Source organism: Citrobacter sp. wls708 (genome assembly GCF_005281255.1).
GTDB lineage: Bacteria > Pseudomonadota > Gammaproteobacteria > Enterobacterales > Enterobacteriaceae > Citrobacter > Citrobacter werkmanii.
Map to the genome: position 1 here is coordinate 1 of NZ_SZXE01000034.1, position 57,549 is coordinate 57,549.

Sequence of the window (57,549 nt, forward strand, 5' to 3'; positions counted from 1 at the left end):
GCGATAAGAATTGTCGCGCCGGATGAGTAGCCTCCTGCCAGGCCAACTAACAACCTTAATCCGACAAGTTGCCATATATTTGTCACCAGCCCCATAAGCGAAACAGTAACTGCCATGCCAAGGCTGGCTCTCACGAGCATCGACTTGCGTCCATATCTGTCACCGAGTTTTCCCCAGACAGGGGCGATCAACCCGGCAGTGATAAACGTTGCGCTAAATGCTACGCCAGACCATTGAACGACCGCGGCATGCCCGCTAACACCCAGTTCTTCGACATACAAAGGCAGGAACGGCAGCATAAGGGTCATTGCGAAGACGGTTGAGAACGAGCCAATGAAGCAAACGAGCAGGTTTCGTTGCCAGAAGCTGTTATACAATTGGGTCATAGAAATACTCTTTCTTGGTATACCATATTGGTATACCATAAAGATAATGCATTTCACTGTCAATTTTTGGGAGATCATTGCCGTCATGAGCCAGGCATCTGAGGTTGAAAACCAATTAAGAAAACTGATACTCAACATGGAGCTGGGGCCGGGAGAGCGGTTAACGGAGCGCTGGGCTGAAGCGACGTTTAACGCGTCCCGGACACCTGTGCGTGCAGCATTACAAAAGCTGGAGTCTGAAGGGCTGGTATGTCGTGACGGGTTACGCTGGATGGTGGCACCGATTGATGTCGCTGAAGTTGAACAGCTGTGTATTTACCGGGAAGTATTGGAAGTGGCGGCATTAAAACTATCCGCCAGCCAAATGACGGAAGAACAACTCAACGGTCTGGAAAACCTGCTTAAAACGAATACTGCTGATGCGCCAGAAGAGGTGATGGACGATGCCGGGACACGATTCCATCTACAGTTGGCCCGTCTTTGTCAGAATGCGTTTATTTTCGAAGGGGTAAGCGATGCCCTGCGCCGACTTTCACGGGCACGATGGCTCGACAAAGCGCCGTCAAATCCCGCGTGGGATGATCATCGAGAAATAATTGCTGCGCTTCGGTCGCGGGATACTGATAAGGCAGCAGAATTACTCGCCGTTCATCTCTGCGAAAGCCGCCTCCGCCTTCTTGAGGCAATCAATTCAAGCAGGCGTAGCCTAAGGGCGAGAGGTATTGCGATATCCTAATATGGTCTCCAGGTCGTCGGGGTCGCAGACCTGTTAACGGGGTCAGTACGTAAAAATTATTACGTATCGGCGCGGTTTGAGTGGATGACCGGACACCATAAAAACCTCTTAATCCGGCGGTGGTGGCCACCACGGATTACGTAAAATTTCACGTAATCCGGTTTATCGATACGTGAATTTGCCATGCTGCGTGAAACGCGCTAACGCGCTAACGCGCTGTAAGCCGTTCGTTGTGTGATGTGGTTGATTGACCAGGCCGGAACCGTAAAAATGGCTCTCCGTGTCACTGGTGCGCATAATGTATATTATGTTAAATCATGTGATGCGCACAAAGTCATAGAGATTAAGTCCCCATTAATCTTTCGTTTGCTGGCATTTGGACATTGGTTGACACCACTACTAACTCATCGCTTCTGTCTCTACTCTTGGATACGCAATAATTAAATACGTTGTGATTTCTGACTACCCCATCGATGGGAAGAAATAAAAGCCACCTTCTATGTAGGCGGCTTTTAACTTTGTCAGGCGATCAATCAGCTGGCGCTGGTAAACACGCAGCATCACTTCACGAAGGTAAAATCTCGATCGTGGCCGCTCTGGCACGTGTCCCAGTCATTGCGGAAACATAGCTACTGCTGAGGTACTTTTTCTGGTAAGCCTGATCAATTTTACTTTCAAGCTCAGGGTCTGATGGTTTTGCGAACAGCACGACGAACTCCTGTCCGATAGCCAGTATCTTACCTGCCTGCTGAGACAATGCTGCCTGATACCATTTTGAACTGGTACCACTATAGGCTCGGACGAAAAGTCGGTTATCCACCAAGTCGGTTGAAAAATTACTTTGTGAGCTTTCGAACGATATTGCTCAGCGTACACCCGGCACCGGTGATTTTCCTACAGCCGTAGAAGGACTCGAATTGTTCCGCCGAAACGAACCCGCTCCTCCGGTGAGCTGTCTGGTCCCTCCCAGTATCGTTCTGGTGGCCGATGGCGCGAAGATCATGTGGGTTGGTGGTGAACCTTATGAATATAGTGCGGAAAAATTCCTGATCACTTCTCTTGATCTGCCAGCCAGTTCGGAAGTATTACAGGCTTCGACATTCCGGCCCTGCGTCGGCGTAGCCTACATACTTGACCAGCGCGTGCTGATGGAATTAATCGCACAAGGAAGCCTGCCGCCGGTCAAAAAACGAGATGCGGGAACGGGTGTCGGTATAGGAACTATTACTCATGTCTTTCTGCCGTCTGCTTTCTTTGCTTGACGAGCCTGAAGCCATTCCTGTTCTCGGGCCGCTGATTCACAGAGAGATACATTACCGGCTTTTGATGAGCGATCAGTCTGATCATCTCAGACAGATCGCAGCAGTAGACGGCCATGGCTACCGTATCGGTAAAGCTATCGACTGGTTAAAGACGAATATAGCATCACCTTTACGTGTCGAGGAGCTGGCAGCTCGCGTGCAAATGAGCACGCCCTCTTTCCACCAACACTTCAGGCAGCTTGCGGGAATGAGCCCGCTTCGGTATCAGAAATGGCTGCGCCTCAATGAAGCCAGGCGACTGATGCTGAATGAACATTACGATGTTACCACATCAGCCTATGCTGTCGGTTATGAAAGCCTGTCCCATTTCAGCCGGGAATATTCGAGAATGTTCGGGGAGTCACCTAAAAGGGATATAACTGTTCTGAGAAAATCTGTCGGTAAAAATGATATTAAATGAGCTGTGCTTTTTCCCGCACTACCTAAATTTTGTAGAACAACGTATTTGCTGCTATCGGAGACTGAACGAAGCCGAAATACTCATAGAATGCCCGAGCTTTGCCATCAATAGCATGTACCATGATGGCTTTGATGCCCACTTGATCGGCTAAGTTGGAAATTCGCAGTACCGCATCATTAAGTAGCCATTTTCCGAAACTATGCCCCTGAGTACAGACATCAACAGCAAGACGTCCCAGCAGAACGACCGGAACCGGATCGGGCATATTCTGACGTAAACTACGGCCTAAATCAGCATGGCTCACGGACCCGGTTGCAATGGAATAGTAACCCACAACACGCTGAGTAGATTCAAGACAAATGACGAATGTGCGCGATGCGTTGAGGTACTGATTTTTAATCGCCCGTCGACGTAGCCAATCATTTAACACGTCATTACCGCAATCAAATGGCTGGAGATCATGCCCTTCGGTCAGCAACACCGGTGTCGTGACGTTTATTTCCATTCGGGCTTCACATTCATCAGGCGTTGACGCCCTTCAACGTTCTGAACCGGCGCTTCAAGCTGTTCAATGAAAGACTGATAACGGGCATCGTCAAGGACGAATACTCGTTGATCCAAAATGATATTCTGGGCCTCATGCACGGCCTTCTCAATGATGAAGTCAGTACGGTTTTTATTGACCAAACTTGCGGCGTAGTCAATTACCGCACGTTCCTCATCAGTAGCCCGGATATTAATTTGCTTATCACGAGTCGGCTTACGGGCGCTGCTTTGCATGGTTATCTCCTGTTGGTAACAAATTGCTATACACTACTTTAGCTAAATTGGTAACGGATTGCTATACGAGAAAGAGTTCTTCCATCGCGATTAGCCTGAAGTGTCAGGTCTGTCCGCCCTCTTCTTTTTACAGTTTCAGCGAATGTTCCTTGGAAGTTCAGTGTCGATTTGGGCCATTGCTGGTCGTTCCGCTTTCTTGTAATCTGTCTCGTTGCACGACTGACAAAATCTGGAAATACCGAACTGGACTTCATATGAATGCTCATACTTCAAAAGACCCTTTACATGGCGTAACGCTAGAAATGCAGGTCAATGCACTGGTCGATCGTTTTGGTTGGGCCGAGCTTGCTCAACGCATTAACATCAACTGCTTTAAAAATGAACCGAGCGTTAAATCCAGTTTAAAATTTCTGCGCCGTACGCCGTGGGCGCGTGCTGAAGTTGAAGCGCTCTATCTTGATTCGCTGCATGACGTGACCCCGTTCAACAACACTACACCTGCTATTGATCCCTGGGCTAACAGCCGCAACAAGAAAAAATAAGAGCATAGTCTGATGCCAGCATCCGGTTTCTTTTCAGGAAAATATCAGAAAAAACTGGCGAATATCTTCGTCCGTTGCCACGCCAGATTACCGCGAACCAATCTGAAATGGTTCGCGGTACTTGTGGGCAGTATGTTGTTACTTGGCAGTTGCTCTTCACAGCCGCCCGGTCCCAAAGTCGCCCCACTACCTCCGGTGAGTAAACCGCAACAGAATAAGGAGCCGGTGCGCGGAATCTGGCTGGCGACGGTTTCCCGTCTGGACTGGCCGCCGATCTCATCAGTGAATGTCAGTTCCCCTGCCATCCGTATCAGCCTGCAGCAGAAAGCGTTGACGGATAAGCTGGATAACCTGAAACGTCTTGGCATCAACACCGTTTTTTTCCAGGTCAAACCCGATGGCGCCGCATTGTGGCAATCTAAAATCTTGCCGTGGTCAGATACGCTAACCGGCACGATTGGTCAGGATCCGGGTTACGATCCGCTACAGTTTATGCTCGATGAAGCGCATAAACGCGGCATGAAAGTTCATGCCTGGTTTAACCCTTACCGCGTATCCGTTAATCTCAAACCATCAACGATCACCGAATTAAACAGCACGCTGTCGCAGACGCCCTCCAGCGTTTATGTCCTGCACCGGGACTGGATCCGCACCTCGGGCGAGCGTTTTGTGTTAGATCCCGGTATTCCCGAAGTACGCGACTGGATCACCAGCATCGTGGCGGAAGTGGTGGAAAATTATCCGGTCGACGGCGTGCAGTTTGATGACTACTTCTATACCGAGTCTCCCGGTTCAGCGCTTAACGACAGCCAAACCTTCAGAAAATATGGTCAGGGATTTGATTCTAAAGCTGACTGGCGGCGCGATAACACGCAACGATTGATCGCCCAGGTTTCGCGGACCATCAAGAAACTTAAGCCTGAGGTGGAATTTGGCGTCAGCCCCGCCGGTGTATGGCGCAATCGTTCTCACGATCCTGCGGGTTCCGACACCCGTGGCGCAGCAGCGTATGATGAATCTTATGCCGATACTCGTCGCTGGGTACAATTAGGCTTGCTGGACTACATCGCCCCTCAGTTGTACTGGCCTTTTGCCCGTGATGCGGCGCGATACGATGTGCTGGCGAAGTGGTGGGCAGATGTTGTGAAATCAACCAACACCCGCCTTTATATTGGAGTGGCGCTGTATAAAGTCGGCGAACCTTCACGAAAAGAGCCGGACTGGACAGTCAAAGGCGGCGTGCCAGAGTTGAAAAAGCAACTCGATCTGAACGAGTCCGAACCACACATCAACGGCACCATCCTGTTTCGCGAAGATTATCTCAATCAGCCGCAAACGCAGGAGGCCGTAACCTATATTCGCAGCCGTTGGGGGCGTTAATGGTTATTTAGGTCAGTGTAGCGACGGTATCTGTATCACTTGGACAGTAACCGGCGGACATTATCATTAATTTGTTTCTGGATCGTATCCAGCGTGGTTTGCGTTATCTGATCGGGGTATTTGTCACTGGCGATAGCGCTCAGCCCTATCGCAGAGTGGCAGATCTTTTCGATTATGGCGTTCACCTGGTCAGCAGAGAGCTCAGCTTCCTGAACGCCAAGCAACTGAAGGTGCTTTCTTTCGATATCCAGCGCCTCCCCCAGCACGTCCATTTGGTGGTACCCGCCGGGTCCTTCACACCAGGTGACGTCGTAAGCCGGAGCCAGAGTCCAGTTTCCATCGGCTGACATTAAATAAGCAAAGTTCTTCGGATGATCGTCTCGATTGTTGAATGCCACGTTGAAAACCACGCGTTCGAATGCTTTCGCCTTTTCTCTGACATCATTGGTACAGATCTGCGTGGCGCGCAGAAAATCCCGGTAATCTAAAGCGCCGGGTAACTGGTAATTTGCGCCGGTAAGTGCCGCCAGACTCTGCATTGGAATACGTACTGACTGGTCACGGTCGAAACGGCGGGTGGCAAAGGCCGCCTGCCCACCGGGCAGCTCAAAATATGCCGTATCGGGCGTGCTAATCCCACATTGACGCAAGCATTCAGCATAAACCGCTTCGATGGCGCATACTTCAGCATGCTCATGCCTGGCGGGAAATTTAATCAACCAGCTTTCGCTCCCGGGTAGCGGCGCAGTAGTAAATTTTGACGTGACACTGTCACGATAAAGTAGCGCTTTTGGCCTTGCCCCTTGTGGCGAACCGCCCATCTGAAGCAATTTTTGCAAGAATTCCCCGCCGTCTCCACTCAGGACTTCCTGCACTTCAGCGGCCAGTTGTTCGAGAGGCACATCCTCTTTTGAAATCTTCTCGACATCTGACTGAACGGGCTGGAAAGTCATGGCGCCCATCGCGTTGTTGCCGACCCAGGTTAAGCGCTCCAAAGGACCTATGCGCGCTGCGTTTAGTCCGCGGCGTTTAAATAATCGGTCCATCAACAGCATACCCCAGCCATCAGGTAACGAATCATAGACTGGTCCAGGTAATCCCAATTGATGAGCCGGGAAATCCCTGCGTAAACGTGGGCCGTTCAGCGGTAACATCAGCCGGGACAGTTCCAGTCCCTTACGTATGGCGTCTTCACTGTATTCAAAGGCGATCAACGGGCGTCCGGTCAGGGCTGTGGAAGACACCAGTTTTCCCCACAGCCATTTTTCACCCCAGCCTTCATAAAAAACATCAACTTGTTCAGGCATCAGAATTTTTCCTTTTCACTCGCTGGCGTGCCGCGCTCTTCTCGTAACGCAAAATATCATCCAGACTGTCAATCCTGGGTTTGAATAAACCCTCCAGCGCATCGCCATAACCTAACACCATTGCGACTTTGACCAGATTCTCAAATCCTACGTTCTTACCTGTTTCCAGATTCGAAACGGTATTCACACCGACACCTGAACGCGCGGCAACCTCAGCCTGCGTCATTTGCCGCGCGAGTCGTTCTTTACGCAATCTGTCACAGAGTAGTTTGACGATATCAGCAGCCGTATTGAGTGTTAAATCCATAATATTGGCCCTTATTTTGGTAAATGCTAGTTTACACACAATATTATAGAGTTAAAGTGAGGTTGATACAAAGCAGATAACATATGTTTTGATGGATTTAACGTCATAAATCCGTCATAAGACCCATCATACTATATTTAAATCATGGACGGATGCGGTGGTTAATCTGCCGAAATGCAGATTAAATGCCCGCGATGCAACTGGATCGCCCCCTGTCGTTTTAACCTGGCAAGCGTATCCATAATGGTGCTGCGGGAAAGCCCGGTTCGCTCCCTGATATACTGTACCGCCGGGATTCTTTTTCTGACGTCATCCGGCTCTTGCTGTAAAAGTTCAAGATGTCCCCAAACCATATCAGTTGCGGTTCGACTGGTGATCAGGCGATCGCGCTGGCTCATTACCTGAATAATATACGCTTCAACTATTGCCACAGATTCCCAGAGTCGATCGCGATTAACGATAGTCATGAAATCCGTTTTCTTCACTACATGAGTAGTACATGGGCTGACTGCTCCGATATCATAAAAGTTATGCCCAGTGGGAAGAAAGAACTCGGCCATTCCCAGCATCATTGGCGCCTGCTGACTGGCCAGGATGAGCCCATCAGTGCGCCGGCGAATGACTATTCTACCTTCGGTCAACAACCAGATCCCATTCTCACCCTGAGAGTCCATAATAAAAGAACCGCTACGATATAGCGACTGGGCTTCAGAAAGTGGCAGTAATGCGTTGAAAAGTTTGGTTATATTAGTCGCAAGGAGTTCTTCGCTGCTACCGGTTTGTTCAGTATTGCTGGTCATAGAAGGCTCAGTCTAATTCACTAAATAATCTTATTAATGATTATCGGTAATAGAGGAAAAATCAAACCTGAAAAGTCCATTTTTGGATTTGATTATTAACATTAGCCTTACAAGAAAGTCTGATTTTATACTTGCAATACATTAATACTTTTTGTCAAAAAAAACACAGTGATAATATCAATGAACAAAATGGTTCTTGTGGGCTTTTTCAATGTTAATTAAAAATATCTTGTGGTCGCTATTTATTACTGGGTTATGTGTGGGGGGGCATTATATTTTGACGCGATGGGTAACCAGACGCCTGCAATGTGCAACATTGAGAAAGCCGAGAGCAGGATTATTATGCTCTTTATTACTACTTGCTCATTTATTGGAATGTGGCGTTTATGCAACATTTTATTATATTCATCATTGCTTTAGTTCATTTTACGACTCGCTTTATTTTTCAATTACAAGTTTTGCCACCGTCGGTTATGGCGATTTGCTGTTACCACGATTCTGGGAGATCTCCGGTTCACTTGAAGGCATGACAGGCGCACTGCTAACTGGTTGGTCGGTCGCTTTACTGGTAGCAGTAGTGGTGCTCGAATCCGGCGAAAAACAACGTTAGAGATACCCTCTAATTAAGTTATAAATTCTGTTGGAGTTACTATGTTGCTCAATTATTTATCATTAGCAATACTCATCCTGGTGTTCTTAATTATTTTTTATGGCGTATTAATCTTGCACGACATCCCGTACGAGATCGCTAAGAAACGCAACCACCCTCACCTCGATGCCATACATGTCGCGGGTTGGGTCAGTTTATTTACATTACATGCGATTTGGCCATTTCTCTGGATTTGGGCAACATTATACAGTGATAAGCATGGCTGGCATGGCAATACCTCAGGACATAATATCGCTGAGCTAAGCGCGCGGATTGCGATACTGGAAAAAACACATGAACAAACTAATAGCGCATACAGCCCGCAGGATCCAAAGGTAAATTAATCGTGGAAATATTATTAACATTAACCTACGCCGCTATCGTTTACGTCATTTTTAAAGTATTTAAGGTTCCGTTGAATAAGTGGACATTACCCTCAGCGGTATTGGGGGGCGTGGTCATGCTTGGGGCGCTGATCCTTACCATGAATTATAATCATCCCTATACAGAAGATGCACAAAAATTGGTTGTGGGCATTCCCGTTGTTCCGCAAGTTACCGGGGTGGTTTCAGAAGTAACGGATAAAATTAACACACCAATAAAAAAAGGAGATGTCCTGTTTAAAATCGATCCTGCCCGTTATAAAGCTAAACTGGAAAAGCTTGAAGCAGACATTGTTACGGCAAAACATGACGTTCTGGCCCTTGAGGAGAAACGCAATAGCGCGCGACTGCAGCTAGAACAGGCCAGGGCTGAACGTGATAAATATTACAAAAACTATCAGCGCTACCAGAAAGGCAGTCAGGCAAAAGTGAACCCATTTACTGCCAATGATATTGATACAGCGCGCCAGGATTATCTGGCTCAGGACGCGGCGATGAACGCCGCCAATGCTGAACTGAACAGTATTCAGAAAGAACTCGACAGCACCATTCATGGACAAAACTCGCAGATCGCCAGTCTGCAAGCTCAAATTGATGAGGCTCGATTTAATTATGAGCAAACTATTGTTCGCGCCCCCAGCGACGGTTATGTCAGCCAATTACTGGTTCGTCCGGGAACCTATGCGTCGAGACTGCCTTTTAAGCCAGTTATGGTGTTTATTCCTGCGCACAAAAACCAAATTGTTGCGGCGTTTCGTCAAAACTCGATCTTACGTCTCAATGTGGGTGATGAAGCTGAGATTGTCTTCAATGGCTTGCCGGGACAAGTAGTACAGGGAAAAGTCGTCAGTGTTGCCCCCGTGATCCCGACCGGGGCTTATTATGCCCAGGGAACATTGCAATCCTTAAACGTCACACCGGGCAGCAACAAAGTGCTGGTCAGTATCGAAGTTGATAATAATCAGGCTGAACAGCAACTCCCAGACGGTGTTGCCGCTCAGGTTGCCGTCTATTCAGCTCAGCATTTTGAAGCATTATCATTGCTACGGAAAATACTCTTGCGCATGACCAGTTGGATGCACTACCTGTACCTTGATCATTAATCGACTGTCCGGGTGCAATGGTTGCGCCCGGACCTCACTCGACGCTCAGGCGGTAGCAGGTTCTGGTAATCTAAATGAGGAGACCAGCAACGCCAGTTGTTCCGCCTCCTCTTTCAGGGCCTGGGTACGTGCTGCGGCATCATCAATTAACGAGGCATTCTGCTGAACGGTGCTGTCCATTTCGGTAACGGCCAGCGTGACTTCGGAAACGCCTTTACGCTGTTCTTCGCCTGCAACGCGTATTTCCCCCATCAACTGACGCACCTGCCGTACGTTATTGACCAGTTCTCCCAGCCGTTCGCCTGCATTGTGAATTTGCTGACTTCCGCTACCAACATGAGATACGGATTCATCAATTAATGCTTTAATTTCCTGCGCGGCGGTGGCGCTACGCTGGGCCAGCGTACGTACTTCAGAGGCGACAACGGCGAACCCTCTACCCGCATCGCCCGCTCTGGCGGCTTCAACGGCGGCGTTCAGGGCCAGAATATTGGTCTGGAACGCAATGCTGTCAATCACCGCGACAATTTCCACCATTCTGCCGGATGACGCGCTGACGTTATCCATTGTTGAGATCACGCCCTGCATAACATCGCCACAGCGGTTGGCCGTTTGCGCGGTGCTATCGGATAGCTCATCCGCCAGTTGCGTATTACTGGCATTTTGATGAACGGTCGCATTTAACTGTTCCATCGCCGCCGAACTCTCTTCCAGCGCAGCGGCCTGCTGCGTGACGCGAGATGAAAGTTCCATATTGCTGTCTGCCAGGCTGACGGCATTATTCGCCACCACCACGCTACTGCTTCTGACGGTGATCAGAATGGCTGAGATTTTATCGACGAACAGATTAAACGCCTCGGCGATAGCCGAAATCTCATCTTTACCGCGCACATCCAGACGACGGGTAAGATCGCCTTCGCCCTGCGCGATATCATCGAGCGCCTGGCGGGTATCATCGAGACGCGAAATCAGTCGGCGAACCACCAGCCAGGATCCCACCAGCAATAGCGTCATAATTGGGATCAACACTTCCAGCACGTCCTGCATCATCACTTTGGCGAGACCGACGATGCGTGATTCAGGCGTCACCAGCCCCACGACCCAGCCGGTATCCGCCATCGGGAATAGCATTACCCGGGTCGGCGTATTCAACACATTGTCGTTGGCAAGCGTAATCGTCTTCACCCCATCTGCCGGACGTAAAGATTTAAGACCGTTTTCCACCGGGATAAGCCATTGCGCGCTTTGCGCCAGATCGTTAATGGTTTTGTGTTTTGTCAGGTCTGCCTGCGGGAAATAGAGAATTTGTCCCTGTTTATCCACCACGAACGCGTAACCGCCGGTGCTGTTTCCCTGCTGTTGCATAAAGGTGGCAACGTTATCGAGACGAATATCGGTAGTGGCGACGCCGGCAAACTTACCGGCCAGTTGATAAGGAACGCTGCAGGTTACCATGTTGACCCCGGAACTGGCATCCTGGTAAACATCAGACCATAAGCAGCTGTTTTGTGAATGTCCCTTGGCATGCTGATACCAGCTTTCATTGTGGTATCCGCTTGATCCTTCGACGTTATAGTCGTTGGAGTACATCAGCTTTCCTTCAGCGTTACGCGCCCAGAAAAAGCTGCGTTTTTCTACGCCTGCGGTGAAGGCGTCTGGTTCTGGCCAAATGCCGCCGCCGGTAATGATCGACTCTTTATCTTCACCTATCAAATGTGGAACAACGCTTTGATATAGCGATTCATCGTTGGGCAGCACTTCGGCCAGTCGCGACAAACCGACGGTCTCACCTTCAATTCGCGACAACACGGTACTTAACTGGCGGGTTAAACCTTGCCCCGTTTCTTCGATCAGGGCGGTATTGATTTCAACGACGCGCGGCTGCCCTCGCCAGAGCATAATTGCAACAATAACAAGTGTAGTGACTGCAAGCAGCAGAATGCCGCCAATGGTTAAACGCGTTGAAATACGAGTAGGATACCAGGCCATACAAACTCCTTCTGCAAAAGGCTAACTTTTACCCAGTATCGGCACCGGCGTTTTTATCTTTATAAAGTTTCCTTAAGTATTGCAAAATAAATAAGTGACGGCGTCACAAATAGCAAAACCCAGCACTTTGGCCGGGTTTTAATAACGCTTTAATTTTATTTTGATAATTCTTTTTTGATTTCGTCTTTTATTTTACTTAATTCGCTCTGCGGATGTTTTTTACAAAGTTCTACGGTCAGAGGTACTGCGGTCGCGACGGTTTCGTTATAGTCGACGTAATCACCACCTTTGAAATCTTCGTCTTCATTAAGCACCCAGAAAGCCACCGGAGCCATGGTCTGCGGGTTCAGATCAATGAATTCCTGGCAGCTCATGCCTTTCGGCGTCACTTCAGTTTTCGCGCTATCAGTGGCTGCATTGACGCTAACACTGGTTAACAGCGCTGCGACCAGAATACCTGCTGTAGAAAGGGAGAATTTATTCATTGTAGTACTCCATTTATAATATAGATAATATCTACACTCGCGCTTCAAACCGTTAATGTAGTTCGCAAAAAATAATACCCCTACCGTTATAAGAATAAAGGTTGCCATTATTGATTTGGCTGAAATTGATATTTCCCATTACCGATTCTGATGTTTGAGGGGAAATGTTGCCGACAATGTGATCGTTCCGACGAAATCAGCAGATTCATACCCCGCTCTCCTGTCGCTGCACCAAAACTGAACTACGCTGCACAAATGTTGATCATTAGTTAATGAATATGGTTTGTGTTTTAACAAAAACAGCCAGCGTATCGCTGTTAGCGACCTGGCACGCGTCCTGCATTGTTAATTCACTAACAGTGAGCCGTCATCTGACAGACAACTAACAGCGAGAAGGTAATGACAGCGAAACCTGAATTATTTACCCGCATAGAACAGACCTTCAGCCAGCTTACGCCGAGCGAAAAGCGCGTAGCCGGGTGGCTGTTAGCCCACGGTGTACAGATCCCTTTTGAAACCGCGGATGGCATCGCTAAAGCGGCAGGAACCAGCGGCATTACCGTAGGACGCTATCTGCGTAAGCTGGGCTTTCGTAATCTGGAGGATGCAAAAGCCAGCCTGCGTGAGCTGCCGGTTGTCCCCTATCAACCCTGGGGAATGAACGAGCGGCTGGATTCCTGGCACCAGCAGCAAAGTCTGCCGGATCGCGCGCAGCAGTCGCTGTTACTGGAAATCGACGCCATTACCCATGTCTATCAACTCGCGCAAAGCGAAACATTTTTACGCATTGCGCAGCAGCTGGCGCATGCGGAAGCGGTTTACATCCTCGGGATCCAGTCTACACGTGGGATTGCCAACGCCTTTTTTAGTCATCTTGAATACCTGCGGCCTAAAGTCAGCTACTCCGAAGGGCTTTCCGGCAGTTGGGTCGAGTCGCTGAATTCGGGATTTAACCAGCCATACGTGGTGATCACCGACATGCGCGCCTACTCCGCTATCTCCCGACAATATTGCCGTGTCGCGACAGAACGCCATATTCCACTGGCGCTGATCACCGATGTGTGGTGTCCGTGGGCCAGAGATTATGCCCTTGATTTACTCCAGGTAAAAACTGACACCGGACATTTCTGGGATTCTCTGGCTCCCGTGAGCTGTCTGTTCAACTTATTACTCTCTGCGGTGGTGGAGCAACTTGGTGATTCCCTCGCAGGACGCCTGCAGACCAATCGCCAGTTACAACAACAGTTTGGTCAATTCGAACAATAAACAGGAAATGTGCTATGTCAGAAACCCCAGAACTGGTCGATCTGTCGGTGATATTCCCGTCACTGCATATCGATCTCAAATACGCCACGGCCGACAACATTACCGGCGCGCCTATCTACCGGGAAACGCGCTGTCTGTTACACCGCGAGGCGGTAACCGCGCTGGCTAAAAGCATCAGTATCGCGCAACTGGCGGGTCTGAAGCTTGTAATCTATGACGCGTATCGCCCCCAGCAGGCGCAGGCGGTGCTGTGGAATGCGTGCCCGGATCCCCAGTACGTCGTCGATGTGGCGATTGGATCCAATCACAGCCGCGGGACGGCCATCGACGTTACGCTGATGGACGATCGTGGCAATGTTCTTGATATGGGCGCTGATTTTGATGAGATGCACGACCGTTCTCATGCCTGGCACCCTTCTGTTCCACCAGCCGCGCAGCGTAACCGGTTGTTACTCAACGCCATTATGTTCGGTGGCGGTTTTGTCGGCATTAACAGCGAGTGGTGGCATTTTGAATTACCTGATGCCGCGCGTTATCCACTGCTTGACGACCAGATAGCCTGTTTCCCTGTTCCCCCCATAACAACACAACATCCTTTTTAATTCTGGAGCCTGGTTATGAAGACTACACCTGCGTTAAATGCGTTTTTTCGCCCCGCTCTGATCGCCATTGCGCTGGCATTTGCCCTCCCTGCCGCGCAGGCAGCCGTGCCTAAAGATATGTTGGTCATCGGTAAAGCCGCCGACCCGCAGACGCTCGACCCCGCCGTGACCATCGATAACAACGACTGGACGGTCACCTATCCCTCTTATCAGCGTCTGGTTCAGTACAAAACCGAAGGCGGTAAAGGCTCAACGGAAGTTGAAGGTGATTTAGCCAGCGGCTGGAAAGCCTCTGACGATCAGAAAGAGTGGACGTTCACCCTGAAAAACGATGCCAAATTCGCCGACGGGACGCCGGTGACGGCAGATGCAGTAAAACAATCCTTTGAGCGCCTGCTCAAAATTGGCCAGGGACCCGCTGAAGCATTCCCGAAAGATCTGAAGGTTGAGGCCATTGATGACAACACGGTGAAATTTACCCTCAGCCAGCCGTTCGCGCCATTCCTGTATACGCTGGCAAATGACGGGGCCTCAATTATCAACCCAGCAATCTTAAAAGAGCATGCCGCAGACGATGCCCGCGGATTCCTGGCGCAGAACACGGCAGGCTCCGGTCCTTTCATGCTGAAAAGCTGGCAAAAAGGACAACAACTGGTGCTGGTGCCAAACCCGCATTATTCCGGGGCCAAACCAACGTTTAAGCGGGTTTCGGTAAAAATCATTGGTGAAAGCGCCTCCCGTCGCCTGCAGTTGTCGCGTGGCGATATCGACATTGCCGACGCGCTTCCAGTCGACCAGTTGGCCGCTTTAAAACAGGAAGGCAAAGTTAACGTAGTGGATTATCCCTCGCTGCGCGTGACCTATCTGTATCTGAACAACAGTAAAGCGCCGCTCAATCAGGTGGATTTACGCCGCGCCATCTCATGGGCCACTGATTATAAAGGCATGGTGAATGGGATCCTCAGTGGCAATGGTAAACAGATGCGCGGTCCGATCCCTGAAGGTATGTGGGGTTTTGATGACAAGGCTATGCAGTACAGTTTTGATGAAGCCAAAGCGAAAGCCGCATGGGACAAGGTCGCGAACAAACCCGAAAGCCTGAGTTTCTTGTATTCAGATAATGACCCTAACTGGGAGCCGATTGCCCTCTCTACCCAGGCCAGTCTCAACAAACTGGGTATTAAGGTGAAGCTGGAAAAACTGGCGAATGCCACCATGCGTGACCGTGTGGGTAAAGGGGATTACGACATTGCTATCGGCAACTGGAGTCCGGATTTCGCCGACCCGTACATGTTCATGAACTACTGGTTTGAGTCAGATAAAAAAGGTCTGCCGGGTAACCGTTCATTCTATGAAAACAGTGAGGTCGATAAGCTGCTGCGTAGCGCATTAGCCACCACCGATCCGGTCGCCAGAACCAATGATTACCAGCAGGCGCAAACCATCGTGATTGATGAAGCGGCCTACGTCTATTTATTCCAGAAAAACTATCAACTGGCGATGAACAAAGACGTCAAAGGATTTGTATTTAACCCCATGCTGGAACAGGTCTTCAATATCTCCACCATGAGTAAATAAGCCACGTTGATGCGGAGCCACTCAGGCTCCGCAAGGGGAAGCTAATGACGTTCTGGAGCATTTTACGCCAGCGATGCTGGGGACTTATTCTGGTGGTTATCGGTGTTTGCGTGATCACCTTTATTATTTCGCACCTGATCCCAGGCGACCCCGCACGGTTGCTGGCGGGCGATCGCGCCAGCGATGAAATTGTCGAAAATATTCGTCAACAGCTGGGGCTGAACCAGCCGCTGTATGTGCAGTTCTTTCGCTATGTGAGCGATATCTTTAAGGGCGACTTAGGCACCTCTATTCGCACCGGACGCCCGGTACTGGATGAACTGCGTATCTTCTTTCCCGCCACCCTGGAGCTGGCTTTCTGCTCTTTGTTGCTGGCGCTGGTGATCGGTATTCCGTTAGGTATTTTATCTGCAGTCTGGCGCAACCGTTGGCTTGATCACCTCGTTCGCCTGATGGCGATTACCGGCATCTCCACGCCTGCATTCTGGCTGGGGCTGGGGGTTATCGTGCTGTTTTATGGTCATCTGCAAATTTTGCCCGGTGGTGGACGGTTAGACGACTGGCTGGATCCACCGGCTCATGTCACCGGGTTCTACCTGATTGATGCCCTGCTGGAAGGCAATGGCGAAGTCTTTTTCAATGCGCTCCAGCACCTGATCCTGCCGTCACTGACGCTGGCTTTTGTGCACTTAGGGATCGTTGCCCGCCAGATTCGCTCCGCCATGCTGGAGCAACTGAGTGAAGATTACATTCGTACCGCGCGCGCCAGCGGACTGCCGGGCTGGTACATCGTGTTGTGTTACGCGTTGCCGAATGCGCTTATTCCATCAATAACCGTGCTCGGCCTGGCATTGGGCGATCTGCTCTACGGTGCGGTACTGACCGAAACGGTCTTCGCCTGGCCGGGAATGGGCGCCTGGGTGGTAACGTCGATTCAGGCGCTCGACTTCCCGGCGGTGATGGGATTTGCCGTAGTGGTCTCTTTCGCTTATGTGCTGGTCAACCTGGCGGTTGATTTACTCTACCTGTGGATTGACCCACGTATTGGACGCGGAGGTGCTGAATGATGCTCACTCAAGAAACGCCGACCGCCCCACAGACTGCTCGTCGTCGTACGGACTGGGCGAAATTGTTGTGGATGATGAAAAGCAGCCCGCTGACGCTGATAGGCGGGGTCATCATTGTACTGATACTGTTGCTGATGGTGCTGTCACCGTGGATTACGCCATACGATCCTAATGCCATCAATTTAAGTGCGCGCCTGCTGCCACCGTCTGCGTCCCATTGGTTTGGTACCGATGAAGTGGGCCGCGATCTGTTCAGCCGTGTTCTGGTCGGAAGCCAGCAGTCGGTCGTCGCTGGTCTGGTGGTGGTGGGAATTGCCGGCGGATTGGGTTCGCTGCTGGGTTGTCTGTCTGGCGTCATGGGGGGACGCGCCGATGCAATTATCATGCGAATAATGGACATCATGCTGTCCATCCCTTCGCTGGTACTGACAATGGCGCTGGCCGCTGCGCTGGGACCCAGCCTGTTTAACGCCATGCTGGCGATTGCCATCGTACGTATTCCTTTTTATGTGCGCCTCGCCCGCGGCCAAACGTTAGTGGTGCGTCAGTTTACCTATGTCCAGGCTGCGCGGACCTACGGCGCTTCTCGCTGGCACCTGATTAGCTGGCACATTTTACGTAACTCTTTACCGCCGCTGATTGTGCAGGCGTCGCTGGATATCGGCAGCGCGATCCTGATGGCCGCCACGCTCGGGTTTATTGGTCTGGGCGCACAGCAGCCCAGCGCGGAATGGGGAGCGATGGTGGCGATAGGCCGCAACTACGTGCTTGATCAGTGGTGGTATTGCGCTTTTCCCGGCGCCGCAATTCTGATTACCGCCGTGGGCTTTAATCTTTTTGGCGATGGTATTCGCGACCTGCTGGATCCGAAAGCCGGAGGAAAACAGTCATGACACAACCCGTACTGGAAATTGAGGATTTGCATCTGAGTTTCCCCGGCTATAAAGCTGACGTGCATGCGCTGAACCATGTTTCGCTGCATATCAACCGCGGAGAAATTGTCGGCGTGGTCGGTGAATCCGGTTCCGGCAAGTCCGTGACGGCGATGCTTACCATGCGGCTGCTGCCGGAGGGCAGCTATCATATTCACCAGGGACGCGTTTCGCTACTGGGTGAAGATGTGCTCAATGCCAGCGAAAAGCAAATGCGCCAATGGCGCGGCGCACGCGTTGCGATGATCTTTCAGGAGCCCATGACCGCGCTTAATCCCACGCGACGTATCGGCCAGCAGATGGTGGAAGTTATCCGCCATCACCAGGCGCTAAGCCGCACGGATGCTCGCCAGAAAGCCATCGCTTTACTGGAAGAGATGCAAATTCCGGACGCGGCGGAAGTGATGAAACGTTTCCCGTTTGAGCTTTCCGGCGGTATGCGCCAGCGGGTGATGATTGCGCTGGCCTTTTCCTGCGAGCCGGGGCTTATCATTGCCGATGAACCGACCACCGCGCTCGACGTCACGGTACAGCTACAGGTGCTGCGTTTATTGAAGCTAAAAGCGCGCGCCAGCGGGACAGCCGTACTATTTATCAGCCATGATATGGCGGTGGTGTCACAATTGTGCGACCGGTTATACGTCATGTATGCCGGAAGCGTGATTGAGAGCGGCCCAACACAAACCGTTATTCAGCATCCCACGCATCCCTATTCCATCGGCTTGCTGAAATGTGCGCCGGAACACGGCGAACCGCGCACATTGCTGCCTGCCATTCCCGGCACCGTACCGAATTTAACCCGCTTACCGAGCGGATGCGCATTTCGCGAACGCTGTTTTGCCGCCGGTCCTCGCTGTGACGAGACGCCTGCATTAAGCAGTCAGGGAGGCGCGGATCAACAATCGGCCTGCTGGTATCCGCAACTGGAGACAACACATGTCTGAATTTTTACTGGCCCTGCAGGATGTTCATGTCAGCTTTCCCGCGCGTAAAAACTGGCTCGGCAAGGTTACCGAACGGGTGCATGCGCTCAACGGTCTGGATTTACAGATTCGTCAGGGAGAAACGCTGGGGATTGTCGGTGAATCCGGCTGCGGAAAAAGTACGCTGGCGCAACTGCTGATGGGGATGCTGCAACCGAGTCAGGGAAACTACTCTCGCCACAATGACAAGCGGCACAGCGGCATGCAGATGGTCTTTCAGGACCCGCTTTCATCGCTTGATCCGCGCTTACCGGTGTGGCGAATTATCACCGAACCAGTGTGGATCCAGAAGCGAAGCTCCGAGCGTGAACGCCGCATTCTTGCCGAAGATTTGGCGCAACAGGTAGGGATCCGCCCTGAATATCTCGACCGTCTGCCGCATGCGTTCTCCGGCGGGCAGCGTCAGCGTATTGCCATTGCCCGGGCGTTGTCCTCAGAGCCGGACGTGATTGTACTGGATGAACCCACTTCGGCGCTGGATATCTCCGTGCAGGCGCAAATTCTTAACCTGCTGGTGTCATTGCAGGCACGCAGAAATCTGACCTATGTGCTGATATCGCATAATGTGTCGGTAGTTCGCCATATGAGCGATCGCGTGGCGGTGATGTACCTTGGGCAAATTGTTGAACTGGGAGAAACGCAGCAGGTTCTTACTCATCCTGCCCATCCCTACACGCGATTATTACTCGACTCCGTCCCTAAAACGGGAGCACCGCTGGCGGAGGATTTAGTGTTACGGAAAACCGAACTACCGGGGAACCGAACGCTGCCTGAGGGCTGTTTTTTTCGTGACAGATGTCCGTTGGCGCTCCGTGGCTGTGAGAATAAACAGATCTTGCTGTCCAGCGAATCAGGATGTGAGGTTCGCTGCTGGCGGGCGGTTAACGTGAGCTGAACGCGGCGGAAAATCAGGCGCAATACGCCTTTTTCAGGGTATCCACCAGCACTTCTGAGGCGGTAGATAACTTATGATGTGCCGAACGCAGAACGCCGATCCGACGCTGGATCACTGGCGTGTCCAGATCGATACAGGTTGCGCCTAATTCAGTCATTTGCGTACGGCACAGCGCGGGTACCGCGCTGCCGCCCAGGCCCTTAGCCACCAGCCGGCCAATGGTCACCAGTTGATGGCTCTCCAGCGCCACCTCCAGCGAATGCCCGCTTTGCACCAACTGTTCTTCCAGCATCAGACGCACAGCGGAAGGTCGTTGCAGAGTGATGAAATCCAGCGTCAGCAGTTCACGCCACGCAATACGATCCCGCCCTGCCAGTCGGCATGTTGGCGGGACAATCGCGATAAAACGATCCACACCAAGCGGGGTGAAATGCAGATGCCCGGAATAGTCCGGTTCGAAGGCAATGCCCATCTCCACCCGCCCTTCACTCACCATCTCAATGACTTGTTCGTTGATCACATCGTGAACCGTTACGTTGATACCGGAATAGGAATCACGAAACGTCTTCAGTACTGACGGCAGGACGTTAGCAGCAAATGAAGGCATGGCGGCAATAGAGATTTTACCGCGTTGCAGCGTGAATCGCTGGCGCATTGCCTCTTCCGTGTTCTCCCAGTCCGCGAGCAACTGTCGCCCCATGTTCAGCAACGTTTCCCCTTCCTGTGTCAGGGTCACCTTGCGGGTGGTTCTCAACAGTAAAGCCCCACCCAACGAATCCTCCAGTCCTTTAATCGCCAGACTTAATGCGGGTTGCGACATATTCAGTCTTTCACTGGCATGAGCAAAATTCAGAGTGTGAGCTACCGCTAAAAACGCGCGTAACTGTTTGATGCTCATTCCCATTTCGCATTCCTTTAACCTGTTGAATACCTTTAATTAACATTAAATTGATAAAAAAACCCAATGAGTGAGTCACAAATTTAAAATTAACAAATCATTTTTCTCCCCCAATGATGTCGGCAAGGACAACAGGAGGGGCAAGTATATGGCTGGACTGGATAAACGGGTCGCCACGTATCAAGAGGCGCTGGAAGGACTGACCGACAACATGACGCTGCTGGCGGGCGGTTTTGGCTTATGTGGCATCCCTGAAAATCTGATTGCCGAAGTACGTCGTCGGGAGGTTCAGGGACTTACCGTGGTGTCAAACAACTGCGGCGTGGACGGTTTTGGCCTCGGCGTACTGCTGGAAACGCGTCAGGTGCGCAAAGTGGTTGCATCCTATGTGGGTGAAAACGCGCTGTTTGAAAAGCAGGTGCTTAGCGGCGAACTGGAAGCCATCCTGACGCCGCAAGGCACGCTGGCGGAGCAGTTGCGCGCTGGCGGCGCGGGGATCCCCGCTTTCTTCACCGCGACCGGATACGGGACCCCCGTGGCCGAAGGAAAAGAGGTGCGCGAGTTTGCCGGACGTCCGTACATTTTAGAACAGGCCATAACCGGAGACTTTGCGCTGGTCAAAGGCTGGAAAGCCGACTGGTACGGCAATGTTATCTATCGCCATACCGCACAGAATTTTAATCCGCTGATGGCCGCTGCCGGGCGCATTACCGTGGTGGAAGTTGAAGAGATCGTCCCCCCTGGCGAGTTGGATCCCGCTGCGATTCATACTCCCGGAATTTTTGTTAACCGCATTATTCAGGGGCAATTTGAAAAACGTATTGAACAACGCACCCTGCGCCAGAAAGGAGCCTGACCATGTTAACGCGTGAACAAATGGCAATGCGTGTCGCCCGTGAGCTGCGCGACGGTTATTACGTCAATCTTGGGATTGGTATTCCCACTCTGGTAGCGAACTACATCCCCGATGGTATGGACGTGATGCTGCAATCGGAAAACGGTTTGCTGGGTATGGGGCCGTTTCCCACAGAAGACGAAATTGATGCGGACATGATCAACGCCGGAAAACAGACCGTGACGGCGCGCAAAGGCGCAGCGATTTTCGACTCGGCGCAATCCTTCGCGATGATCCGCGGCGGCCACGTTGACCTGACGGTGCTCGGCGCGTTTGAAGTCGATGTAAACGGCAATATCGCCTCGTGGATGATCCCCGGAAAAATGGTGAAAGGCATGGGCGGCGCAATGGACCTGGTGGCCGGAGCTGACAACATCATCGTGGTGATGACCCATGCTTCCAAAAACGGTGAGTCAAAATTGCTTCCCGCCTGCACCCTGCCGCTGACCGGCGTGGCCTGCATCAAACGCGTACTTACCGATCTGGCGCTGCTGGAGATTGCCGACGGGGCGTTCATTCTGCGCGAACGCGCCCCGGGTATCAGCGTGGATGACATCGTCGCCAGAACCGCCGGCAAGCTGATCGTTCCTGAAAATGTCCCCGAGATGCAATTTAACTGAGGAGCTGACCATGCAGGATGTTGTTATTGTCGCGGCAACGCGCACCCCGATTGGCAGTTTTCATGGCGCGCTGGCGCCGCTTTCGGCGGTTGAACTCGGTTCGGTGGTCATCCGTTCCCTGCTGGAAAAAACGGCCGTGGCGCCTGAGCAAATTGATGAAGTGATTTTGGGTCAGGTGCTCACGACGGGCAGTGGTCAAAATCCGGCCAGACAGACGGCGTTACGCGCGGGCTTACCGGTCACTACGCCAGCGCTAACCATTAATCTGGTGTGCGGCTCGGGCCTGAAGGCGGTGCATCAGGCGGTACAGGCGATTCGCTGCGGTGATGCGCAAATTGTGATTGCCGGTGGGCAGGAGAGCATGAGCAATGCGCCCTATTTCCTCGACGGCGCGCGGGCCGGTCTGCGCCTGGGTCATGCCAGCCTGAAAGACAGCGTAGTGCATGACGGTTTATGGGACGCCTTCAACGACTATCACATGGGCATTACCGCGGAGAATCTGGCGGATAAGTTCGCTATCAGTCGTGAGCAACAGGATGCATTTGCTCTGCACTCCCAGCAAAAAGCAGCTGCCGCGATTGAAGCCGGTCGTTTTAGTGCGGAGATTACCCCGGTCAGCGTTCCGCAGGGGAAAAAACCGCCGCGTGTTGTGGACCGCGACGAACAGCCGCGCCCGGATACTCAGGCTGATAAGCTGGCGCAGCTCAAGCCAGCGTTTCGGCCAGGAAACGGCACGGTGACCGCCGGGAATGCTTCTTCAATCAATGATGGCGCCGCGGCGGTGATGCTAATGAGCGCCGCCAAAGCCGCAGAACTCAATTTGCCGGTTCTGGGACGGGTTGCGGGCTACGCGGTCTCCGGCGTCGATCCGGCCATTATGGGTATTGGGCCAGTAGATGCGTCACTTCAGTGTCTACAACGGGCAGGCTGGGCGCTGAACGATGTTGATCTCATTGAAGCCAACGAAGCGTTTGCCGCACAAGCGCTGGCGGTTGGCGAATCACTGAACTGGGACAGCAGCAAAGTTAACGTCAATGGCGGCGCGATCGCGCTGGGTCATCCGATTGGTGCCTCCGGGTGCCGGATTCTGGTGACCCTGCTGCATGAAATGGCCCGCAGCAACGCCGCCAAAGGGTTGGCCACGCTGTGCGTAGGCGGCGGTCAGGGTGTCGCGCTGGCAGTAGAGCGTCCGGGGGGATCTCATGAAAAATAAGCAAATTTGCGTACTGGGCGCGGGTTTAATGGGCGTCGGCATTGCCACCCACTTTGCCCGCTTTGGTCACGATATCTGGTTGTACGACACCGATAGCAGCCGAATTGCGGAAATTAGCCATATTGCCAGCGGTATTGTGGATGAGCTTATTGCTACTGAACAATTTGCTCTAAGCGAAAAAGCATCGGTTATGAACCGTCTACACGGTACGACGTCGCTACAGGATATTGCCGCGTGCGGATTGCTGATTGAAGCCATCCCGGAACGCCTCGAACTTAAACATGCGCTGTATGCGCAACTGGAAGAGCTGATCGCACCGGAGGCGGTGATCGCCAGTAATACCAGCGGACTGCCACCCGATGCCCTGGCAGAAAAGCTTGCCCATCCTGAGCGGTTGCTGATTGCCCATTTCTGGAACCCGCCACACTTTATTCCGCTGGTTGAAATTGTGCCGGGGACGGCAACGAAGGCGGAATATCTCCATGAATTACAACAACTACTGCTGTCGATGCAGCTGGAAGCGGTCGTACTCGATCGCGCCGCGCCAGGGTTTGTCGGCAACCGTCTGCAATTCGCCCTGCTGCGTGAAGCGTTGCATATCGTTAAAAGCGGTATCGCCAGCGCGGAGGTAGTGGATCAGGTAATGCGTGCCTCGCTCGGACGACGCTATGCCATGGTTGGCCCGCTGGAGGCGGCTGATATGACGGGTCTTTCTACGGTACAGGACATTTGTCAGCATCTGTTACCCACGCTCGCCACCGGTAGCGACATGATGTCGCTGGTCGCTGACAAGGTTGCCAACGGTGATACTGGTTTGCGCAGCGGCCAGGGATTTTATCGCTGGGATGATTCGCGCAAGGAGTACATCCAGCAACGCAGAGAGCACCAGCTGCGCTTTGCCCTGAAACCGTAACTTCTCTTTCTGTACCCCACTATAACAATGATATTGAGGAGTCATGATGAGTGTATTAATCGCCCTGGCAGCGCTGGGCCTGCTGATGCTTGCAGCCTATCGCGGATACAGCGTCATCCTGTTTGCCCCCATCGCGGCATTAGGTGCTGTATTGCTTACCGAACCCAGCGCCGTCGGCCCTGCCTTCACCGGCCTGTTTATGGAAAAAATGGTCGGTTTTGTGAAGCTTTACTTCCCGGTATTTTTGCTGGGTGCGGTGTTTGGCAAGTTAATCGAGTTGTCTGGTTTTTCCCGCTCTATTGTTGCCGCCGCCATCAATATTCTCGGGCGGCGTCACGCCATCCCGGTGATCGTACTGGTGTGCGCGCTGTTAACCTACGGCGGGGTATCGCTGTTCGTCGTGGCGTTTGCGGTGTATCCCTTTGCGGCGGAGCTGTTCCGCCAGAGTAATATTCCTAAGCGCCTGATCCCGGCCACCGTTGCGCTGGGCGCGTTTTCCTTCACGATGGACGCCTTGCCGGGCACGCCGCAGATCCAGAATATTATTCCGACCAGCTTCTTTGGGACTAACGCCTGGGCCGCGCCGTGGCTGGGGCTGATAGGCTCGCTGTTTATTATTTTCGTCGGTCTGGTTTATCTCGAACGTCAGCGTCGTAAAGCGCAGGCAAAGAATGAAGGCTATGGCACTGAACTGTTAAACGAGCCGGAAACGCCGGATAACATTAACCTGCCGAACCCGATAATCGCTATCTCTCCGCTGATTCTGGTTGGGGTATTTAACCTGCTGTTTACCCGCTGGATTCCACAGTGGTATGGCGCAACACATCAACTGGAACTGCCAGGCCTTGCCAAACCGATTACCACCGAAGTCGGTAAAATTACCGCTATCTGGGCGGTGGAAGCGGCGCTGATTTCAGGGATCCTGCTGGTGGTGCTGTTCGGCTATCGCAACATTAAAGGTCGCCTGGCGGAAGGCAGCAGAACGGCGGTTGGCGGCGCGATCCTCGCGGCCATGAACACCGCGTCGGAGTATGGTTTTGGTGCGGTGATCGCTGCCCTGCCGGGTTTCCTTGTGTTGTCAAAAGCGCTGGCGGCGATCCCCGACCCGCTTCTTAACGAAGCCATCAGCATCACCACGCTGGCCGGGATCACCGGCTCGGCGTCTGGCGGAATGAGTATTGCCCTCGCCGCCATGTCTGACACTTTTATTGCCGCTGCCCATGCCGCCAATATTCCACTCGAAGTCTTCCACCGCGTGGCGTCAATGGCCAGTGGCGGCATGGATACCCTGCCGCACAACGGCGCGGTCATTACCCTGCTGGCTATTACCGGCCTCAGCCATCGTCAGGCGTACGGCGGGATTTTCGCCATCACCGTGATCAAAAGCCTGGCCGTGCTGTTTGTTATCGGCGTCTTCTACACCACCGGAATTGTTTAAGGAGAATCATCATGAACTTAACGGGAAAAACCGCCCTGGTTACCGGCTCGACCAGCGGTATTGGATTAGGCATCGCTCAGGTGCTGGCACAAGCGGGCGCTTCGTTGATCCTCAACGGGTTTGGTGATGTCGAAGCCGCCAAAGATGCCGTGGCGCAGTATGGCAAAACGCCAGGCTACCACGGCGCGGACCTGAGCGATGAAGCGCAAATTGCTGACATGATGCGCTATGCCGCAAGCGAATTTGGCGGTGTGGATATCCTGGTCAACAACGCCGGGATCCAGCATGTGTCTCCGGTAGAAACCTTCCCGGTTGAAAAATGGAACGCAATTATTGCTATTAACCTCTCATCCGTTTTTCACACTACGCGACTGGCGCTGCCAGACATGCGCGCACGGAACTGGGGACGCATCATTAATATCGCCTCGGTTCACGGCCTGGTGGCTTCTAAAGAGAAATCCGCGTACGTGGCAGCCAAGCACGGCGTGGTGGGATTAACCAAGACCATTGCGCTGGAAACCGCGCAGACCGGCATCACCTGCAATGCGCTATGCCCCGGTTGGGTGCTCACACCGTTGGTCCAGCAGCAGATTGATAAACGTATTGCCGAAGGCGCTGCGCCTGACGTCGCACGTGACGCCCTGCTGGCGGAAAAGCAACCGTCGCGCGAATTCGTCACGCCGGAGCAGTTAGGGGAACTCGCGTTGTTTTTATGTTCAGACGGTGCGGCGCAGGTACGAGGCGTTGCGTGGAATATGGATGGCGGCTGGGTGGCGCAATAACATCATCGGGTGCCGGATAAGACGTAGTCGCATCCGGCACGCCACGATTAAGACTTCAGCTGATAATCCAGTGTAATTTCCGCGTTCAGTACCTGCGAAACTGGGCAGCCGGCCTTCGCTTTCTGGATGATGCCGTCAAACGTGGCGGCGTCTATCCCCGGAACGCTTACCTCACTGTGCAGCGTTACTTTGGTTATCGCAAATCCCGCATCCACCTTATCCAGAGAAACATCGGCAGTGGTATCAATGGCGTCTGGCGTAAAGCCCGCATCGCCCAGCATTAACGAAAGCGCCATTGAGAAGCAGGCGGCATGGGCCGCGCCAATCAACTCTTCAGGATTGGTGCCTTTTACCCCTTCGAACCGCGTATTAAACCCATACGGTTGCTGATTCAGCACGCCACTTTCGGTCGATACGGTACCTTTACCGCGTTTAATGTCGCCTTCCCAGTGTGCCTGACCCTTCTTATGGATAGTCATTACCGTTCTCCTGTGTTGTCGTTGAAGTTACAAGTATAGGACGCCTGAGAAAATGCATGATCCATCCGGGATAGTTCTGCATTTACCGCTTAAGCATTGACCTTTCAGACAAAATGACCGACCATCCTGAAAGCCGTTATTTTAAACATCGGCTTTCTATCAGGTTGTATTTCGTCCGTTGTTATACGGGCTCGCCCTTGAAACCAGAAACAGGATTAAGGAGTTAGAATGAAATCGAACCGTCAGGCCCGTCATATTCTTGGACTGGACCACAAAATCTCAAACCAACGTAAAGTCGTGACCGAAGGTGACAAAACCAGTGTGGTCAACAATCCTACCGGAAGAAAACGCCGCGCTGACGGCAAATAGTCTTTCGCAGGTCTGACTGAATAACGAGATAAACACCATTGCAACCGCAGTGGTGTTTTTGCTTATAAAACCCCATACCCCATTCACAATGCTTTATACTTCGCCCGTTTCCCTGGCGGACAGGCCACATACGATCATAAAGAACGCCAGGGACGGTTATTCAAAAAAGAGTGAGTGACATGGAAAACGAAACTAAAAAACTGCGTTCCCTTTACATCCCCTACGCTGGCCCGGTACTGCTGGAATTCCCTTTACTGAATAAAGGGAGCGCTTTCAGTGTCGAAGAACGCCGTAACTTCAACCTGCTGGGGTTACTGCCGGAAGTGGTCGAGACGATTGAAGAACAGGCTGAACGCGCCTGGATCCAATATCAGGGATTCAAAACCGAAATCGACAAGCATATTTACCTGCGTAACATTCAGGACACCAACGAAACCCTGTTTTACCGACTGGTGCATAATCACCTTGATGAGATGATGCCGGTTATCTATACCCCAACGGTAGGTGCTGCCTGTGAGCGTTTCTCTGAGATCTATCGTCGCGCGCGCGGCGTGTTTATCTCTTATCAGAACCGCCACAATATGGACGATATCCTGCAGAACGTACCTAACCACAATATCAAAGTCATCGTCGTCACCGACGGTGAACGTATTCTGGGCCTTGGCGACCAGGGGATCGGCGGGATGGGTATTCCGATCGGTAAGCTGTCGCTGTATACCGCGTGTGGCGGAATTAGTCCGGCCTACACCCTGCCGGTCGTCCTGGACGTCGGTACCAACAATCAGCAACTGCTGAACGATCCGCTGTATATGGGCTGGCGTAATCCGCGTATCACTGATGATGAATACTACGAATTTGTCGATGAATTCATTCAGGCTGTGAAGCATCGTTGGCCGGACGTGCTGCTGCAGTTCGAAGACTTCGCGCAGAAAAATGCGATGCCGTTGCTGAACCGCTATCGCGATGAAATTTGCTCGTTTAACGACGATATTCAGGGCACCGCAGCGGTTACCGTTGGTACGCTCATTGCCGCCAGCCGCGCGGCGGGTAGCCAGTTAAGTGAACAGAATATCGTGTTCCTTGGAGCGGGCTCAGCCGGTTGCGGGATTGCCGAGCAGATCATCGCGCAAATCCAGCGTGAAGGTTTAAGCGAGGAAGCGGCGCGTCAGCGCGTGTTTATGGTCGATCGCTTCGGCCTGTTAACCGACAAAATGCCGAACCTGCTCTCCTTCCAGACCAAGCTGGTGCAAAAACGCGAAAATCTGCAGCACTGGGATACGCAAGAGGATGTGCTGTCGTTACTCGACGTGGTGCGTAACGTTAAGCCGGATATCCTGATTGGTGTTTCCGGACAGACCGGCCTGTTTACCGAAGAGATCATCCGCGAAATGCACAAGCATTGTTCGCGCCCCATCGTCATGCCGCTGTCTAACCCGACTTCACGCGTGGAAGCTACGCCACAGGATATTATCGCCTGGACCGAAGGTAACGCGCTGGTTGCGACCGGTAGTCCGTTCGCGCCGGTAGTGTGGAAGGAAAAAGTCTTCCCGATTGCCCAGTGTAACAACGCCTATATTTTCCCGGGTATCGGGCTGGGTGTTATTGCTTCCGGCGCATCGCGCATTACCGATGAAATGCTGATGTCGGCCAGTGAAACACTGGCGCAGTATTCACCGCTGGTGCTGAACGGCGAAGGACTGGTGTTACCGGAACTGAAAGACATTCAGACAGTTTCCCGTGCGATTGCTTTTGCCGTGGGTAAAATGGCCCAGCAGCAAGGCGTGGCTGTGAAAACGTCCGCCGAAGCGCTGCAACAGGCGATTGACGATAATTTCTGGCAGGCGGAATATCGCGACTACCGTCGAACGTCTATTTGACGGTTTGCCCGGCAGCAGAGTCTGCCGGGCAATTTTAAGCGTTCGATGAACGAAATACAGTATGTAGATTACTGTTCTGAAAGTTCCAGCTCAGCGATAACCGGCAGGTGATCGCTCGCCGTAGACCACGTAAATTCGGGTGAGTTATGTGGAATTTCCAGATTTTTGACGCTCCACTTCTGCCCTTTAAACGTGAAAATATGGTCTATATCGATCGCAGGGTTAACGGCTGGCCAACTGCGGGTATCAACCCCTTCTTTCGTCACTTCGTTGAAAAAGTAACGTATTTCTTTCAGCGGCTGCTCGTCCCGGGTCGAATTAAAGTCCCCTGCAAGGATTTTAATTGAGGAGGCGATATCCGGGAAATCTGATGTCGCGTCGCCAATGCTGATATCTAAAAGATAGCGGGCTTGTTCCGTACGCATGGTAGGATCTTTTTGCCAGTCGAGATGGGTCACCATAATGATGGGGGCAGAATCAAACCCAGGCACGTCAACCTGCGCCAGTAACGCCACGCGTTGTTCAGCATTACCCGACGGTAATTTTACCACCTGCGTGTGCAATATTTTATATTTGGAAAGCAGTCCTAACCCGTACTCACCGCCATCAAAATCGAGCGCTTTACCAAAGGCGTAATACAGTTTATTGGCATCAGCGATTTTTTTGAGTTGATCGATCTTTTGACTGCGCCCTGTTTTATTATCAACCTCTGGCACTGCTATAATATCTGCATCTATTCTTTTAATAGCTGAATTAAGTGCCGTAAAATCCGCCACATCAGCAGATGCTTCATTTTTACCAATGTTATAGGTGGCAATCTTTAAATGCGGGTTATTCTGCGTGTAAATTTTGTCAGGAACACCACCCTTTTGCACTTTAAGTATCTCATTACCAGCGAGTTTTTCACTTGCTTGTGCATTTGCAAATAAACATCCCAGCGCAATCATCGTCAATGTCATTGTTTTTTTCATGTCATCTATTCTCCAAATAATAAAATAGTGAGCGACAGCGTACCGGAGAACAGCGATCGTTATTGTGATCCTTAACTCATGCTTTCGACGCGACGAAAATTAACTTTTGCCTGATTTATTTGTCTTGTGATCTGCTGGGCGTTCAAAGCTTGCGCTACCGCGTATGTTGCGATTACACTTTCATCACCGATTAACATTCTGAAAAACAAAAGGAGGATACTTATGCTGTACTGTGAACGTTTTATCGTTTCACATGCTTTTGGCGATCGCCAGTGCTCAAGCGTTATCGGTATCGTGCTGCGATAACTTCTGCTTGAGCGAAGCTAACTTCTCAATCCCCTTCTCTCGGGCTTACCGGGTTATCGTCAGCGATGTTTGACGAGGCGTTTTTACGCCTGTAACTCTTGAGTAAGCAACAATGAGCACATTACTAACCGCACAATCCTTACACGTTGATACGGCATTTGGCACGCTATTCGACGATCTTTCCTTCACCCTGAAAAAAGGTGACCGCATCGGGCTTATCGGTTACAACGGCTGCGGCAAAAGTACGCTGTTAAAACTGCTTGATGGCACGATTTCACCCACCAGCGGGTCTATCGCGCAGGCGAATCACTGTCATCTCGCACGTGTGGAGCAACATTTACCTGACGATATACTGCCGCTTACGTTGCAAGAGGCGGTGCTTGCTCAACTTCCCGAGCATGAACGCGCGAGCCAGCAATGGCGAGTTGAAGCGTTGCTGGCCGAAATGGGTTTCACGCCGGAGAATTTATCTCTGACAGCACAAACGCTGAGCGGCGGACAACACACGCGTCTGTTATTAGCGCGGGCGCTGATGCGAAATCCTGACCTGCTACTGCTGGATGAACCGGGTAACCACCTGGATTTGCCTACATTACTGTGGCTGGAACAGTTCTTACAGAACTGGTCTGGTAGTTTTGTGGTGGTTTCCCACGACCCGCAGTTACTGGATGCCGTGACTCACGGGACCTGGATCCTGCGCGATCGCACCCTGTATGCCTTCGATCTACCCTGTAGCGCGGCGCGTCAGGCTCTGGTAGACAGAGACGCCAGCGATGCTTTGCGCCATAAGGCTGAACAAAAGGAGATCGATCGCGTCACCGCCAGCGCCAAACGGCTGGCGACCTGGGGGCGGGTCTACGACAACGAAGACCTTTCCCGTAAAGCCAAGCAGATGGAAAAACAGGTGCTGCGCCTGAAAGAGGTACAGACCGAAGTAACCTCGGGAAGTCAGTGGACACTAACATTGCAGGGTGATGCCCTGCGTGCGGATCGTTTGCTGGAGATGACTCATCTGTCCGTGGCCCCTGCTCCTGGCGCAGATTCGCTGTTTTCGATAGCCGGTATCCGCGTAAAAAGCGGCGATCGCGTGGCGATTGTCGGGCGCAATGGGTGTGGGAAATCATCGCTGTTAAGGCTTATCTGGCAACAGTTTCACTCACAGCTGGCATCGCCTTCATTGGTGTTACATCCGCGCGTTACGCTGGGGTATTACGATCAAACGCTGCACCAACTCGCTGATGACGACTCGCTGTTTGACGCGCTGGAAGCGTTCGCTCCTCAGCCTGATATCCGCAAAATGGCGCTGATTAGCGCGGGCTTTCCATGGGTTCGTCACGCGCAGCGGGTCAGTACATTAAGCGGTGGCGAGCGCTCCCGGTTATTGTTTGTGGGACTGACGCTTGCGCGTTATAGCCTGCTGATGCTCGATGAACCGACCAACCATCTGGATATGGAAGGCAAAGAGGCGCTGGCAGAAACGCTGCAAAGCTATCACGGCGGCGTGCTGCTGGTCAGTCACGATCGCCAACTTATCAGCAAAAGCTGTAACCGGTTCTGGTTTATTGAGAACGGCGAACTCAGCGAATGGCACGATCTGGACGCGATCAACGCGCGAATTCGGGAAACATCTGCTGAGATACCCGTCCCGAAAACGGTGGTTGAAGCGAGAAATGAAATAAGCCGCGACAGTGATGCGTTACTGGAACAACTTCTCGAACTGGAGCAGCGGCTGGCCGACGATCTCGCTCGTAAGCCGAAACATCAAAAACCGCTGTTACAAGCGCAATGGCGTCAGGAGATTGCGCGTCTGAACTCAATACTGGAGTAAACCGCATTGCCGGATGGCGCAAGCTTATCCGGCCTACATCAGCAAAATGCGCCTGTAGGCCCGTCATCCGGCATGCCATGTATTACTGCGGTTTTTTCTCTTTCCAGGCATCCCAGGCCTGTTTGATCTCTTGCTTTGCCGTAGCGGCGTCGTTGAAACCGTTTAATTCTACCTTTTTGCGCCCTTCCGGCAGATCTTTGTACACGCGGAAGAAAGATTCCAGGCGTTGCACTTCAATCTTGGGCAGATCGCTCAACTCTTTGATGTCATCATAAGTCGGGTCAATTTTACTGGCCGGAACGGCGACAATTTTGTCGTCCTTTTCTCCGCCGTCGATCATCTTCAGCACGCCAATCGCGCGCAGCTTAATCAATGTTCCTGGGGCCAGTGGCGCACGGGTATAAAAAATGACGTCCAGCGGGTCGCCGTCACCGGCTAAAGATTGAGTCAACGAGCCGTAGTTGGCGGGATAGGCAACCGGCATTGACTGGAAGCGATCGGCAACGATAAAACCGGTTTTGGCGTCGGTTTCATATTTAATCATTCCACCTGCCGGGATTTCAGTTACGGCATAAAACTCTTCCGGGTTATTTTCCGGCTGAGGAAATTCGAGGATGTTCTGCGCCTGAGCGGACGCACAAAGAAACACGCTGACTGCGAGTAATTTTTTTACCAGATGCATTGTCTTTTAACTCTTCTATTATTGAAAAGACAACACCTTACGTTGAGCAGATGACAGAAACATGACGTTTTTTTGGCAAAAAAATGGCGCTACCGATGTAGCGCCATTACGTGGAGGTAACGTCAGGGATTAGTTAACCCCTTCCTCGCTCTCTTTTTTCGCTTCTTGTCTTTCGACTTCGCGATACCAGCGCGGGTGATGTTTCTTCGCCCAGCGACGGCTCACTTTCCCTTCGATCATGCCTTTAATAGAGCCTTTCACCCAGAATGCCATATACATATGGATGAGGATGGCGTGCATCAGGATAATGCCTGCCGCCGCATGGATCAGCAGGCTATAACGCACGACCTGCATCGGGAAGAACTGCGCAAAGTACGGACGCCAGATAATAATGCCGGTAATCAGCAGCACGAAAATCATGCTCATGATCGACCAGAACATCATTTTCTGTCCGGCGTTGTACTTGCCCACATCCGCCACTTTATGTTCATTGCCTTTCAGCACTTCCACAATGTTTTTCAGCCACGGAATATCTTTTTTGTCCGGGATGTTGTGGTGAACAAAGCGTACAAACATGAACATTAACGCCACGAAGATCAGCAGCCCGAAGAACGGGTGCAAAATACGCCCCATCTGCGGCGTACCGAAAGTCTGCGTCAGCCATTGCAGAGTCGGGAAGAAAAATGAAATCCCCGACAGCGCCACCAGGAAGAAGCAGATCACCACCGTCCAGTGACAGGCGCGGTCGATAAACTTCGTGCGCACAATCATTTTCGACTTACTCATGATGATCCTCCTCGTCGTCGTCCACTTCCTTATTCGGACCAATACCAACGTAGTGGTAAATAAGTCCGGCGAAGGTGGCGATAAATCCGGCTGCGGCCAGCGGTTTCAGCGCCCCTTTCCACAGATTGATAGAGGTATCAATCTGCGGATCTTTCGGCAGGCCGTGGTACAGCTCCGGCTGGTTGGCATGATGCAGAACGTACATCACATGCGTCCCCCCCACACCTTCCGGGTTGTAGAGTCCGGCGTGTTCGAAACCGCGAGCTTTCAGTTTGGCCACCCGCTGTTCGCCCATTTCCAGCATTTCCTGCTTGGTGCCGAAATGTATTGCCCCTGTTGGACAGGTCTTGACGCAGGCAGGCTCCTGCCCGACGCTGACGCGGTCCACACACAGCGTACATTTATACACGCGGTTATCCTCTTTATTGAGGCGCGGAATATTAAATGGACACCCGGCAATACAGTAGCCGCAGCCAATGCAGTGCTCTGACTGGAAATCGACAATCCCGTTGGCGTACTGAATAATCGCCCCGGCAGACGGGCACGCCTTCAGGCAGCCCGGATCTTCACAGTGCATACAGCCGTCTTTACGAATTAGCCACTCAAGCTTGCCGTTCTGTTCGGTTTCGCTAAATCGCATCACCGTCCAGGATTTGGCGCTGAGATCGGCGGGGTTGTCATACACCCCGACGCAATGACCGACTTCATCGCGGATATCGTTCCACTCTGAACATGCCACCTGGCAGGCCTTACAGCCTATACAGGTGGACACATCGATCAGTTTCGCGACCTCTGCTTTGTAATCACGGGCCTGAGGCGGCGGCGTGATGGAGTTTGTTGCGGACCGTTTGATGATGTCCTGCGTTTCCATAGACATATATTCGCCCCCTTACGCCTTCTCGATGTTTACTAAAAACGCTTTGTATTCCGGCGTTTGCGAGTTTGCATCACCGACATTCGGCGTCAGGGTGTTGGCGATATAGCCTTTACGCGCGACTCCTTCAAAGCCCCAGTGGATCGGGATCCCAACCGTTTCAACCTGCTGACCGTTGACGTTCAGGGTACGCAGACGACGCGTAACCACCGCAACTGCGCGAATAAATCCACGCTTGCTGCTGACTTTCACGCGATCGCCGTTATTGATACCTTTCGCTGCCGCCAGCGTTTCGCTGATTTCTACAAACTGTTCTGGTTGAGCAATCGCATTCAGCAATGCGTGCTTGGTCCAGGTATGGAAGTGTTCGGTCAGACGATAAGTCGTCCCAACGTACGGGAAGTCCTGTTTGGTTCCCATGCGTAGCTTATCCGCCTCGTACAGACGGGCTGCCGGGTTGGAGATTACGTTCGGGTGCAGCGGGTTGGTACCCAGCGGCGTTTCCATTGGCTCGTAGTGTTCCGGGAACGGCCCTTCCGCCATCTTATCAATGGCGAACAGACGACCCAGACCTTCCGGCTGCATGATAAACGGATTGGTGCCGCTGCCAGGCGCCGCGGTGTTGAAGTCCGGGATGTCGTTCCCCGTCCACTTCGTACCGTTCCACTGGATCAGCATGCGTTTTGGATCCCACGGTTTACCCTGCGGATCCGCCGACGCGCGGTTATACAGAACGCGACGGTTCAGTGGCCATGCCCATGCCCAACCCAGCGTATTACCCAGCCCTGACGGGTCGGCGTTATCGCGGTTGGCCATCTGGTTGCCCTGCTCGGTCCAGCTCCCGGTATAAATCCAGCAGGAAGATGAGGTTGTGCCATCATCACGCAGCAGCGCAAAGCTATTGAGCAACTGGCCTTTCTTCGCAATCAGCACACCGTTGGCATCATAGAGATCTTCCAGCGCATAGCCGTTGTTCTCTTTCGCCACTTCCTCTGAATGCGGTTCGTCCGGCTGCTTATAGTTCCAACTCATTTTCAGCACGGGTTCAACTGCTTTACCGCCTTCAGTGCGGTACATGTCGCGCAGACGGTGGTAAATGCCGGCCAGAATTTCGCCATCGTTACGGGCTTCGCCCGGCGCGTCCTGACCTTTCCAGTGCCACTGCAGCCAGCGACCGGAGTTGGCGATTGAGCCATCCTCTTCCGCAAAGCAAGTTGACGGCAAACGGAAGACTTCGGTCTGGATAGATGCCGGATCAACGTCGTTCGATTCGCCGTGGTTTTGCCAGAACGTTGAGGTTTCTGTCACCAGCGGATCGATAACGACCAGATACTTCAGTTTGCTCAGGGACTGCACCACTTTGTTTTTGTCCGGGAAGGACGCAACCGGGTTAAAGCCCTGACAGATGTAGCCGGTGACTTTTCCGCTATCCATCATATTGAAGTATTTGATGACGTCGTAGGACTGATCCCACTTCGGCAGCCACTCAAAGCCCCAGTCATTCTCTTTCTGCGCCGCATTGCCGTAGAAAGATTTCATCAGGCTAACGAAAAACTTCGGATAGTTGCCCCAGTAGTTAACCTGATCGGCCAACGTCGCTTTTGGCGTGTTCGCGGCCAGATAGGTTTGCAGATCTGTCTGTTTTTCTGACGGCAGCGTCAGGTAGCCCGGCAGACTGGTAGAGAGCAGTCCTAAGTCGGTTAACCCCTGAATGTTGGAGTGACCGCGCAAGGCGTTGACACCACCACCGGCCATCCCCATATTGCCGAGCAGCAGCTGGATCATCGCCATGGTGCGGATGTTTTGCGCCCCGACGGTATGCTGCGTCCAGCCCAGCGCATACAGGAAGGTGGTTGTGCGATCGACCGCGCTGGTGGAAGCCAGCACTTCGCAGACTTTCAGGAAGTCCTCTTTTGGCGTACCGCAGATATTTTCCACCACATCTGGCGTGTAACGGGATACATGCTGTTTCAGCAGGTTCCACACGCAGCGCGGATGACTTAATGTTTCATCGCGTTTGGCGTAGCCGTTTTCATCGAACTGATAGTTCCAGGACGATTTATCATACTGACGTTTTTTCGCGTCATACCCGCTGAACAGACCCTCTTCGAAAGCAAAATCATCCCGCACCAGCAGGCTGGCGTTGGTGTAATGCTTAACGTATTCAGCGTTGATTTTGTTATTTTCAATCAGGTACAGCAAAACGCCGGACAGGAACGTAATGTCCGTGCCGGAACGAATCGGTGCGTAAATATCCGCCACCGAGGCTGTACGTGTAAAACGTGGGTCAACAACAATCAGCGTGGCGTCATTGTTGTTTTTAGCTTCCATCGCCCAGCGGAATCCCACCGGATGTGCTTCAGCGGCGTTACCGCCCATCACCATCACGACGTTAGCATTTTTAATATCAACCCAGTGGTTGGTCATCGCACCGCGACCAAATGTTGGAGCAAGACTTGCTACCGTTGGTCCGTGTCAGACGCGCGCCTGGTTGTCTACTGCCAGCATGCCGAGTGAGCGCACAAATTTTTGCGTCAGCATGCCGGTTTCATTACTTGCTGCAGATGCGCACAGCATCCCGGTGGAAAGCCAGCGGTTAACCGTTACGCCCTGCTCATTTTTCTCAATAAAGTTGGCGTCACGGTCAGTTTTCATCAGCTTCGCGATGCGGGAGAAAGCTTCATCCCAGCTGATACGCTGCCATTTGTCGGAACCAGGAGCTCGATATTCCGGGTAACGCAGACGGTTTTCACTGTGTACGTAATCCAGTAATCCTGCGCCCTTAGGACATAATGCCCCCCGGCTCACCGGATGATCCGGATCCCCTTCAATATGGTAAATCGACTCTTTGGCGTTTTTTGCTCCATCACCCAGGCTATACATTAATAGCCCGCAACCTACGGAACAGTATGTGCAGGTGTTTCGGATCTCTTTGGCGCGTAATAACTTATAGTTTCGCGCCTGAGCCAGTGCCATTTTGGGTGCAAAACCCAGAGCGGCTACTGTTGTTCCCGCCATACCGCCCGCGCAGATTTTAAAAAATTGTCTGCGGCTGACGTCCATTGCTTTCCTCTTTTTTGCAGGGATTCGTACAAGAAATCTCTCAAAGTGCGTAATCGAGGCAGCCTGAAAGATGACATGTACAACTTCGCGACGAAACTATCAGCTATATCCATATTTTTTTTGCGTCAAATCAAAAACGAAACGGTTCCGCTACTAAATAGTGCACTTTGTTTAACCCTTGTACCCATAAGGAGGTATGCAAAAGGTAATTAATTAGCGTGCTACGGTGTAAAAGTGCTATAAATTTCAGCTTATTTTTTGCCAGTGGTATGGACAGAGAAACAGAATGACAAAACAAAAAGCAACGTTAATTGGTCTGATTGCCATCGTACTCTGGAGCACGATGGTTGGACTTATTCGGGGAGTGAGTGAGGGACTGGGACCTGCTGGCGGCGCAGCGATGATTTTTTCTTTAAGCGGCCTGTTGCTCATATTTACTGTCGGATTTCCAAATATCAGAAAAATTCCTGTTCGCTATTTAATCGCCGGTAGCGTGCTTTTTGTTAGCTATGAAATTTGTTTAGCACTGGCCCTGGGTTATGCCGCTACCCGTCATCAGGCTATTGAAGTCGGGATGGTAAATTATCTCTGGCCAAGCCTGACGATATTGTTCGCCATATTATTTAATGGTCAAAAATCAACCTGGCTGGTCATTCCTGGATTAATTATCGCATTGACCGGTGTTTGTTGGGTATTAGGTGGTGAAAATGGCCTCAATCCTGGCGAAATTATCAGCAATGTTGCCAGTAGTCCGCTCAGTTATTTTCTCGCCTTTCTGGGGGCTTTTATCTGGGCCACATATTGCACAGTGACCAATAAATATGCAAAAGGCTTTAACGGCATCACGGTGTTCGTCTTACTGACAGCCGCAAGTCTGTGGGTTTACTATTTTGTCACCCCTCAGCCGGAAATGGTTTTCAGCACTCCGGTGACGATTAAAATGTTCACTGCAGCATTAACGTTAGGATTTGCCTATGCTGCGTGGAATATTGGTATTTTGCACGGTAATGTCACCATTATGGCGGTGGGTTCTTATTTTACTCCCGTACTGTCCTCCGCGCTTGCCGCCGTGCTACTCAGCGCCCCGCTATCACTTTCTTTCTGGCAAGGTGCGCTGATGGTTTGCGCTGGCTCGCTACTTTGCTGGTTGGCAACGCGCCGCGCCTGAAAAAAAACCGGGTTTTATCACAAATAAATAAAATCCGGCTATACTTTAGCCAGGCTGATGGATAATTATTGCGCATTGCACTTGTGTTTTTTGTTTATATTTGTTTAATTAAATGTTAAATATGTGATTATTAGTTAACGCGTGAAAGTATTTCATGTTTATCTATAACCCTCCGCATGTATATATTATACAAGCGAAACTAACGCCATTTAAATCATAGCTGCCATAATAGTTCCCTGCGTAAATATATCTCATCAGATTTGTCACATATTAAGATTAATACAATCAGCTGTATTATGTAGATCTGGATCACACAACTTCAAATATTTCGCAATATTATGAAACTTATTATTGAACTTATACCACTGCGTCATTTAAAAATGGTTTGCCATTGATGAACCCCTTCGTTTAGCAATGGTTTAGGAAACACACCAAGAAAAAATTATAAGGATTATTTAGAATGAAACTTAAATTAGTTGCAGTGGCAGTGACTAGCCTGTTGGCGGCAGGTGCAGTAAACGCGGCTGAGGTATATAACAAAGACGCAAACAAACTGGATATCTACGGTAAAGTTCACGCTCAGCATTATTTCTCTGATGACACCAGCAGCGATGGCGACAAAACCTACGCACGTCTGGGCTTCAAAGGCGAAACTCAGATCAATGACCAACTGGTTGGTTTTGGTCAGTGGGAATATGAATTCAAAGGCAACCGTTCTGAAGATCAGGGTTCCGAAGCAGACAAAACCCGTCTGGCATTCGCTGGCCTGAAATTCGCTGAATACGGTTCTTTCGACTACGGTCGTAACTACGGCGTAGCTTACGACATCGGCGCATGGACCGACGTTCTGCCAGAGTTCGGTGGCGATACCTGGACCCAGACTGACGTATTCATGACCCAGCGTGCTACCGGCGTTGCAACCTACCGTAACACCGATTTCTTCGGTCTGGTTGAAGGTCTGAACTTCGCTGCTCAGTATCAGGGCAAAAACGATCGTAACAATGAAGTAGAAGCAAACGGCGACGGTTTCGGTCTGTCTACTACTTATGAGTACGAAGGTTTTGGCGTTGGTGCGACCTACGCGAAATCTGACCGTACCGACCGTCAGGTTCGTAACGGTAACAACGGTCTGTACGCATCTGGTCAAAATGCAGAAGTATGGGCTGCTGGTCTGAAATATGATGCGAATAACATCTACCTGGCGACCACCTACTCCGAAACCCGCAACATGACTACGTTCGGTAAAATCGACGGTATTGCTAACAAAGCTCAGAACTTTGAAGCTGTTGCTCAGTACCAGTTCGACTTCGGCCTGCGTCCGTCCGTTGCTTACCTGAAATCCAAAGGTAAAGATCTGGGTTATTTCGGCGACCAGGATCTGGTTGAATACGTAGACCTGGGTGCTACCTACTACTTCAACAAAAACATGTCTACCTTCGTTGATTACAAAATCAACCTGCTGGATGACAACAACTTCACCCGCTATGCAGGTGTAAGCACTGACAACATCGTGGCTGTTGGTCTGAACTACCAGTTCTAATTTTGTTGTAGTCTGAATACAAAGCCAGTCCTTTCGGGGCTGGCTTTTTCTCTTGATGTAGTCTCGGTCATAAGGAGTATGCCGTGCAGACGTTCACTGGTCGTTGTCTTTGCGGACAGAGTCATTTTACCGTTGACGTCGAAATGCTGGATGTCTATGCCTGCCACTGTACGTTGTGTCAGAAATGGTCGGGTGGCATCGCTATGTATCTGGAGGCCAGCGCTCATCCGCAGATGTCGCCGAATTCAGCCCAACCCTCACACTTTCCTTCTTCAAATCGTGGTGAACGTTTCTTCTGTTCCGGCTGTGGGTGCCCGCTGTGGTTTACCCTGACGGGTAGCGAACGCTATTTTGTGCCGTGGACGCTACTGGAACTTAACGAGGTAGATCGCCGCCGCCTGGTGTTAGCGGCAGAGATCTATACGGAAACTCAACCTGCATTCTGGAGACTGACGGGGCAATACGCTCGCTTGAGTGGAAAAGAAGTCGAAGAGATGGATTACCCCTGTCATTTAGCCCACTAGTTATTGATGCTGTAGCTTTGCCAGACTGAACCACATCCCTATCGCTAATACGATAAGCATACTGCCAGCGCTGCTTAAGGCCACGCTATGTGACCAGGTAAAGGCTTCTCTGGCAGCCGCCAGCAATGCCTCACTCAGCGACGACGGGAGCGAATGCGCAAGTTGCACCGCTTCGCCCATTGATGATGAGGCGCGCTCTATCTCCTGCGGATTAAGTCCGGCAGGTGGCAGAATCGAGGCAGAAAAGCTACGGCTCAACAGTAAGCCAAAGATAGCGATGCCAAGCCCGGCGCCAAGTTCATAAGCCATCGTCTCAATGGCGCCAGCCGCTGCCGCTTTTTCTGCCGGGGCTGCTGCCATGATTGCCGCAGTTGAGGCCAAAAGCGCACTTGCCGCGCTGAATCCGAGCAAGGCCATCAATATCCACGCTTGTATTTGCTGCGTACTGAAATCCGTCATCGCCAGACCGTAAAAACTGACGGCGCTGAGCGCCATGCCCGCCGTTGCCACACAACGTAATCCCAGACGTGACACCAACATGCCGGCAATGGGGCCGCTGAAACCACTTGCCAGCATCACCGGCAGCATAAACAGACCGGCCTGATACGGCGTCAAACCGTGCACAAACTGGAGCTCCTGAGCCATCAGCAATTCGAAACCAACCAGCGTAATCATCGCGGTCATCGCCATTACTACGCCACTTAAGATAATGCGATGCGTGAACAGCCGCATATCAATCATTGGCCGCGAAGCTGCAAGCTGGATACGGACAAACTGCCCCAACAGCACAGCTCCGGCTAACAATGTCAGCACGATGGCAGTGGTCGCGATATGACCTTTCAGGGCGGTTTTGGCGCTATAGACCAGCAGCAGAATAGCGACAATCAGCATTATCGCATGACCGAAATTTAACGATTGATCGCGACGTCCAGCCTGGCGTGGCACGAAACGAGCCGTCAATGCCATTACCACCACAACAATAGGCACATTGATTAAGAACACGGATCCCCAATAGAAGTGCTCCAGCAGTATGCCGCCTACTAATGGCCCAAACGCCGCGCCGCCGGAACCGACAGCGGCCCAGACGCCGAGCGCCATATTGCGATGACGCTGTTCGGCAAAGGTGGCGCGAATACCCGCGAGCGTAGCCGGAACAATCATCGCCGCCCCGATCGCTAATACCGCCCGCGTGGCAATCAGCCAACTGGCGCTGTGGGCAAACGCAGCGGCCAGCGATGCCAGGCCAAATAACCCCCCGCCCAACAGCAGCAGACGTTTAAAACCGATGCGATCGCCCAATGCCCCCATTGGCAACACCATGCCAGCCATGACCAGCGAATAAATATCAATAATCCACAGCAGCTCGTTACCACTGGCACCCAGCGTCATACTCAGCGTGGGCGCGGCAACGTGCAGCACCGTTGCATCAATCGCAACAGGGATGTAGACCAGTACAATAATGACTAACGTTAACCACTGACGAAACATAAAACTCCCTAACAAAACCGAAACTGGACACATGTCCAGCTTTAGCGATCCTACGGAAAATTGAACGTATGTCCAACTTTTTGTTAGACTGCGTGCTATTGAGATACAGGAGGAATGATGAGCTATCTGAACCGGGATGAACGTCGGGAAGTGATTCTGCAAGCGGCGATGCGCGTTGCGCTGGAAGAAGGGTTTACTGCCATGACCGTACGACGTATAGCGGCGGAAGCTCATGTGGCGACGGGTCAGGTGCATCATCACTTTTCCTCTGCCGGTGAACTCAAGTCTCAGGCTTTTGTGCGCCTGATCCGTACCCTGCTTGATGCTGAACTGGTCAGCGAAAACGCCAGTTTTCGGGAACGGCTGCATGCCATGCTGGGCAGCGAAGATGGCGGGTTCGAACCCCATATCAGGCTGTGGCGTGAAGCACAGGTGCTGGCAGATAAAGATCCTGAGATCAAAAGCGCCTATCTGCTGACCATGCGGATGTGGCATGAGGAAACGGCTAACATCATCACTCAGGGACAGAAAGCCGGTGAGTTTTTATCCACCCCAGATGCCGCCGATGTCGCATGGCGTTTAATCGCAGTGGTCTGCGGCCTGGATGGTATGTATGTGTTGGGCATAGAGGAAATGGCCGATCCCGCTTTCGAGCACCACCTGGATCGTATGATTACGCTTGAGTTATTTAGTTGATGTTATAGATGAACAAACAATACATCATTTAAGTTTACAATTAGTAACACTTAACCAACCTGTAATTCTCCCCTTATCCCGCGTTATTGCGCTTTTTTATCTATTCTTTCAGTCAATATTCCCAAAACCTTTCAATAGTTTCTAAAAGAAGCCGCGCGGCCTGTATGCGTTTATTTCTGTTTCATGAACGGCATGTGCATGGAGAATAATATGTCATCATCAAATGAGAAAAATAATCGTTATCTTTTGACTGACTGGAAACCAGAAAACCCTGCCTTTTGGGAAAACAAAGGCAAGCACATTGCCCGTAGAAATCTTTTGATATCAGTAAGTTGCCTTTTGCTTGCCTTCTGCGTCTGGATGCTGTTTAGCGCCGTAGCCGTCAATCTGAATAAAATTGGTTTTAATTTCACCACCGATCAACTGTTTTTATTAACGGCATTACCCTCCCTTTCTGGTGCAATATTGCGCGTTCCCTACTCCTTTATGGTACCTATATTTGGCGGTCGCCGTTGGACCATTTTTAGCACGATTATTCTGGTTATTCCCTGCGTCTGGCTGGGATTTGCCGTGCAAAATACCGCTACTCCGTTTGGAGTATTTATTATTATTGCGCTGATGTGCGGTTTTGCTGGCGCTAACTTTGCCTCCAGCATGGGCAATATTAGTTTTTTCTTCCCCAAAGCAAAGCAAGGCAGCGCGCTGGGCGTTAACGGCGGTCTTGGCAACCTCGGCGTCAGCGTGATGCAGTTGATCGCGCCGCTGGTGATTTTTCTGCCCATATTTACCTTTTTGGGCGTCCAGGGCGTACCGCAAGCTGATGGCTCGTTATTGTCGCTGGCCAATGCCGCATGGATTTGGGTTCCACTTCTGCTAATAGCCACCCTGGCGGCAGGTATGGGAATGAATGATATTGCCAGTTCGAAGGCTTCTATTGCTTCCCAGTTACCGGTCCTCAAGCGTTTTCACTTGTGGCTGTTAAGCCTGCTGTATCTTGCGACATTCGGGTCATTTATCGGCTTTTCGGCGGGCTTTGCCATGCTGGCGAAAACGCAATTTCCTGACGTGAATATTCTGCAACTGGCGTTCTTCGGCCCCTTCATCGGCGCGCTTGCGCGATCGGCGGGCGGCGTTATCTCTGACAAGTTCGGCGGTGTACGCGTCACGTTAATTAACTTCATCTTTATGGCACTGTTCAGCGCCCTGCTGTTTCTTACTCTGCCGGGGTCCGGTGAAGGAAACTTTGTCGCCTTCTATCTGGTGTTTATGGGGCTGTTCCTGACCGCGGGTCTGGGAAGCGGGTCGACCTTCCAGATGATTGCGGTGATCTTTCGCAAAATCACGATTTACCGGGTGAAACTGCGCGGTGGTACAGAGGAACAGGCGCAGCGTGAAGCGGTAACCGACACCGCCGCCGCGCTTGGATTCATCTCTGCCATTGGCGCTGTGGGCGGCTTCTTCATTCCTAAAGCGTTTGGTTCATCCCTAGCGCTAACCGGCTCTCCGGTGGGGGCTATGAAAATATTTTTGGTGTTTTACATCGTCTGTGTGCTGGTGACCTGGCTGGTCTATGGCCGTAAATCACAAAAAAAATAACGAAATGGATACCGCTGGATCGGACATTCAGGCAGGCCTGGTGTGCGATTCATCGTCGGCAATATTATCGAAGCAGGAGTTATGTCATGAGTAAACTGTTAGATCGCTTTCGCTACTTTAAACAAAAGGGCGATACGTTTGCCGAGGGGCATGGGCAAGTGATGCACACCAATCGGGACTGGGAAGACAGTTATCGTCAGCGCTGGCAGTTCGATAAAATTGTGCGCTCTACCCACGGCGTGAACTGTACCGGCTCATGTAGCTGGAAAATCTACGTCAAAAACGGACTGGTGACCTGGGAAACGCAGCAAACTGACTACCCGCGCACCCGCCCTGACCTGCCAAATCATGAACCCCGCGGCTGTCCGCGCGGCGCCAGCTACTCCTGGTATCTTTACAGCGCCAACCGCCTGAAATATCCGTTAGTGCGTAAACGTTTGATCGAACTGTGGCGCGACGCCCTGACCCGCCAGTCCGACCCGGTGCTGGCCTGGGAATCGATTATGAACGACCCGCAAAAATGCCAGTGCTACAAGCAGGTACGCGGTCGCGGTGGTTTTATCCGTTCTAGCTGGAAAGAACTTAATCAGTTGATTGCCGCCGCCAACGTCTGGACGGTAAAGACCTACGGCCCGGATCGCGTGGCCGGATTTTCACCTATTCCGGCAATGTCGATGGTCTCCTATGCCGCAGGCACGCGTTATCTTTCCCTTCTTGGCGGCACCTGCCTGAGCTTTTATGACTGGTATTGCGACTTACCGCCTGCGTCGCCAATGACCTGGGGCGAGCAGACCGACGTTCCTGAATCCGCCGACTGGTATAACTCCAGTTATATTATTGCCTGGGGTTCTAACGTCCCACAGACCCGTACGCCTGACGCGCATTTTTTTACCGAAGTGCGCTACAAAGGCACTAAAACCATTGCCATTACGCCCGACTACTCGGAAGTCGCCAAACTGTGCGACCAGTGGCTGGCACCAAAACAAGGCACCGACAGCGCGCTGGCGATGGCAATGGGCCATGTGATTTTAAAAGAATTTCACCTCGACAGGCCCAGCGACTACTTCCTCAATTACTGCCGCCGCTATACCGATATGCCAATGCTGGTCCTGCTGGATGCGCGTGAAGACGGCAGCTACGTGCCTGGACGTATGATGCGCGCTTCAGACCTTGTTGACGGTCTGGGCGAAAGCAACAATCCGGAGTGGAAAACCGTGGCCTTTAACAGCGACGGTGAGCTGGTCGTGCCGAACGGCTCCATCGGCTTTCGCTGGGGTGAGACGGGAAAATGGAACCTCGAGTCGTTGGCCGCAGGGGTAGAAACAGAACTTTCCCTCTCGTTGCTTGGTCAGCATGATGACGTGGCTGGGGTAGCATTCCCCTACTTTGGCGGCAACGAAAACCCGCATTTTCGCAGCGTAAAACAACAGCCGGTGCTGGTGCGTCAGCTTCCGGTAAAACGCCTCACCCTCGCCGATGGCCGCAGTTGCCCGGTAGTGAGCGTTTATGATCTGGTACTGGCGAATTACGGTCTCGATCGTGGTCTGGATGACGTTCATAGCGCGCAAGATTACAGCGAAGTGAAAGCCTACACCCCGGCCTGGGGAGAACAAATCACCGGTGTGCCACGCCGTCATATCGAACAAATCGCCAGGGAGTTTGCCGATACGGCACACAAAACTCATGGCCGGTCGATGATCATCCTCGGGGCTGGCGTTAATCACTGGTATCACATGGACATGAACTACCGTGGCATGATTAACATGCTGGTGTTCTGTGGCTGCGTGGGGCAAAGCGGCGGTGGCTGGGCGCACTATGTGGGTCAGGAGAAACTGCGTCCGCAAACCGGCTGGTTACCGCTGGCGTTTGCGCTGGACTGGAACCGCCCGCCGCGTCAGATGAACAGCACTTCTTTTTTCTACAACCACTCCAGCCAGTGGCGTTATGAAAAACTCACCGCGCAGGAGCTCCTCTCTCCGCTGGCCGACGCGTCGAAATTTAGCGGGCATTTAATCGACTTTAACGTACGCGCCGAAAGAATGGGCTGGCTGCCGTCCGCCCCGCAGCTTAACCTCAACCCATTGACCGTGAAAGCGAAGGCTGAACAGGCTGGCTTGTCTCCTGTGGAATACACCGCACAAGCGCTGAAATCGGGTGATATCCGTTTTGCCTGCGAGCAGCCGGACAGCGGCCACAACCATCCGCGCAACCTCTTTGTCTGGCGCTCTAACCTGCTCGGCTCCTCCGGTAAAGGGCATGAATACATGCTCAAGTATTTACTGGGTACCGAAAGCGGGATCCAGGGAGAAGCGCTCGGTTCAAGCGAGGGCATTAAACCTGAAGAGGTGGAATGGCAGGCTGCGGCGATTGAAGGCAAGCTTGATCTGCTGGTCACGCTCGATTTCCGTATGTCCAGTACCTGTCTGTTCTCCGATATCGTTCTGCCGACCGCCACCTGGTATGAAAAAGATGATATGAACACCTCGGATATGCATCCGTTTATTCACCCGCTGTCGGCGGCGGTCGATCCGGCGTGGGAATCGAAGAGCGACTGGGAAATCTATAAAGGCATCGCCAAAGTGTTCTCGGAGGTCTGTGTCGGGCACCTTGGGCAAGAAACCGATGTCGTCCTGCAACCGCTGCAACACGACTCACCAGCAGAACTGGCGCAGCCGTTTGACATCCTCGACTGGCGCAAAGGCGAATGCGATCTTGTTCCAGGAAAAACTGCGCCTAATATCGCCGTCGTGGAGCGTGACTACCCTGCCACTTACGAACGTTTTACCTCGCTCGGCCCGCTAATGGACAAACTCGGAAATGGTGGCAAAGGTATCTCCTGGAATACCCAGACCGAGGTCGATTTCCTCGGCAAGCTGAACTACACCAAACGCGAAGGTCCGGCGAAAGGTCGACCGCTGATCGACACCGCACTGGATGCGTCGGAGGTGATCCTCGCCCTGGCGCCGGAAACCAACGGTCAGGTGGCGGTCAAAGCCTGGGAAGCGCTGGGCGCCATGACCGGACGCGACCATACGCATCTGGCGTTGAACAAAGAAGATGAGAAGATCCGTTTTCGCGATATTCAGGCGCAGCCGCGCAAAATTATCTCCAGCCCGACCTGGTCCGGTCTTGAAAGCGAACATGTCTCCTATAACGCAGGCTATACCAACGTCCACGAGCTGATCCCATGGCGCACCCTGTCCGGTCGCCAGCAGTTGTATCAGGATCACGCGTGGATGCGTGCATTTGGTGAAAGCCTGGTGGCCTACCGTCCGCCTATCGACACCCGCAGCGTTAGCGAAATGCGCGACGTTCCGCCTAACGGTTTTCCGGAAAAAGCGCTCAACTTCCTGACGCCGCATCAGAAATGGGGGATCCACTCCACCTACAGCGAAAACCTGCTGATGCTGACGCTGTCGCGCGGCGGCCCCATCGTCTGGATCAGCGAGACCGATGCCAAAGAGTTGGGTATTGAAGATAACGACTGGATCGAAGCCTTTAACGCCAATGGCGCGCTTACCGCCCGTGCGGTAGTGAGTCAGCGCGTGCCACCGGGAATGACCATGATGTATCACGCTCAGGAACGAATCATGAACATTCCCGGCTCAGAAGTCACCGGGATGCGTGGCGGGATCCATAACTCGGTCACCCGCGTCTGCCCGAAACCGACGCATATGATCGGTGGCTATGCGCAGTTGGCGTACAGCTTTAACTATTACGGTACGGTCGGCTCTAACCGCGATGAGTTCATCATGATTAGAAAAATGAAAAATATTAACTGGCTGGATGATGAAGGTCGCGATCAGGTACAGGAGGCGAAAAAATGAAAATACGCTCACAGGTAGGCATGGTTCTTAATCTTGACAAGTGTATCGGCTGCCACACCTGCTCCGTCACCTGTAAAAACGTCTGGACCGGGCGCGAAGGGATGGAATATGCATGGTTTAACAACGTCGAGACCAAACCAGGCATTGGTTATCCGAAAAACTGGGAAGATCAGGAAGAGTGGCAAGGCGGCTGGGTTCGCGATGTCAACGGCAAGATAAGACCGCGTCTGGGCGGCAAGATGGGGGTGATTACCAAAATATTCGCCAACCCGGTGATCCCGCAAATCGATGATTACTATGAACCGTTTACCTACGATTATCAGCATCTGCATAGCGCACCGGAAGGCAAAAACCAGCCCACTGCGCGTCCACGTTCGTTGATCGACGGTAAACGGATGGACAAGATTATCTGGGGCCCCAACTGGGAAGAGCTGCTCGGCGGCGAGTTCTCAAAACGCGCCCGTGACCGAAACTTCGAGAAAATGCAGAAGGAGATGTACGGTCAGTTCGAAAACACCTTCATGATGTATTTACCGCGACTCTGTGAACACTGTCTGAACCCAAGCTGTGTCGCCACCTGCCCGAGTGGTGCCATCTATAAGCGTGAGGAAGACGGCATTGTGCTGATCGACCAGGACAAATGCCGCGGTTGGCGTTTGTGTATCAGCGGTTGTCCATACAAGAAAATCTATTTTAACTGGAAGAGCGGTAAGTCAGAGAAGTGCATTTTCTGTTACCCGCGTATTGAGTCCGGCCAGCCGACGGTATGTTCGGAAACCTGCGTTGGGCGTATCCGTTATCTCGGTGTATTGCTGTACGACGCCGACCGCATCGAGGAAGCGGCCAGTACTGAGCATGAGACCGACCTGTATGAGCGTCAGTGCGATGTGTTCCTCAATCCGCACGATCCGGCGGTCATCGAAGAGGCGTTAAAACAAGGCATTCCACAGAATGTTATCGACGCCGCCCAACGTTCGCCGGTCTACAAAATGGCAATGGACTGGAAGCTGGCGCTGCCGTTACATCCTGAGTATCGCACTCTGCCGATGGTCTGGTATGTGCCGCCGTTGTCACCGATTCAGTCGGTCGCTGATGCCGGTGGCCTGCCGCGCAATGGCAATATTTTACCGGCGGTGGAATCACTGCGTATCCCGGTACAGTACCTCGCCAATATGCTAAGCGCTGGCGATACCGCCCCGGTACTACGCGCGCTCAAGCGCATGATGGCGATGCGCCACTATATGCGCTCACAAACCGTCGAAGGCGTGACGGATACCCGCGCCATTGAGGAAGTCGGTCTGACCGTTGAGCAGGTGGAGGAGATGTATCGCTATCTGGCTATCGCCAACTATGAAGACCGCTTCGTGATCCCGACCAGCCACCGTGAAATGGCGCGCGACGCTTTCCCGGAGAAAAACGGTTGTGGTTTCACCTTTGGCGACGGCTGTCACGGTTCGGATACCAAGTTCAACCTGTTTAACAGCAGCCGTATTGATGCCATCGACATTACCGAAGTGCGCGATAAAGCGGAGGGTGAATAATGCAAATCCTCAAGGTTATCGGACTGCTGATGGAATATCCGGACGAACTGCTGTGGGAGTGTAAAGACGACGCGCTGGCGCTGATGTCCAGCGATGCCCCAATGCTTATCGAATTTAGCCAGGCCCTGCTCAATGCGCCATTACTGGATAAGCAAGCCGAATGGTGCGAGGTGTTTGATCGGGGGCGCGCCACCTCACTGCTGTTGTTCGAACATGTCCATGCCGAGTCGCGTGATCGCGGCCAGGCGATGGTTGATCTGCTGGCGCAGTACGAAAAGGTCGGGCTCCAGCTTAACTGCCGCGAGTTGCCGGATCATCTACCGTTGTATCTGGAGTATTTAAGCGTGCTGCCGGAGGCCCAGGCCAAAGAAGGTTTACAGAATGTCGCCCCCATTCTGGCACTGCTTGGCGGTCGCTTAAAACAGCGCGATACGCCGTGGTATCAGTTGTTTGATGCCCTGCTGCTGCTTGCCGGTAGCCCCCTTTCAAGTGACAGTGTCACCAGGCAGGTTGGCGCAGAAACACGTGACGATACCCGTCAGGCCCTGGATGCGGTCTGGGAAGAGGAACAGGTGAAGTTTATCGAAGATAACGCCACCGCTTGTGACAGCTCACCGTTACAAAACTATCAACGACGCTTTAGCCAGGACGTGGCGCCGCAGTATGTCGACGTCAGCGCGGGAGGTCCGAAATGATACAGTATCTGAACGTCTTCTTTTACGATATCTACCCGTATTTGTGCGGCACGGTGTTTATCCTCGGCAGTTGGTTGCGTTACGACTACGGGCAATACACCTGGCGCGCCTCTTCCAGTCAAATGCTGGACAAACGCGGTATGGTGTTATGGTCAAACTTGTTCCATATCGGCATTCTGGGGATTTTTTTCGGTCACCTGTTTGGCATGCTGACCCCGCACTGGATGTATGCCTGGTTCCTGCCGATTGCGGTGAAACAGCAAATGGCAATGATTCTCGGCGGTGTTTGCGGCGTGTTAACGCTGGTTGGGGGCGCGGGTTTGCTGGTGCGGCGCCTGACTAATCCACGCATTCGCGCAACATCATCCACTGCCGATATTCTGATCCTGTGCATTCTGCTGGTTCAATGCATTCTCGGCTTAACCACTATTCCGTTCTCCGCACAGCACCCTGACGGCAGTGAAATGCTGAAACTGGTCGGTTGGGCGCAGTCGGTGGTGACTTTCCAGGGGGGCGCATCCGCGCATCTGGATGGCGTGGCGCCGATATTCCGTGCCCATCTGGTGCTAGGCATGACGATATTCCTACTGTTCCCGTTCACTCGTCTGGTACACGTGTGGAGTGCGCCGTTTGAGTACTTCACCCGCCGCTATCAAATTGTGCGCTCGCGCCGCTAATTGCCTCTGATGCCTGGTGGCCTAAGCGCCACCAGGTCTGCATCGCTATCCCGCTTTTTGTACGCTATGATGCTTCTCCATTCCAGGGAGAACGCTAATGAAACCACAGGTTTACCACGTCGATGCCTTTACCTCGGTCCCCTTTCGCGGCAATTCAGCGGGCGTGGTGCTGCATGCTGACGGACTGAGCGAAGCGCAGATGCAGCTGATTGCCCGCGAGCTGCGTCATTCGGAAACTGCATTCCTGCTGACCAGCAACGACAGCGATGTACACATCCGCTATTTCACGCCGACGGTCGAAGTTCCCATCTGTGGACATGCTACCGTCGCCGCGCACTACGTGCGGGCCAAGGTACTGGGTCTGAGCAACACGACTGTCTGGCAAACCTCGCTGGCCGGGCGTCATCGGGTGGATGTTGAAACTGTAGGGAATGACTATCGCATTAGCCTTGAGCAAGGAACACCTGGATTTGAACCTCCGCTGCAAGGCGCGGTTCGCGCTGCAATTATCCACGCCCTGCATCTGAGCGAAGACGATATGCTGCCAGGGCTGCCGATCCAGGTTGCCACCACCGGCCATTCGAAAGTGATGATTCCGCTAAAGCCTGAGGTAGACCTGGACGCCCTTACCCCAGATTTGCAGGCTCTGGCGACCATCAGCCAACAAATTGGCTGTAACGGTTTCTTCCCTTTTCAAATCCGTAAGGGCGAAAACGCCACCGATGGACGCATGTTTTCACCCGCAATTGGTATTGTGGAAGATCCAGTCACCGGCAATGCCAACGGGCCGATGGGCGCGTGGCTGGTTCACCACCGACTGATGGCGCATGATGGCAAAACGTTACGTGTTCAGGGGCATCAGGGCCGCGCGCTGGGTCGTGACGGTATAGTTGATGTGACGGTCGCTATTCGTGATAACCAGCCGGAAAAAGTCACCATTACCGGTTCGGCGGTGATCCTGTTTCATGCCGAATGGGCGATAGATTTTTAATCTATTTCTATGGGCCGGATATGGCGATTACGCCGCATCCGGCACTATTCCCGATGGTGTTATTTCCCCGCTTCCGGGTGCGTATCAAACGCCGCCATTACCGTCGCCAATTCTTCTTCAGTAAATCCATGCTTCACATCATCCACGCCCAATCCAAACCGTGCCTGCAATAAGGCGTACAGGCTGGCGACGTCAGGCAGATTAATCTGCTCTACCGCATGGCCATCCTGATAATGGGTAAAATGAAAATTGGTTAACGTAAATTTACCGCCGTCTGGCAGATGACGGCACATCAGCAGATGGTGACGAAAATGCGACTGCGGCCAATGCGCCGACCAGAAGTTGCCCATCAGATAATCGCTCTGATGCTGCATAACCAGGTCAAAACGGTACATTGATTGCCAGTGTTCGTGATGAAGGAACTGCAAAATCCAGTCTTCACCTTCCTGAATCAGACGATACTCTCCGTGTGGTGTGTGCTGTGCAACATCTGCCTGCAGACGAATCGGCGCTGTCAGCGTTTGCCCACCGAACCCGACGTCAGCGATCCACTGCTCTCCCTGTAGCTCAACCAGCAGCAGACGATGCGTGCGTGGCGGTAGGCTTGACGGATTCGCCAGTACCACACGTCCAAGTAAACTGCGAACGGTAAAACCGATTTCGCGGAGCGCCCGCTCAAATAACCCATTTTGCTCAAAACAATAACCGCCGCGACGCGCCGTCACCAGTTTCTCTTCCAACGATGCGTCGTCGAGTTGCATTTCGCGTGGCAGCAGCACATCGAGATTTTCAAAAGGAATGGCGCTGTTGTGCAGTAAATGCAGCGCTCGCAGGGTTTCAATGTTGACGTTGGCCGAACCTGACCAGCCAATACGGGCAAAATAAGCGTTTAAAAAAGGCGTCATACCAGCTTCCTGTTTGTGTAATGTTGTACTTATAACGCATTTTTAATTTTACGCTGTCGATTTTGTGCGTTGTTCTTCCTCACGAGGCGACAAAATCGCTAATACCGTTAATATCTAAGTTAATTGTGGTGTGTTATCTCTCAGCCAAGGAGCATCCATGAGCCATTTTCGTCCTCTCGAATTGAAACATGCCAGTCGACTGCTAAATCACGGCCCTACCATTTTAATCACCAGTCGGGACGATCATACAGAGCGGCGGAATGTGATGGCCGCTGCGTGGTCAATGCCCGTTGAGTTTGAACCACCGCGTATCGCAATTGTGGTTGATAAAACCGCCTGGTCGCGGGAACTGATTGAACGCAGCGGCATGTTTGGCATCGTTATTCCGGGGGTTGCCGCCGCCAACTGGACCTGGGCCGTTGGCAGCGTTTCCGGTCGCGTGGAAGATAAATTCAACTGCTACGGCATTCCTGTGGTGCAAGGACCGGTGTTGGGTTTACCGCTGATAGAAGCAAAATGCCTGGCCTGGATGGAATGCCGTCTACTGCCTGCAACGGCGGCACAGGAAAAGTATGACACCCTGTTTGGGGAAGTGGTCTCGGCGGCCGCTGATGAGAGAGCCTTCGTGGAAGGACGATGGCAGTTTGATGATGACAAGCTCACTACCCTGCATCACCTTGGGGCCGGAACGTTTGTCTCCAGCGGGAGACGCATTACCGCAGGTGAATAATTGTCTGCTAACGAATGGCGGCTCATGCTTTTCATCCCTCACCGTCTTCTTAAAACTTCTGAAAAACCAGTCGGATGAATCGCTGTCCTTCCTTGCTGAATCATTTGCGTGAATTATAGTTAAACTTGCTCTAACTCAAATATCTATTCCAAATCCAATCAGTCAAAGCAGCATCCCCCAACTGTACTTATAAAGTGTCAGAGAGGTTTTACGATGCAACTGAATAGAATCGCACAAAGTTTTATCCTTGCCGGGTTACTCACCTCTGCCTCTGCTCCCCTGATTGCCGCTGAAGCGCCAAAGGACGCAACCGCTTCCACGCAACAAGCGAACAATGCGCTTTTCAATCAACTGCCCTTCTCCGATAACACCGACTTTACCGATGCTCATAAAGGCTTCATCGCCCCAATTCCTCAGGATGTGATCAAAGGTGAGCAAGGAAATGTCATCTGGAATCCGCAACAATATGCGTTCATTAAAGAAGGCGATAAAGCCCCGGATACGGTAAATCCGAGCCTGTGGCGTCAGTCCCAGTTGATCAACATCAGCGGACTGTTTGAAGTGACGGAAGGCGTTTACCAGATCCGTAACCTCGATCTGTCCAACATGACGATCATTGAAGGTAAAGAAGGCGTCACCGTTGTTGACCCGCTGGTATCAGCAGAAACGGCCAAAGTCGGGATGGATCTTTACTTTAAAAACCGCGGTCAAAAACCCGTTGTCGCGGTGATTTATACGCACAGCCACGTTGACCATTACGGCGGCGTGCGCGGCGTTGTTGATGAAGCCGACGTTAAAGCGGGCAAAGTGAAGATTTATGCACCTGCCGGCTTTATGGAAGCGGCGGTTGCTGAGAATATCATGGCCGGCAACGTTATGAGCCGTCGCGCGAGCTATATGTACGGCAATCTACTAAAACCTGATGCCAAAGGTCAGGTTGGTGCCGGACTGGGAACCACGACCTCCGCGGGAACCGTCACCCTGATTGCGCCAACCCATATAATTGAAAAAGATGGGCAAAAAGAGGTCATTGATGGCCTGACCTATGACTTCATGTTGGCCCCAGGCTCCGAAGCGCCGTCAGAAATGTTGTGGTATATCGAAGAGAAGAAACTGATTGAGTCTGCTGAAGACGTCACCCACACCCTGCACAACACCTACTCCCTGCGCGGGGCCAAAATTCGTGAGCCGTTGCCATGGTCCAAATACATCAACGAAGCGATTGTACGCTGGGGAGATAAAGCAGAAATCCTGATGGCGCAGCACCACTGGCCAACCTGGGGTAATGACAAAGTCGTGAACCTGCTGAAAAGCCAGCGAGATCTGTATCGTTACATCAACGACCAGACGCTGCGTATGGCTAACGAAGGTCTGACCCGCGATGAAATCGCCGCGAACTTTAAACTGCCGGACTCACTGGCGCATACCTGGGCTAATCGCGGTTACTATGGTTCCGTCAGTCATGATGTGAAAGCGACCTATGTGCTCTATCTCGGCTGGTTTGATGGCAACCCGGCAACGCTGGATGAACTGCCGCCGGAAGAAGCGGCGAAGAAATTCGTCGACTATATGGGCGGAGCGGACGCCATTCTGCAGAAAGCGAAAGCCGACTATGACCAGGGTAACTATCGCTGGGTGGCCCAGGTGGTGAGCAAAGTGGTGTTTGCCGATCCCAATAACCAGGCCGCGCGCAACCTGGAAGCTGATGCGCTGGAACAGCTAGGATACCAGGCTGAATCCGGTCCGTGGCGCAACTTTTACCTGACCGGCGCGCAAGAGCTGCGTAATGGTGTGGTTAAAGGCCCAACCCCGAACACTGCCAGCCCGGATACCGTACGCGCCATGACGCCGGAAATGTTCTTCGACTATCTGGCGGTACATATTAACGGGCAGAAAGCGGGTGATGCCAAATCGGTGTTTAACATCGACCTTGGCAGCGACGGTGGTAAATATAAGCTTGAACTGGAAAATGGCGTGCTAAACCATACCGCCAATGCCGAAGCAAAAGAGGCTGACGCCACGATCACATTGAATCGCGACACGCTCAATAAAATCATCCTCAAGGAAGTGACGCTGAAACAGGCGCAAGACAGCGGCGATGTGAAGATAACCGGCGACGGCGCTAAACTTGACGCTATGCTCGGCTATATGGATAAGTTCGAATTCTGGTTTAACATCGTTACACCGTAAACCTGTTGAAAACGGGCGGAAAATTCGCCCGTTTTATCTCACATGCTGTAGCCAGGTTTTTTAATTAACGTTGCCATCTGCGGCTTAATCTCCGCATCCCACACGCCCTGCCACGCCTCTGGCTCAACTTGATTCAGCGCCACGCTTACCGAGCTGTCTTTGCTTTGCAAATGACGAATAATGACGTCGGTAATATCCGCCGCCAGCGCGGATTTTTGCTCGTCGCTCAGATCGCGGGGAAAACATTTAATATCAACGTGCGGCATAGCAGGTTCCTTATTGTTTTGGTCAGAAAGTGTGTTTTCTCAAATAATCTTATTGTTTTTCAGCACGGAACGTAGCCGTGGGTGCTGGCAAACCGCATCAGCGATAGCGCTAATATTCGGCGTGTTGTCCTGGAACCAGTCATGTCCCGGCCCCCAGCTACGCATCACACAAATATAGACGTCCAGCAAGGTTAGCTGCTCTCCGAAAGCGTACGGCTCGGCGCTTAGCTGATCATTCAACCACATATAGAGAGATTTTCGGTACTCAATACAATTTTTTTTCAACTGCGCCGGAGCATCCGGCACCCAGCGTTCAGGATAATCGGCATAGGTAAATGTGGGATAGACATTTGCCACCAGCCATATCAACAGACGCTGGAACTGCTGACGCTCGCTGCGCCCAACGGAGGGCGAAAGCTCGGGACAACGATCGAGGATCATCAGGGCGATCGCCGCTGTTTCCGTCATGACTTCGCCATTTTCCAGTACCAGTGTGGGCACCTGGCATAGCGGATTCATTGTCTTAAGCAACTCCCGCGAAGGACCATCGCTGTCAAAACCGTCGACATTAATAAAACTGTAAGGGATCTCCGCCAGTGTGAGCATCACTTCACTGATGGCCGATCCCCAGCCCGGCACCCCATAGACCTTAATCATGCTGTAACCCTCAACGTTAAAACACTAAGTGTAGAGCAGCATTCAATAACCTATGCAGGCATGATTATTACTCTCATAATAACAATGATCGGATATCGGGAGAAATAAGCGATGCGTTCCAGTATGTTTGAATATATGACCATTTTTATACAGGTTGTTGAGCAAGGTGGAT

General features: G+C 52.1%; 53 protein-coding genes and 3 pseudogenes (1 of these 56 only partly in view). 36 read left to right on the forward strand and 20 right to left on the reverse strand.

Translation table 11 applies throughout. The annotated features are described in order from the left end of the window. Positions 1-386: MFS transporter (locus tag FDW97_RS18600; RefSeq protein ID WP_137351489.1), on the reverse strand; the 386-nt coding region annotated here is incomplete at its 3' end. An 85-nt stretch (positions 387-471) separates the two neighbouring features. Between FDW97_RS18600 and FDW97_RS18605 the strand changes: the two genes are divergently transcribed. Then, positions 472-1,122 carry a GntR family transcriptional regulator gene (locus tag FDW97_RS18605; protein ID WP_079224224.1) on the forward strand — a complete coding sequence of 217 codons (651 nt, stop codon included), beginning with the start codon at positions 472-474 and terminating at the stop codon, positions 1,120-1,122. Positions 1,123-1,687: 565 nt separating this feature from the next. Here FDW97_RS18605 and FDW97_RS18610 read toward each other — a convergent pair. Further along, a pseudogene (locus FDW97_RS18610) lies at positions 1,688-1,942 on the reverse strand (DUF2255 family protein); the annotation flags it as partial. A 40-nt stretch (positions 1,943-1,982) separates the two neighbouring features. Between FDW97_RS18610 and FDW97_RS18615 the strand changes: the two are divergent. Next, a pseudogene (locus tag FDW97_RS18615) lies at positions 1,983-2,844 on the forward strand (AraC family transcriptional regulator N-terminal domain-containing protein). A 22-nt stretch (positions 2,845-2,866) separates the two neighbouring features. Here the strand turns inward: FDW97_RS18615 and FDW97_RS18620 are convergent. Then, positions 2,867-3,349, reverse strand: coding sequence for a GNAT family N-acetyltransferase (locus FDW97_RS18620; protein ID WP_085048216.1), 483 nt, complete (start codon positions 3,347-3,349; stop codon positions 2,867-2,869). Continuing rightward, positions 3,340-3,624: a DUF1778 domain-containing protein gene (locus FDW97_RS18625; protein ID WP_038640582.1), complete on the reverse strand. Its 285-nt coding sequence runs from the start codon at positions 3,622-3,624 to the stop codon at positions 3,340-3,342. Before FDW97_RS18625 ends, FDW97_RS18620 begins: the two co-directional genes overlap by 10 nt. Positions 3,625-3,878: 254 nt before the next feature. Between FDW97_RS18625 and FDW97_RS18630 the strand changes: the two genes are divergently transcribed. Together FDW97_RS18630 and FDW97_RS18635 are read left to right on the forward strand one after the other, a co-directional pair. Then, positions 3,879-4,166 (forward strand): VF530 family DNA-binding protein, encoded by a 288-nt coding sequence (locus FDW97_RS18630; RefSeq protein WP_087856619.1) that lies wholly within the window; start codon positions 3,879-3,881, stop codon positions 4,164-4,166. Between the two features lie 12 nt (positions 4,167-4,178). Continuing rightward, entirely contained in the window at positions 4,179-5,546 is a 1,368-nt protein-coding gene (locus FDW97_RS18635) for a glycoside hydrolase family 10 protein (RefSeq protein ID WP_137351449.1), read from the forward strand. A gap of 35 nt (positions 5,547-5,581) precedes the next feature. Here FDW97_RS18635 and FDW97_RS18640 read toward each other — a convergent pair whose 3' ends face one another. The 3 genes from FDW97_RS18640 to FDW97_RS18650 all read right to left on the reverse strand — a co-directional run bounded on the left by FDW97_RS18640 (position 5,582) and on the right by FDW97_RS18650 (position 7,960). Further along, on the reverse strand, positions 5,582-6,853 hold the full coding sequence (locus FDW97_RS18640; RefSeq protein WP_137351450.1) for a type II toxin-antitoxin system HipA family toxin: 1,272 nt from the start codon (positions 6,851-6,853) through the stop codon (positions 5,582-5,584). After that, positions 6,846-7,160 (reverse strand): helix-turn-helix domain-containing protein, encoded by a 315-nt coding sequence (locus FDW97_RS18645; RefSeq protein WP_087856616.1) that lies wholly within the window; start codon positions 7,158-7,160, stop codon positions 6,846-6,848. The genes FDW97_RS18640 and FDW97_RS18645 overlap by 8 nt, the downstream gene beginning before the upstream one ends. A 161-nt stretch (positions 7,161-7,321) precedes the next feature. Next, positions 7,322-7,960, reverse strand: a complete 639-nt coding sequence (locus FDW97_RS18650; protein ID WP_137351451.1) for a helix-turn-helix domain-containing protein — start codon at positions 7,958-7,960, stop codon at positions 7,322-7,324. Between the two features lie 211 nt (positions 7,961-8,171). Between FDW97_RS18650 and FDW97_RS18655 the strand changes: the two genes are divergently transcribed. The 3 genes from FDW97_RS18655 to FDW97_RS18665 are packed head-to-tail and all read left to right on the forward strand — an operon-like array spanning position 8,172 to position 10,095. Then, complete coding sequence (locus FDW97_RS18655) at positions 8,172-8,570, forward strand: potassium channel family protein (protein ID WP_137351452.1); 399 nt, start codon at positions 8,172-8,174, stop codon at positions 8,568-8,570. 41 nt (positions 8,571-8,611) lie between these two features. Next, positions 8,612-8,953, forward strand: a complete 342-nt coding sequence (locus tag FDW97_RS18660) for a DUF3302 domain-containing protein (protein WP_042308402.1) — start codon at positions 8,612-8,614, stop codon at positions 8,951-8,953. Between the two features lie 2 nt (positions 8,954-8,955). Continuing rightward, entirely contained in the window at positions 8,956-10,095 is a 1,140-nt protein-coding gene (locus FDW97_RS18665) for an HlyD family secretion protein (protein WP_085048210.1), read from the forward strand. A gap of 45 nt (positions 10,096-10,140) precedes the next feature. On the opposite strand, the gene FDW97_RS18670 is transcribed toward FDW97_RS18665, so the two are convergent. Beyond that, positions 10,141-12,084, reverse strand: a complete 1,944-nt coding sequence (locus FDW97_RS18670) for a methyl-accepting chemotaxis protein (RefSeq protein WP_085048209.1) — start codon at positions 12,082-12,084, stop codon at positions 10,141-10,143. A gap of 155 nt (positions 12,085-12,239) precedes the next feature. After that, positions 12,240-12,569: an acid-activated periplasmic chaperone HdeB gene (gene hdeB / locus FDW97_RS18675; protein ID WP_137351453.1), complete on the reverse strand. Its 330-nt coding sequence runs from the start codon at positions 12,567-12,569 to the stop codon at positions 12,240-12,242. A 399-nt stretch (positions 12,570-12,968) separates the two neighbouring features. On the opposite strand from hdeB, the gene FDW97_RS18680 reads away from it, so the two are divergent. From FDW97_RS18680 to FDW97_RS18710, 7 genes are read left to right on the forward strand one after another with little or no spacing between them, the layout of a single operon-like run. Next, positions 12,969-13,835 (forward strand): MurR/RpiR family transcriptional regulator, encoded by an 867-nt coding sequence (locus FDW97_RS18680; RefSeq protein WP_038640598.1) that lies wholly within the window; start codon positions 12,969-12,971, stop codon positions 13,833-13,835. Positions 13,836-13,849: 14 nt separating this feature from the next. Further along, a complete protein-coding gene (ddpX, locus tag FDW97_RS18685; protein ID WP_087856612.1) occupies positions 13,850-14,437 on the forward strand; it encodes a D-alanyl-D-alanine dipeptidase in 588 nt (195 codons plus the stop codon). A gap of 15 nt (positions 14,438-14,452) precedes the next feature. After that, positions 14,453-16,015, forward strand: a complete 1,563-nt coding sequence (locus FDW97_RS18690; protein WP_085048206.1) for an ABC transporter substrate-binding protein — start codon at positions 14,453-14,455, stop codon at positions 16,013-16,015. Positions 16,016-16,059: 44 nt separating this feature from the next. Then, positions 16,060-17,082, forward strand: a complete 1,023-nt coding sequence (locus tag FDW97_RS18695) for an ABC transporter permease (protein ID WP_137351454.1) — start codon at positions 16,060-16,062, stop codon at positions 17,080-17,082. Beyond that, entirely contained in the window at positions 17,079-17,975 is an 897-nt protein-coding gene (gene ddpC, locus FDW97_RS18700; protein ID WP_038640605.1) for a D,D-dipeptide ABC transporter permease, read from the forward strand. Before FDW97_RS18695 ends, ddpC begins: the two co-directional genes overlap by 4 nt. Continuing rightward, entirely contained in the window at positions 17,972-18,958 is a 987-nt protein-coding gene (locus FDW97_RS18705; RefSeq protein WP_137351455.1) for an ABC transporter ATP-binding protein, read from the forward strand. Before ddpC ends, FDW97_RS18705 begins: the two co-directional genes overlap by 4 nt. Continuing rightward, a complete protein-coding gene (locus FDW97_RS18710; RefSeq protein WP_137351456.1) occupies positions 18,951-19,892 on the forward strand; it encodes an ABC transporter ATP-binding protein in 942 nt (313 codons plus the stop codon). Before FDW97_RS18705 ends, FDW97_RS18710 begins: the two co-directional genes overlap by 8 nt. A 13-nt stretch (positions 19,893-19,905) precedes the next feature. Here the strand turns inward: FDW97_RS18710 and FDW97_RS18715 are convergent, their stop codons facing one another. Further along, on the reverse strand, positions 19,906-20,796 hold the full coding sequence (locus FDW97_RS18715) for a LysR family transcriptional regulator (RefSeq protein ID WP_038640611.1): 891 nt from the start codon (positions 20,794-20,796) through the stop codon (positions 19,906-19,908). 142 nt (positions 20,797-20,938) lie between these two features. Between FDW97_RS18715 and FDW97_RS18720 the strand changes: the two genes are divergently transcribed. From FDW97_RS18720 to FDW97_RS18745, 6 genes are read left to right on the forward strand one after another with little or no spacing between them, the layout of a single operon-like run. Beyond that, on the forward strand, positions 20,939-21,646 hold the full coding sequence (locus tag FDW97_RS18720) for a CoA transferase subunit A (RefSeq protein WP_032939731.1): 708 nt from the start codon (positions 20,939-20,941) through the stop codon (positions 21,644-21,646). A gap of 2 nt (positions 21,647-21,648) precedes the next feature. Further along, positions 21,649-22,305 carry a CoA transferase subunit B gene (locus tag FDW97_RS18725; protein WP_038640615.1) on the forward strand — a complete coding sequence of 219 codons (657 nt, stop codon included), beginning with the start codon at positions 21,649-21,651 and terminating at the stop codon, positions 22,303-22,305. A 10-nt stretch (positions 22,306-22,315) separates the two neighbouring features. Further along, positions 22,316-23,518: an acetyl-CoA C-acetyltransferase gene (locus FDW97_RS18730; RefSeq protein ID WP_110498064.1), complete on the forward strand. Its 1,203-nt coding sequence runs from the start codon at positions 22,316-22,318 to the stop codon at positions 23,516-23,518. Beyond that, a complete protein-coding gene (locus FDW97_RS18735; protein ID WP_110498063.1) occupies positions 23,508-24,431 on the forward strand; it encodes a 3-hydroxyacyl-CoA dehydrogenase family protein in 924 nt (307 codons plus the stop codon). Before FDW97_RS18730 ends, FDW97_RS18735 begins: the two co-directional genes overlap by 11 nt. Positions 24,432-24,474: 43 nt before the next feature. Further along, positions 24,475-25,869 carry a GntP family permease gene (locus FDW97_RS18740; protein ID WP_199951110.1) on the forward strand — a complete coding sequence of 465 codons (1,395 nt, stop codon included), beginning with the start codon at positions 24,475-24,477 and terminating at the stop codon, positions 25,867-25,869. Between the two features lie 11 nt (positions 25,870-25,880). Further along, positions 25,881-26,651 (forward strand): 3-hydroxybutyrate dehydrogenase, encoded by a 771-nt coding sequence (locus FDW97_RS18745; RefSeq protein ID WP_137351457.1) that lies wholly within the window; start codon positions 25,881-25,883, stop codon positions 26,649-26,651. A gap of 47 nt (positions 26,652-26,698) precedes the next feature. Here FDW97_RS18745 and FDW97_RS18750 read toward each other — a convergent pair whose 3' ends face one another. After that, complete coding sequence (locus FDW97_RS18750; RefSeq protein WP_137351458.1) at positions 26,699-27,130, reverse strand: OsmC family protein; 432 nt, start codon at positions 27,128-27,130, stop codon at positions 26,699-26,701. A gap of 228 nt (positions 27,131-27,358) precedes the next feature. Here FDW97_RS18750 and sra point away from each other — a divergent pair, with 228 nt between their 5' ends. Then, positions 27,359-27,499: a stationary-phase-induced ribosome-associated protein gene (gene sra, locus FDW97_RS18755; protein WP_038640628.1), complete on the forward strand. Its 141-nt coding sequence runs from the start codon at positions 27,359-27,361 to the stop codon at positions 27,497-27,499. Between the two features lie 179 nt (positions 27,500-27,678). Continuing rightward, complete coding sequence (gene maeA, locus FDW97_RS18760; protein ID WP_038640630.1) at positions 27,679-29,376, forward strand: malate dehydrogenase; 1,698 nt, start codon at positions 27,679-27,681, stop codon at positions 29,374-29,376. Between the two features lie 68 nt (positions 29,377-29,444). Here maeA and FDW97_RS18765 read toward each other — a convergent pair whose 3' ends face one another. Beyond that, a complete protein-coding gene (locus tag FDW97_RS18765) occupies positions 29,445-30,347 on the reverse strand; it encodes an endonuclease/exonuclease/phosphatase family protein (RefSeq protein WP_137351459.1) in 903 nt (300 codons plus the stop codon). A gap of 418 nt (positions 30,348-30,765) precedes the next feature. Between FDW97_RS18765 and FDW97_RS18770 the strand changes: the two genes are divergently transcribed. Then, positions 30,766-32,481, forward strand: a complete 1,716-nt coding sequence (locus tag FDW97_RS18770) for an ABC-F family ATP-binding cassette domain-containing protein (protein WP_137351460.1) — start codon at positions 30,766-30,768, stop codon at positions 32,479-32,481. Positions 32,482-32,562: 81 nt separating this feature from the next. Here FDW97_RS18770 and FDW97_RS18775 read toward each other — a convergent pair. The 4 genes and pseudogenes from FDW97_RS18775 to fdnG all read right to left on the reverse strand — a co-directional run. Beyond that, a pseudogene (locus tag FDW97_RS18775) lies at positions 32,563-33,163 on the reverse strand (inorganic diphosphatase); the annotation flags it as partial. A 129-nt stretch (positions 33,164-33,292) separates the two neighbouring features. Continuing rightward, on the reverse strand, positions 33,293-33,949 hold the full coding sequence (gene fdnI, locus FDW97_RS18780; RefSeq protein ID WP_038640638.1) for a formate dehydrogenase-N subunit gamma: 657 nt from the start codon (positions 33,947-33,949) through the stop codon (positions 33,293-33,295). Continuing rightward, positions 33,942-34,826 carry a formate dehydrogenase N subunit beta gene (gene fdnH, locus FDW97_RS18785; RefSeq protein ID WP_038640640.1) on the reverse strand — a complete coding sequence of 295 codons (885 nt, stop codon included), beginning with the start codon at positions 34,824-34,826 and terminating at the stop codon, positions 33,942-33,944. Before fdnH ends, fdnI begins: the two co-directional genes overlap by 8 nt. 12 nt (positions 34,827-34,838) lie before the next feature. Continuing rightward, positions 34,839-37,886, reverse strand: coding sequence for a formate dehydrogenase-N subunit alpha (gene fdnG, locus FDW97_RS18790; RefSeq protein ID WP_137351461.1), 3,048 nt, complete (start codon positions 37,884-37,886; stop codon positions 34,839-34,841). 286 nt (positions 37,887-38,172) lie between these two features. Here fdnG and yddG point away from each other — a divergent pair, with 286 nt between their 5' ends. The 3 genes from yddG (at position 38,173) to FDW97_RS18805 (ending at position 41,118) form a co-directional block, all read left to right on the forward strand. Continuing rightward, positions 38,173-39,054 carry an aromatic amino acid efflux DMT transporter YddG gene (gene yddG, locus FDW97_RS18795; protein ID WP_121529058.1) on the forward strand — a complete coding sequence of 294 codons (882 nt, stop codon included), beginning with the start codon at positions 38,173-38,175 and terminating at the stop codon, positions 39,052-39,054. 460 nt (positions 39,055-39,514) lie between these two features. Next, entirely contained in the window at positions 39,515-40,594 is a 1,080-nt protein-coding gene (gene ompD, locus FDW97_RS18800; protein ID WP_038640648.1) for a porin OmpD, read from the forward strand. Between the two features lie 143 nt (positions 40,595-40,737). Further along, positions 40,738-41,118 (forward strand): GFA family protein, encoded by a 381-nt coding sequence (locus FDW97_RS18805; protein WP_137351490.1) that lies wholly within the window; start codon positions 40,738-40,740, stop codon positions 41,116-41,118. Here FDW97_RS18805 and FDW97_RS18810 read toward each other — a convergent pair whose 3' ends face one another. Beyond that, complete coding sequence (locus FDW97_RS18810) at positions 41,119-42,606, reverse strand: MFS transporter (RefSeq protein WP_137351462.1); 1,488 nt, start codon at positions 42,604-42,606, stop codon at positions 41,119-41,121. A 117-nt stretch (positions 42,607-42,723) separates the two neighbouring features. Between FDW97_RS18810 and FDW97_RS18815 the strand changes: the two genes are divergently transcribed. From FDW97_RS18815 to FDW97_RS18845, 7 genes are all read left to right on the forward strand, one after another. Then, positions 42,724-43,302 (forward strand): TetR family transcriptional regulator, encoded by a 579-nt coding sequence (locus FDW97_RS18815; protein WP_085048192.1) that lies wholly within the window; start codon positions 42,724-42,726, stop codon positions 43,300-43,302. 210 nt (positions 43,303-43,512) lie between these two features. Beyond that, a complete protein-coding gene (locus FDW97_RS18820; RefSeq protein WP_137351463.1) occupies positions 43,513-44,898 on the forward strand; it encodes a NarK family nitrate/nitrite MFS transporter in 1,386 nt (461 codons plus the stop codon). Positions 44,899-44,984: 86 nt separating this feature from the next. After that, positions 44,985-48,725 (forward strand): nitrate reductase subunit alpha, encoded by a 3,741-nt coding sequence (locus FDW97_RS18825; protein WP_137351464.1) that lies wholly within the window; start codon positions 44,985-44,987, stop codon positions 48,723-48,725. Next, positions 48,722-50,266 carry a nitrate reductase subunit beta gene (narH, locus tag FDW97_RS18830; RefSeq protein WP_085048189.1) on the forward strand — a complete coding sequence of 515 codons (1,545 nt, stop codon included), beginning with the start codon at positions 48,722-48,724 and terminating at the stop codon, positions 50,264-50,266. The genes FDW97_RS18825 and narH overlap by 4 nt, the downstream gene beginning before the upstream one ends. Further along, positions 50,266-50,961 (forward strand): nitrate reductase molybdenum cofactor assembly chaperone, encoded by a 696-nt coding sequence (gene narW, locus FDW97_RS18835; protein WP_137351465.1) that lies wholly within the window; start codon positions 50,266-50,268, stop codon positions 50,959-50,961. The genes narH and narW overlap by 1 nt, the downstream gene beginning before the upstream one ends. Then, entirely contained in the window at positions 50,958-51,638 is a 681-nt protein-coding gene (narI, locus tag FDW97_RS18840) for a respiratory nitrate reductase subunit gamma (protein ID WP_038640663.1), read from the forward strand. Before narW ends, narI begins: the two co-directional genes overlap by 4 nt. A 97-nt stretch (positions 51,639-51,735) precedes the next feature. Further along, positions 51,736-52,629 carry a PhzF family isomerase gene (locus tag FDW97_RS18845; protein ID WP_137351466.1) on the forward strand — a complete coding sequence of 298 codons (894 nt, stop codon included), beginning with the start codon at positions 51,736-51,738 and terminating at the stop codon, positions 52,627-52,629. A gap of 59 nt (positions 52,630-52,688) precedes the next feature. Here FDW97_RS18845 and nhoA read toward each other — a convergent pair whose 3' ends face one another. Then, positions 52,689-53,534 carry an N-hydroxyarylamine O-acetyltransferase gene (gene nhoA, locus FDW97_RS18850; protein ID WP_038640665.1) on the reverse strand — a complete coding sequence of 282 codons (846 nt, stop codon included), beginning with the start codon at positions 53,532-53,534 and terminating at the stop codon, positions 52,689-52,691. Between the two features lie 157 nt (positions 53,535-53,691). On the opposite strand from nhoA, the gene FDW97_RS18855 reads away from it, so the two are divergent. Together FDW97_RS18855 and FDW97_RS18860 are read left to right on the forward strand one after the other, a co-directional pair. Further along, positions 53,692-54,264 carry a flavin reductase family protein gene (locus tag FDW97_RS18855; protein ID WP_038640667.1) on the forward strand — a complete coding sequence of 191 codons (573 nt, stop codon included), beginning with the start codon at positions 53,692-53,694 and terminating at the stop codon, positions 54,262-54,264. A 213-nt stretch (positions 54,265-54,477) separates the two neighbouring features. Continuing rightward, on the forward strand, positions 54,478-56,454 hold the full coding sequence (locus tag FDW97_RS18860) for an alkyl/aryl-sulfatase (protein ID WP_110498049.1): 1,977 nt from the start codon (positions 54,478-54,480) through the stop codon (positions 56,452-56,454). A 38-nt stretch (positions 56,455-56,492) separates the two neighbouring features. Here the strand turns inward: FDW97_RS18860 and pptA are convergent, their stop codons facing one another. After that, entirely contained in the window at positions 56,493-56,720 is a 228-nt protein-coding gene (gene pptA / locus FDW97_RS18865; RefSeq protein WP_069324916.1) for a tautomerase PptA, read from the reverse strand. Between the two features lie 39 nt (positions 56,721-56,759). Then, positions 56,760-57,377 (reverse strand): glutathione S-transferase family protein, encoded by a 618-nt coding sequence (locus tag FDW97_RS18870; protein WP_110498047.1) that lies wholly within the window; start codon positions 57,375-57,377, stop codon positions 56,760-56,762. Positions 57,378-57,488: 111 nt separating this feature from the next. Between FDW97_RS18870 and FDW97_RS18875 the strand changes: the two genes are divergently transcribed. After that, positions 57,489-57,549 carry the start of a LysR family transcriptional regulator gene (locus FDW97_RS18875; protein ID WP_137351467.1) on the forward strand. Its footprint extends 869 nt past the window's final position, so only the first 61 of its 930 coding nucleotides appear in the window; its start codon is at positions 57,489-57,491; its stop codon lies off the right edge, out of view.

Bases quoted from the DNA above. Each gene is read 5' to 3' on its own strand.
- FDW97_RS18710 (WP_137351456.1), top strand. From the start codon at position 18,951: ATGTCTGAATTTTTACTGGCCCTGCAGGATGTTCATGTCAGCTTTCCC.
- FDW97_RS18630 (WP_087856619.1), top strand. From the start codon at position 3,879: ATGAATGCTCATACTTCAAAAGACCCTTTACATGGCGTAACGCTAGAA.
- FDW97_RS18645 (WP_087856616.1), bottom strand. From the start codon at position 7,160: ATGGATTTAACACTCAATACGGCTGCTGATATCGTCAAACTACTCTGT.
- FDW97_RS18720 (WP_032939731.1), top strand. From the start codon at position 20,939: ATGGCTGGACTGGATAAACGGGTCGCCACGTATCAAGAGGCGCTGGAA.
- fdnH (WP_038640640.1), bottom strand. From the start codon at position 34,826: ATGTCTATGGAAACGCAGGACATCATCAAACGGTCCGCAACAAACTCC.
- FDW97_RS18805 (WP_137351490.1), top strand. From the start codon at position 40,738: ATGCTGGATGTCTATGCCTGCCACTGTACGTTGTGTCAGAAATGGTCG.
- yddG (WP_121529058.1), top strand. From the start codon at position 38,173: ATGACAAAACAAAAAGCAACGTTAATTGGTCTGATTGCCATCGTACTC.
- FDW97_RS18650 (WP_137351451.1), bottom strand. From the start codon at position 7,960: ATGACCAGCAATACTGAACAAACCGGTAGCAGCGAAGAACTCCTTGCG.
- FDW97_RS18845 (WP_137351466.1), top strand. From the start codon at position 51,736: ATGAAACCACAGGTTTACCACGTCGATGCCTTTACCTCGGTCCCCTTT.
- FDW97_RS18730 (WP_110498064.1), top strand. From the start codon at position 22,316: ATGCAGGATGTTGTTATTGTCGCGGCAACGCGCACCCCGATTGGCAGT.
- maeA (WP_038640630.1), top strand. From the start codon at position 27,679: ATGGAAAACGAAACTAAAAAACTGCGTTCCCTTTACATCCCCTACGCT.
- FDW97_RS18870 (WP_110498047.1), bottom strand. From the start codon at position 57,377: ATGATTAAGGTCTATGGGGTGCCGGGCTGGGGATCGGCCATCAGTGAA.
- narI (WP_038640663.1), top strand. From the start codon at position 50,958: ATGATACAGTATCTGAACGTCTTCTTTTACGATATCTACCCGTATTTG.
- FDW97_RS18695 (WP_137351454.1), top strand. From the start codon at position 16,060: ATGACGTTCTGGAGCATTTTACGCCAGCGATGCTGGGGACTTATTCTG.
- FDW97_RS18655 (WP_137351452.1), top strand. From the start codon at position 8,172: ATGTTAATTAAAAATATCTTGTGGTCGCTATTTATTACTGGGTTATGT.
- FDW97_RS18670 (WP_085048209.1), bottom strand. From the start codon at position 12,084: ATGGCCTGGTATCCTACTCGTATTTCAACGCGTTTAACCATTGGCGGC.
- FDW97_RS18820 (WP_137351463.1), top strand. From the start codon at position 43,513: ATGTCATCATCAAATGAGAAAAATAATCGTTATCTTTTGACTGACTGG.
- FDW97_RS18825 (WP_137351464.1), top strand. From the start codon at position 44,985: ATGAGTAAACTGTTAGATCGCTTTCGCTACTTTAAACAAAAGGGCGAT.
- FDW97_RS18680 (WP_038640598.1), top strand. From the start codon at position 12,969: ATGACAGCGAAACCTGAATTATTTACCCGCATAGAACAGACCTTCAGC.
- narW (WP_137351465.1), top strand. From the start codon at position 50,266: ATGCAAATCCTCAAGGTTATCGGACTGCTGATGGAATATCCGGACGAA.
- FDW97_RS18635 (WP_137351449.1), top strand. From the start codon at position 4,179: ATGCCAGCATCCGGTTTCTTTTCAGGAAAATATCAGAAAAAACTGGCG.
- FDW97_RS18640 (WP_137351450.1), bottom strand. From the start codon at position 6,853: ATGCCTGAACAAGTTGATGTTTTTTATGAAGGCTGGGGTGAAAAATGG.
- FDW97_RS18705 (WP_137351455.1), top strand. From the start codon at position 17,972: ATGACACAACCCGTACTGGAAATTGAGGATTTGCATCTGAGTTTCCCC.
- hdeB (WP_137351453.1), bottom strand. From the start codon at position 12,569: ATGAATAAATTCTCCCTTTCTACAGCAGGTATTCTGGTCGCAGCGCTG.
- narH (WP_085048189.1), top strand. From the start codon at position 48,722: ATGAAAATACGCTCACAGGTAGGCATGGTTCTTAATCTTGACAAGTGT.
- sra (WP_038640628.1), top strand. From the start codon at position 27,359: ATGAAATCGAACCGTCAGGCCCGTCATATTCTTGGACTGGACCACAAA.
- FDW97_RS18750 (WP_137351458.1), bottom strand. From the start codon at position 27,130: ATGACTATCCATAAGAAGGGTCAGGCACACTGGGAAGGCGACATTAAA.
- FDW97_RS18620 (WP_085048216.1), bottom strand. From the start codon at position 3,349: ATGGAAATAAACGTCACGACACCGGTGTTGCTGACCGAAGGGCATGAT.
- FDW97_RS18770 (WP_137351460.1), top strand. From the start codon at position 30,766: ATGAGCACATTACTAACCGCACAATCCTTACACGTTGATACGGCATTT.
- nhoA (WP_038640665.1), bottom strand. From the start codon at position 53,534: ATGACGCCTTTTTTAAACGCTTATTTTGCCCGTATTGGCTGGTCAGGT.
- FDW97_RS18740 (WP_199951110.1), top strand. From the start codon at position 24,475: ATGATGAGTGTATTAATCGCCCTGGCAGCGCTGGGCCTGCTGATGCTT.
- FDW97_RS18715 (WP_038640611.1), bottom strand. From the start codon at position 20,796: ATGGGAATGAGCATCAAACAGTTACGCGCGTTTTTAGCGGTAGCTCAC.
- ompD (WP_038640648.1), top strand. From the start codon at position 39,515: ATGAAACTTAAATTAGTTGCAGTGGCAGTGACTAGCCTGTTGGCGGCA.
- FDW97_RS18625 (WP_038640582.1), bottom strand. From the start codon at position 3,624: ATGCAAAGCAGCGCCCGTAAGCCGACTCGTGATAAGCAAATTAATATC.
- ddpC (WP_038640605.1), top strand. From the start codon at position 17,079: ATGATGCTCACTCAAGAAACGCCGACCGCCCCACAGACTGCTCGTCGT.
- fdnI (WP_038640638.1), bottom strand. From the start codon at position 33,949: ATGAGTAAGTCGAAAATGATTGTGCGCACGAAGTTTATCGACCGCGCC.
- FDW97_RS18725 (WP_038640615.1), top strand. From the start codon at position 21,649: ATGTTAACGCGTGAACAAATGGCAATGCGTGTCGCCCGTGAGCTGCGC.
- FDW97_RS18605 (WP_079224224.1), top strand. From the start codon at position 472: ATGAGCCAGGCATCTGAGGTTGAAAACCAATTAAGAAAACTGATACTC.
- ddpX (WP_087856612.1), top strand. From the start codon at position 13,850: ATGTCAGAAACCCCAGAACTGGTCGATCTGTCGGTGATATTCCCGTCA.
- FDW97_RS18735 (WP_110498063.1), top strand. From the start codon at position 23,508: ATGAAAAATAAGCAAATTTGCGTACTGGGCGCGGGTTTAATGGGCGTC.
- FDW97_RS18810 (WP_137351462.1), bottom strand. From the start codon at position 42,606: ATGTTTCGTCAGTGGTTAACGTTAGTCATTATTGTACTGGTCTACATC.
- FDW97_RS18855 (WP_038640667.1), top strand. From the start codon at position 53,692: ATGAGCCATTTTCGTCCTCTCGAATTGAAACATGCCAGTCGACTGCTA.
- FDW97_RS18815 (WP_085048192.1), top strand. From the start codon at position 42,724: ATGAGCTATCTGAACCGGGATGAACGTCGGGAAGTGATTCTGCAAGCG.
- pptA (WP_069324916.1), bottom strand. From the start codon at position 56,720: ATGCCGCACGTTGATATTAAATGTTTTCCCCGCGATCTGAGCGACGAG.
- FDW97_RS18690 (WP_085048206.1), top strand. From the start codon at position 14,453: ATGAAGACTACACCTGCGTTAAATGCGTTTTTTCGCCCCGCTCTGATC.
- FDW97_RS18745 (WP_137351457.1), top strand. From the start codon at position 25,881: ATGAACTTAACGGGAAAAACCGCCCTGGTTACCGGCTCGACCAGCGGT.
- FDW97_RS18765 (WP_137351459.1), bottom strand. From the start codon at position 30,347: ATGAAAAAAACAATGACATTGACGATGATTGCGCTGGGATGTTTATTT.
- FDW97_RS18660 (WP_042308402.1), top strand. From the start codon at position 8,612: ATGTTGCTCAATTATTTATCATTAGCAATACTCATCCTGGTGTTCTTA.
- FDW97_RS18860 (WP_110498049.1), top strand. From the start codon at position 54,478: ATGCAACTGAATAGAATCGCACAAAGTTTTATCCTTGCCGGGTTACTC.